The organism is Rhodobacter sp. CZR27, assembly GCF_002407205.1.
Lineage (GTDB): Bacteria > Pseudomonadota > Alphaproteobacteria > Rhodobacterales > Rhodobacteraceae > Cereibacter_A.
Genome location: NZ_CP023551.1, coordinates 1 through 48,382 on the forward strand (window position 1 = coordinate 1; position 48,382 = coordinate 48,382).

A 48,382-nucleotide genomic window follows, 5' to 3' on the forward strand; every position below is an offset into this window, starting at 1 on the left:
AGGGGAACCCTCTGGGGATGCTGTGACCGGGCGAGCCTCGCGCCCCTTCGCAGCTGGAACAATCGAAGGACGGTCAGGTTGCCTCGGCGTTCGCTGTGGAGGAAGAGCCATGGACATCGGAAGGCCGCGCCGAGCCGGGTTCCGGATGGTGGTGGCGCTTGCCGTCGTCATACTGCTGTTCGGAGTTGCGATCGCCGCCGGCGGAGCCTGGCTCGTGGCCCTGGGAGGGTCATGGTATTACCTCGTGGCCGGGCTGGGCCTGCTTCTGACGGGCGGTCTCCTGCTGCGAACGTCCATTGCGGCGGTGTGGGTCTATCTCGTCGTCCATGCCGGAACCGTGGCATGGGCGTTCTGGGAAGCGGGCTGGAACCTCTGGGCGCAGGTGCCGAGGCTTGTGGCGCCAACGCTCGTCCTGATCCTTGTCCTGCTGGCGGTTCCGGTTCTGAGGCGCGCGGGACAGCGGCTGCGCACGGCCCCGACCGTGGCGGCGACACTGGCGATCCTGGGTGCAGGCCTGCTTCTGAACGCAGCGAACGGCAACGCGCATGACGCCGTCCCGACCGATCAGCCGGACGCGCCCGCGGCCCGCGCCGAGACGCCGCCGGTCGGTGACGAAGGTGGCACCCCGGCGCCGGATCGGGCGCCTGCGCAGGCGCCCGGCGGGGCCGGCACCGGCGAAGAGCTGCCCGCGGCCCCGGCTGCCCGCGAGGCGCGCGCGCCCGCCCCCGTGCTGCAGACCGGTGCCGACTGGCCAGCCTACGGCGGCACGACGGAGGCCCGGCGCTACTCTCCCCTCGACCAGATCGACCGCTCGAACGTGGGCGATCTGGAGCGGGTCTGGACCTTCAACACCGGGGATCTTCCCTCGGAGGCCGCCGAGGGGCGCTATTCGCCCGAAAACACTCTGCTCAAGGTGGGCGACGATCTCTACATCTGCACGCCGATGGGCAGGATCATCGCGGTCGACGCCGCGACGGGGCTGGAGGAATGGCGCTTCGACCCCGGCGTGTCGGACGACGCCATCCCCTATGGTGCGACCTGCCGCGGCGTGGCCTATTACGAGGTCCCCGATGCCGCGCCCGACGAGGCCTGCGCCCGCGCCGCGGCGACGGACAATCTGCTGAGCGCCGTCGACCTTCAGACCGGCAAGACGCTCTGGCAGGATGTGCTGCCCGGAGGCGGACAGACGACGCCGATCACCTACGAGGTCGGCGGGCGGCAGTTTGTCGTGATATACTCCGGTGGACACCACTTCATGGAAACGCCGATCAGTGACGAGGTGGTGGCCTACGCCCTTCCCGAGGGCGGGCCGTGACATCCGTCGCCCGCGCCGAGGCCGGTCTGCGTGGAGGTAGCAGCGTGACGGAAAGGCCGCGACCATGCTCGAAGCGTTGAGCGGCATCTACTGCGGTCCGCCGCCGGAACCAGCGGATGTCTGGGGCCGCTGGAACCTGGATCCGCTGTTGCTGGCGGGGATGGCGGGCCTGACCCTGGCCGTCGGGCGGTCGCGCGCCGGACTTGCCGCGGTAGCGGTGCTGGCGGTTGTCTTCGTCAGCCCCCTCTGCGCCTTGTCGTCGGCCTTCTTCGCGGCCCGCTCCGTCCACCATATCCTTCTTGTTGCGGTCGCGGCACCCTTGCTGGCCGCTGCGATCCCGGCCCGCGGGATGGGGGCGGCTGCGCCGTGGCTTGCGATCTCGACTGCCGTGCTCTGGTTCTGGCACCTGCCGCCGGCCTACGACGCAGCCTTGTCGAACATGGCGGGCTACTGGGGAATGCAGGCCACGCTGATCCTGTCCGCCTGTCTCTTCTGGCGCGCGGTCCTGTCGGGCAGGATGCAACTGGTGGGTCGCTTCCTGATGGTGACGGCCGCATACCTTCAGATGGCGCTCCTTGGTGCGGTGCTGACCTTCGTTCCCCTGCCGCTTTACGAGATCCATCAGGCAGCGCCGCCCGGATGGGCACTGCAACCACTGGCCGACCAGCAGCTGGGCGGGCTGATCATGTGGGTCCCCGGCGCGTTGCCCTATGCCCTGGCCGCGGCCTTCATCGCCCGACAGGCATGGCCAGTGGCACGGGGAACGCGCGCGTGACGCTGGCCGATCTTGTCCCCTATCTCAAGGCGGTTCACATCACGGGACTGGCGGTCTGGTGCGCAGGGCTGTTCGCGTTGCCCGCAATGCTCGCGTGGCACGACCCGGCGATCGGTCAGGCGGACTACCGGCGCATTCGGCGCGCCACGCACTACACCTATACTCTGGCGGTCACGCCGGCAGCGGTGGCGGCCGTGATCTCGGGCACCTGGCTGGTCCTGATCCGCGAGGTCTATGACCCGTGGCTCATCCTGAAGCTGGTGTTCGTGTCGTTGCTGGTCGCGTTCCACGGCTGGGTCGGCCATACGATCACCGTGGTCGCCGAGACACCGGCCTTGCACCGCCCGCCGTCGCCGGCGGTCCCGAACGCGATCCTGACGACGCTGATGCTTGCGATCCTGACACTGGTTCTTGCCAAGCCCGAGTTCGACACCCTGAGTGGCCCCGCATGGCTGATGGCACCGCTGGAGCGTCAGCTGCCTTTCGCCGTCCCCAACCGGTAGTCAAAGACGAGTTTGCCGCCATGCCATCCCGTTGCCGCGACAACCACCGTGCACAAAGCCGACAGCAGCAGGCCGTAGGGCAGCACCGCCTGCTCGGGATCATCCATGCGCTGGCCCCAGTTCGCGCCGAGCAGCGACAGGAGCGTGACGGCGATGATGAAATGCGTCCACGCCGGCGCGCGCGCGCGTATGCCCGGCACGAGCAGCAGTTCCGCCGTGCCCGAGAGGCCGGCCACCATTCCGAAGAAGAAGCCGGTCCCGGTGGCCCACAGGGCGGCCCGGGCCCAGAAGGCGTCGCCCGTCCACCAGTAGAAGACGTCTGCCCCCAGCGCGCAGAAGGTCAGCGCGACCGGAAAGGCCACGGACATCGCATGGATCGGGTGACCGAGGAAGGCGATCCGCGACTCCGTCTGGTCGTAGCCGGGAAGGCTGGCAATCGGATCGATCAGGTCCGGCGTGCCTTCGGTATCCTTCTTCTCCATTCAGTCCTCCGATCGCGGCGGTGTATCCTCACCACAACTCCCCTCGTGCTCGCCGGTTGCGAGGAAAAGCTTTCCACCCTGCATCCCGCCGGGCCCGCGGCGGCAGCGGTGGCCGAGTTGTGGTGGGTGATGCTTGCGGGCGGCACCCTGATCTTCCTGTTCGTCATGGCGCTCCTCGCCCTGGCATTCCGCAGGAATGGCGGCGGGGGCGTGTCGGACCGAACGTGGATCGTCGGCCTTGGCCTGATCTTTCCCGTCACGGTGCTGGCCGCACTTCTGTTCTGGGGACTGGCGCTTGGCGAGCGCCATCTGGTGGCCGGCCAGGGCCCCGCGACCCTGGTGCAGGCCGAGGCGCGACAATGGGCCTGGACCTTCCGCTACCCAAGCCTTGGCCTTCCGCCGGCCGAGGACGTCCTGACGATCCCGGCGGGCGAACCGGTTGATGTGGAGATCACCTCGACCGATGTGATCCACAGCTTCTGGGTCCCCCGGCTGGCCGGCAAGCTGGATGCGATCCCGGGACATGTGAACGTGCTGCGTCTTCAGGCCGATGCGCCCGGCGAATACCATGGGCTCGGGGCCGAGTTCAGCGGCAAGGGCTACCTGCACAGCCGCTTCACGGTGCGGGCGCTGGCGCCTGCCGACTGGGATGCCTTCCTGACCGGAGCACCACCTTGACCGCGCTGCGACGCCACCGCGAACTGACCCGCATCTGGGCCTCTGATCCCGGCTGGCGGCGCCCGTTCACGACGGTCAACCATACCGACCTTGGCCGGATGTTCCTGCTGGCGGCGATCGTGTTCTTCGCCATCGGCGGCGTGCTGGCCATGCTGATCCGTGCGCAACTGGCGACGCCGCGCTCGGCCTTCATGGAGGCCGAGGTCTACAATCAGGTCTTCACGATGCACGGCACCGTGATGATGTTCCTGTTCGCCATCCCGCTGTTCGAGGGTCTGGCGATCTACCTGCTGCCCAAGATGCTGGGGACGCGCGATCTGGCCTTCCCGCGGCTGACGGCTTACGGTTTCTGGTGTTATGCCTTTGGCGGAAGCATGCTGATCCTGTCGCTTCTCGCGGGGGTCGCGCCCGACAGCGGCTGGTTCATGTATCCGCCCCTGTCCTCGGTGCTGGGCTCGCCCGGCATCAACCCGGACTTCTGGCTGATCGGGATCACCTTCGTCGAGATCTCCGCCATCGGCGCGGCCGTCGAGATCACCGTCAGCATCCTGAAGGTCCGCGCCCCGGGGATGAGCCTCGCGCGGATGCCGATCTTTGCCTGGTATGCGCTGGTCACCGCGCTGATGATCCTGACGGGCTTTCCGCCGCTGATCCTCGGCTCGATCCTGCTGGAGCTGGAGCGCGCCTTCGGCCTGCCCTTCTTCCAGCCCGAACTGGGCGGCGACAGTCTTCTCTGGCAGCACCTGTTCTGGCTGTTCGGTCACCCCGAGGTCTACATCATCTTCCTGCCCGCAGCGGGGGCGATCTCGACGATCCTGCCGGTGATGGCACGCACCACCATTCTGGGCTACGGCTGGGTCGTGGCGGCGGCGGTGGCGCTGGGATTCCTGAGCTTCGGTCTCTGGGTCCACCACATGTTCACCACCGGCATTCCGCACATGGGCCTTGCGTTCTTCTCGGCCGCCTCGACGCTGGTCGCGGTCCCGACGGCCGTGCAGGTGTTCGCCTGGATCGGAACATTGTGGAAGGGCCGGCCCGGAATGCACCTCCCCATGCTCTGGATCATGGGGTTCTTCGCGACTTTCGTGATCGGCGGGCTGACCGGCGTGATGGTCGCGATCGTGCCGTTCGACTGGCAGGCGCATGACACCACCTTCATCGTCGCGCACCTGCATTACGTGCTGGTGGGAGGCTTCGTCTTTCCGATGCTGGCCGCGCTCTACTACTGGCTGCCGCACCTGAGCGGGCGCAAGCGGTTCTTCAAGCTGGGCGAAACCGCGTTCTGGCTGATCTTCACCGGGTTTCACGGCACGTTCCTTCTGCTGCACTGGTCGGGGCTGCTGGGCCAGCGGCGGCGCATCCCCACCTATGACGCGGGCAGCGGGTGGGAGGTGATCAACCTGATTTCCTCGATCGGGTCCTTCGTGATGACAGTCGGCTTCGCGCTCGTGGTGGTGGACGTCGTGGCGAACATGCGGCTGGCGGTTCGCGGGCAGCGCAACCCCTGGGGGGCCGGAACGCTTGAATGGGCGATGCCGACGCCGCCGCCCGCCTACAATTTCGCGAGCCTTCCGGCCGTGGCCGGCCGCGATCCGCTGGTCGACGATCCGCATCTCGCCGTCCGGATCGCACGGGGCGAAGGGTTCCTTGGCGCTCCGCGCGACGGACGGCGGGAGGTGCTGGTGGTGGACACGGCGGACGCAACGCCGGAGGCCCTGCTTGTCCTTCCCGGCAACACTGCCCTTCCCATCCTCATGTCCGCGGCTACGGGGCTGTTCTTCCTGTCGTTCCTGGCGAAGATCTACTGGCTCGCGCCCGTCGCGGTGGGACTTGTCGCCGCTCTGGCCCTTCGGTGGGCCTGGAGCCTAGGGAACCGCAGCGACCAGGGCCTGCAGGACGTGGGCCGCGGCCAGCGCCTGCCACTGGCGGGTGAAACCCAGGGCCCGCCGGCCTGGTGGGGATCGGTGTTCCTGCTGGTCGCGGATGCGACGTTCTTCGGCTCGCTCCTGTTCGGCTATGCCTTCCTGTGGACGGTCGCGCCCGGCTGGCCGCCGCCGCGCTACATCGACTGGACGTGGACGGTTCCGGTGCTGGCACTGGGCGGAGCGGTCGTGGCTTCGGGCGCCATCCGGCTTGCCGAAAGATGGCCCGGTCCGCGCGGCACAGGTTTCGCGCTTTCGGCTACCGCGCTGGGGCAGGTCTCGGTCATCGCTGCCATGGTGCTTCTTCTGACGATGGTGCCTGCGCCCGCCGGCCATGCCTTCGGCGCAACCGCCGCGGTGCTTGCGGGATACGCCCTTCTTCACGGCGCGCTGGCGCTTCTGTTCACGCTCTACGGGCTGGCCAGGCTCAGGTCGGGCTACCTGTCGGCGCGGCGCCTGACCGAGGTGCGCATCGCCCGTCTCTGGGTGGATTACGGCGGACTGGTCGCCGTTGCCGTCGCTGCGGCAACCCTCGCGCCCGGAACGGTGCAATGAGCGATATCGCCCGCATCTTCGCGCCGCTTCTGGTGTGGCTCGCGTTGTTCAGCGCGATCTATGGCTTGCACGGCCTTGGTTGCGGCCTCGACTGGCCTGCGATCGACGTGGGAGGCTGGTCGCTCCAACGGATCGTGCTTGTCTCCGGCTGGGCGTCGGCGATGGTGCTTCAGGCGCTGGTTCTTGGCGCGCTGGTCAGGGCGCCGCGCAGCCTTTCTCCGCTGGTTCGGCAGGTGAGCCTTGTTCTTGGCGCCACGGGGATGGCCGCGGTGATCTGGACCCTCTTTCCGGTCGCCGTCGCGTCCACCTGTTCCTGAGGCAGGGCGCTCGCGGAGCCCGGTCTTCAAGGCGTGGGAGTTGATGTGCCGGCCGCCCTATCGGCGGATGCAGGACGGCACGCGCGCGCGACCTGCCCTACTCCCTGAATTCGACGGTCAGGAGGCTGCAGGTCTCGTTGGAAAATGCCCCGAGGGCAGACCCCACGACCATCTCGCCGCTGCGGCGGTCCCGCATCCGGAAGGCCATCCCCACGATGTTCCTGCCCGCCTCGTCCAGGTCGATCACGCGCGTCTCGAGGTGCTGGAAGGCGTCCGGGTCGCGCAGCCGCGCCTTGACCGCGCGGATGAACTCCAGGTGCGATCCATCCGAAGGGTTCAGGCAGTGGACGCCATTTCGGCGATCCTCGGCTTCCTTCGCTTGCTGCGCCCTCAGCGCCTCCTCGGCCTTCTTCCGGTCCGCCTCCGCGGCGGCGGCCTGCTCACGCTCTGCCGCAAGCCGTTCCGCGGCCTCGGCCGCAGCGGCCGCCTCGATCTCGAGGCGCTTCGCCTTCCACTCCCGGGGGTCGGTGATGCCGGCAGCCGTGGCGGCCTGCTGGTCAGACAAGCTCTCGAAACCGGCCCTCTGCGCAACGCGATCGGCCCCAGGGAAATCGGTCGCGATGAGTGCCGCGAGGAAGACCCCGACACTGCCGAGGGCAAGGATGCCGCCGCGCCTGCGCCGGCCCTTCGACAGGATGAGCATGAGGACGCCGGCGAGAAAGGTGACAACGCATGCGACCATCAACCCGGCAACCGGCACCATCATCACCTCCACGCGCGAACACTCGTGGGTTGTATCATGCCTGTGGTTCCCGGCGTTGTGTCGAGGCGTCGCGCCTTGCCAACGTCGATCCGGAGAGGTTTTCCCGCGTTCAGAAGGGTGAGGCGCGCGAACCGGGAGGCGAGACGGGCAGGGTCGCATCCTCCGGCATTCGCGTCGTCCATCCAGGCTTGCGCCTTCGCCGCATAGGCGCCGCCCCATCCTGCCCGGGTGGATCCTGAGCAGCTGTCCAGCCGCCCCGTGATCCGATGGCCGCATCCTTCCCCGTTCGCCCATTGCGAGGGTCAAGAGCCAGTCCTGACGGCGGAATGGCGCCGTGCGCTTTCGCTCAGGATGACAAATAGCCTCCGCTCCGGGCCGCCTGCCACGGGAAAGACCCGGCTTCGACACGAACCCGCCCGGATGCGGCGACAGTTGTCGCAATGATCATGCCGAGGTGAGCGGCCGGAGCCTCTGCGCGGCGGATCGCCGCCCGGGCGCCCTGGTCGGCCGCGCCTGAGCGGCCGCGGAGCTGGAGCGCCGGAAGCAGGGCGTCCGATCCGGTAGCCCTGAACATGATCGCATCCGTTCTGGACCGGTCTGCCCAGTTCGTCCTTCCGCTCGGCGCCTGCTGCGACCACCGCAAGGCGCCCTCCTGGCACCATCCGCGGGGCTGCCGACTGCCGGCCAGGCGCCGAAGCGGCCCTCTGCGGAAGGCCGCTTCGGAGATCGTGGAAACGCCTTCGCGAACATGGGGACAGGGGGCAGTTCCGAATGTCGGAAGGGGGCAGTTCCCGGTATCGTTGACAGGAGAGGTTGGCTGACACTCTCGATCCGGCTGCGGGGCGCGCGGGCGTCAGCTGTCGTGCTGGCTCGGGTCGAAGGGGCGGCATGCCCAGCGTCGAAGCGTCCATCGCGGGTTCCGGCCGCTCCAGACGGCCAGTTCCGCCTGGGCCCGCAGCGCGCACAGCTGGGGAGGCGTTTCGGCGAAGAGCATGCTCCTCTCCTCGCAGGCGGGTGTGGTCAGGCCGAGGCAGACCACGAAGATCAGTTCGGTCATGCGGGTTTCCTCCGGGACAGCGACTCGGCAAGGGATGCCGTGCCGTGCTCCATCCTCGGCAGGGAGAGGTCACGGCAGCGTCACCGCAGGCGTCACGCGGGCCGTCACCGAACATGCCGGCCGCTCGGGGTGCATTTTTCCGACGCGAAGGCCGGTTGGCGTGGTAGCCTTTCCCGGGGAAATTCGGAGGAGTGGCCATGTCACGTCTGCGAATGCGATTGCTGGGTGTTCCCGCCGTGGACCTGGACGGTCAAGCACTCGTCGATCTCGGGCCGAAGTCCGTCGCGCTGCTCGCCTGCCTGGCGATGCGGGCGGACGGCCGGGCCAGCCGCGCCGAGCTTGCCGGATTGCTTTGGGATGACGCGCCTTCCGCCTCCGCGGCCCGGCATGCGCTGCGCCAGTGCCTGCTGCGGTTGCGCCGCTCCCTGGGGGATGCCGGACCAGCCGTGGCCGCCGATGACCTAGCCATCTGGCTGGATCCGGACGCTGTCGATCTCGACGTTCGGCAGGTCGATGCGGCGCTGGCCTCGGGGTCCGAGGACGCGGCCATTGCGGCAGCCGCGCTGTGCCGGGGCTCGTTCTGCCAATCGCTCGATCTGGACGGCCTGGGTTTCGAGAGCTGGCTCCGACAGACCCGGACGGAGGTCGATGCGCGTGCCGCGACCCTCGCGCGACGTGCGGCGGCGGCGCTGGAGGCCCGGGGCCGGCTGGCCGAGGCGAGCCGGATGGCAGCCCGCTGCGTGGACCTGGAGCCCTATGACGAGGCGGCCCACACCCTCCACATCCGTCTTCTGATGCGTGGGGGCCGGCGACAGGACGCGCGGGCCGCGCATCTGGCCTGTCGGAAGATGTTCCGGGACGAGCTGGGGATCGATCCGGGGCCGGACGTGGATGCCGAGCTGGCCTGCTGCGCGGCCCCTGCGCGGTGCATCCCGACGACGGTCGGGCCGACCTTCGTCCGCTGGCGGGCCGGAATGGACCGCGTCGCAGGACTTGGTCTGCTGGCCGGCCTGGCCATGCTGCTGGTCGCGATCCGTCCCCTGCCGCCCGACCGCGTGCCTCCGGTGACACTGTCCGCACGGGTCTGGGTTCCGGCAGAGGCGGCGACCGGCGGCGCCGGCCGCGTCGGCGGCATCGGTTGGAGGCCCGAGGAAGGAGTAAGGCACGATGGCGCGATCCCGAGCACGTTCATGCCTGCGCCGCAGGGCGGCGGAGGCCTGGCGCGGACGTATCCGATCGGCTGCTGAGGCCGCATCATGGCGGCTGGCGGCCATCGCCCTTCCTGCCATTGCGGCCGCATGCCCCGCGGCGGCGCAGTCGATCTACGGCGACGGGCCCTTTGCCGCCAACTTCGTCGGCTATGCCGAGACCGGGGAAGCGCCGCTGGAGATCGGGCCGGGCCAGCTCATGGGGCATACCGACTCGACGCTCACCGCGATGGATGCGGAAGGGGCGGCCTTCCTGCACAACAAGACCGGCCGGTGTCTCGGCACCTGGCGGATCGACGAGGCCCCCGCGACCTTCGAGCAGCATGTCCGCTGCACCTATACCGACGCGGATGGCGACCGGATCTTCGAGCAGGCGGATTTCGAGAAACAGCCGCTGGCCGGTCCCACCGTCGGCGTCGGGCGCTGGATCGGCGGCACCGGGAAATACACCGGGATCAGCGGCACGTTCGAGATCCGGGTGCGCGATCTCCGCCCTGCGCGTGAGGGCCTCGTGCAATATGTCGGCTCGAAGCAGGGGCACTACAAGCTGGTCAGGCCCGACCGGGGGCCGTGAACGCCCGGCCACGGTTCACATGACGGCCCCGATCTGCCACGGGACGAATTCGTTGTCGCCCAGTCCGAGGTCTTCGGATCTGGTCGTCCGGCCAGAGGCTGTGGCCCGGATCAGATCGAAGATCGCCAACCCCTTGTCCGGGATCGAGACCCCCGCCGACACGATGTCGCCGGTGTTGAGGTCCATGTCGTCGGGCATCTGCCGAAAGAGCTGGTCGGAAGTCGCGAGCTTGATCGTGGGAGCGGGCTTGGATCCGAAGGCCGAGCCGCGCCCGGTGGTGAACACCACGATCTGCGCCCCGCCGGCGATCTGGCCGGTGGCCGACACGGGGTCATAGCCGGGCGTGTCCATGAACACGAGACCAGGGGCCGTGACCTGTTCCGCATAGTCATAGACCGCCCTCAGCGGCGTCGATCCGCCCTTGGCCGCCGCCCCCAGCGATTTCTCGAGGATGGTGGTGATCCCGCCCTGCTTGTTGCCGGGGCTGGGATTGTTGTCCATCGTCCCGCCGTTCTGCGCCGCATAGGCCTCCCACCACCTGATCTGGCCGATCAGCTTCTGCGCCACATCGTCGGAGGCGGCGCGGCGCAGCAGCAGCTGTTCGGCACCGTAGATTTCCGGCGTCTCGGACAGGATCGCAGTCCCGCCCTGCGCGACGATCAGGTCACTTGCGGCGCCAAGGGCGGGGTTCGCGGTGATCGACGAGAAGCCGTCCGAGCCGCCGCATTGCAGCGCCACCCGCAAGGCCGACATCGGCTGGGCCGTGCGCCTTGCGCGGTTCACCTGCGGCAGGATCTCTGCCACGTGGCGCTTGATCGCCTCGATGGTGGCGCGCGTTCCTCCCGTCTCCTGAATGGTCAGGGCGTGGAACCTGTCGGTGCCTTCCGCGCCGAAATGCGATTGCATCCGGGCGATCTGCATCACTTCGCAGCCAAGGCCCACGAAGACCGTCGCGCCGACGTTCGGATGGGTCGCATGGCCCCAGAGCACCCGGTCCAGTATGTCGAAGCCCCGCCCCTTCGACGCCATGCCGCAGCCGGTGCCATGCGCCAGCGCGACGATGCCGTCGACATTGGCGTAGGCATCGAGCAGCCCGCTGGCCTCGATCTCGGCCGCGGCCCGGCGGATGACGGTGGCCGAGCAGTTCACCGTGGCTACCAGTGCCACGTAGTTGCGCGTGCCGACCCGCCCGTCGGCGCGAAGATAGCCGTCGAAGGTCAGCGGTGCCATCTTCGGCACGGCAGCCTCGGCCAGCCGCAGGTCGGCGCCGATGGCGTAATCCTGATCGGGATTGGCGAAGGCGCAGTTGTGGGTGTGGACGTGGTCTCCTGCCGCGATATGGGTGGAGGCGGCGCCGATGAACTGGCCGAACTTCAGCACCGGCGCGCCCGCGGGAATGGCCACGCGCGCGATCTTGTGCCCGGCGGCGACCGGCCCGGCCAGCGGAGTCCCCAGCCCCAGCGGGTCGTCTCCCGCCGCCGCGCGGCTGGTGAGCACGGCCACGGTGTCGCCGGGGTGGAGCACCAGTGGCCTAGCCATGCGAGAGCCCCCGGATCACGCCGCGCAGCTCGGCCAGCCCGCGCAGGCGCCCGATCAGCGGATAGCCGGGCACGAGCTTGCGATCCAGATCCGACAGCATGTGATGCCCGTGGTCCGGCCGGAACGGGATGGCGTGATCGGCGCGGCCCGCGCCGCGGCGGCGTGTCTCTTCGTCCAGCAGCACGCGGATCAGGGCGACCATGTCGGTGTCGCCGTCCAGATGCGCGGCCTCCTCGAACGAGCCGTCCGGCTCCTTGCGGACATTGCGCAGATGGGCGAAGTGGATGCGATCCGCGACGCGGGCGGCGATGGCGGGAACGTCATTGGCGGGGTTGGCCCCCAGTGATCCGGCACAGAGCGTGATGCCGTTCGCCGGGCTGTCATGGGCGGCCAGCACCCAGTCCAGATCCTCCGCGTCCGACACGATGCGGGGCAGGCCCAGGATGTCGCGCGGCGGGTCATCGGGATGGACGCAGAACCTCATGCCCAGCTCTTCCGCCGTCGGGATGACCTCGTCGAGGAACCGCCTGTAGTTGGCCCGCAGGCTGTCGCGGTCGATCCCGGCATAGGCCGAAAGGGCGGTGCGCAGACCGGACACGTCGTAGCGGTCGAAGGCCCCCGGCAGGCCCGCCATGATCGAGGACAGCAACTGGCTGCGATCCGCCTCGGTCGCCTTCTGGAACCAGACCGCCGCCCGGGCGCGAACGGCCTCGGGATAGTCGGCCTCCGCCTCGGCCCGGCCCAGCATGTGCAGCTCGAAGGCGGCCATGCGCGGGGCGTCGAAGCGCAGGCAGGTGGCCCCGCCCGCGACCGGCGCAGCCAGGTCGGTGCGGGTCCAGTCCAGCAGCGGCATGAAGTTGTAGCAGATCGTGGTGATGCCCTGGCTGGCAAGATTGGCCATGGACTGCCGGTAGTTCGCGAAAAGCGCGGAGAGGTCGCCCTCGGCCTTCTTGATCCGCTCGTGGATCGGCAGGCTTTCCACCACCACCCAGTCGAAGCCCGCGGCCTCGATCCGGGCCTTGTGGGCGGCGATCGCCTCCACGGGCCAGACCTCGCCATAGGGGATCTCGTGCAGCGCGCTCACGATGCCGCGCGCCCCGGTCTGCGCGACCTCGGCCAGCGAGATCGGGTCATAGTCGCCATACCAGCGCCAGCTTTCGATCATGCGGAAACCTCCTTTGCGGCAGCCTGCGCGCCCACCGCCCAGAGCCGTTCGGCGGCGGCGGTCAGCGGGGCCTTCAGTTGTGCGGCCAGATCCTCGGCGAAGACCTCGCGCACCGACAGCAGCGCGGCGACGGTCTCTGCAGGCGTCTTCGCGCCGGAAGACAGATCTTTCAGCCGTGCCGCGAGGGGGTCGCGCACGTCGATCGGCCGTCCCGCCTCGTCGGTGCCGCCGACATACCGCATCCAGGCGGCCACGGCGAGGCAGAGGCCCGGCGAGGTGCGCCTGGCCTCCAGGTTCTCGCGCAGGGTGCCGAGGATGCGCTGCGGCAGCTTCTGGCTGCCGTCCATCGCGATCTGCCATGTCCGGTGCCGGATCGACGGGTTGGCATAGCGGTCGAACAGTGCTTCCGCATAGGCCGACAGGCTGACCCCGGGAGGCGCGGTCACCGCGGGCATGATCTCGGCCCAGAGGGCGCGGACATAGGCGGCGAAGACCGGGTCGGCCACCGTGTCGGAGATCGTCTCGTATCCCGCCAGATAACCGGTATAGGCCAGCGCGGAATGGGTGCCGTTCAGCATCCGCAGCTTCATGTGCTCATGCGCGGTGACGTTGGCGACAAGCTCGACCCCGGCCGCAGCCAGATCGGGGCGGGCGTTGTCAACGAAATCATCCTCGACCGCCCATTGCGCGAAGGGCTCGTGCATCACCGGGGCGGCGTCGCGCTGGCCGGTCAGCTCGGCGACGCGGGCGATGTCGGCCTCGGTGGTGGCCGGGGTGATCCGGTCGACCATCGTGCAGGGGAAACGCCCCTCTGCCGCGATCCAGTCGGCCAGCGAAGGATCGATCCGGCGGGCAAGGTCGAGCACCACGCCGCGCACCACGCGCCCGTTCTCCGGCAGGTTGTCGCAGGTCAGGACCGTGAAGGGCCGCAGGCCCGCCGCGCGCCGCGTCTGCAGCGCGCGCACCAGGTAGCCCGGCGCCGAAACCGGCAGGTCATGGGTCAGGTCGTGCCGGATGTCGGGATGATCGGCGTTCAGCGCGCCGGTCGCGGGATTGTGGCAATAGCCTTTCTCGGTGACCGTGAGGGTGACGATGCGCACCGCAGGGTCGGCGATCGCGGCCAGCACGGCAGAGGGGTCCTCGGGCGCGACCAGCACGTCGTTCAGGACGGTGATCCTCCGGGTCTGCGGCTTGTCCGCGCCCAGCGACACCGAGGTATAGGCCCAGCCCTGCCCCCGCAGCGCGTCGCGGGTGTCGGGGCTGCGCAGCGACACGCCGACGATGCCCCAGTCGCCGCCCGAGGCCTGCATCGCATCGGCGATATAGACGCAGCCGAAGGCGCGAAAGAACGCGCCCAGTCCCAGATGCACGATGCCGGTGGCCGGGCGGCCGGATATGTCCTGGTCAGCGGGCAAGCCAGCCTCCATCCACGTTCAGGATCGCGCCATGCACGTAGCGCGCGGCGGGGGTGCAGAGATAAACCGCCGCCCCCGCGATGTCCGAGGGCTCGCCCCAGCGCCCCGCCGGGATCCGGTCAAGGATCGACCTGTTGCGATCGGGGTCGTCGCGCAGGGCTTCGGTGTTGCTGGTCTCGATATAGCCCGGAGCGACCGCGTTCACGTTGATCCCCTTCGCGGCCCATTCGTTCGCCAGAAGCCGGGTCAGCCCGGCCACGCCATGTTTCGACGCGGTGTAGGACGGCACGCGGATGCCGCCCTGGAACGACAGCAGCGACGCGATGTTGACCACGGCCCCCTGAGCGCCCCGCGCCAGAAGCGCCCGGGCGAAGGCCTGCGTCGTGAAGAACAGCGCCTTGAGGTTCACATCCATCACCGCGTCCCAGTCGGCCTCGGTGAAGTCCACCGCATCCGCCCGCCGGATGATGCCGGCGTTGTTGATCAGGATGTCGATGTCCTGCCCGTCGAACAGATCCCGCCCCGCCATCGGATCGGCGAAGTCGACCAGCACCGACCGGGCCGTGCCGCCACTGGCCGTGATCGCCGCGACGGTCTCGTCACAGGCGCGGCGCCCGGCGCAGATCACCTCGGCGCCGGCTTCGGCCAGACCGACCGCGATGGCCTGCCCGATGCCGGTATTGGCCCCGGTCACCAGCGCCCGGCGACCGTCGAGCGAGAACGATCCGCTCATCGAAGCGCCTCGGCCGGCAGCATGTCCATGTCGGTGTAGTCGACGTTGTCGCCGGCCATCGCCCAGATGAAGGTATAGGCGCCGATCCCCGCCCCGGCATGAACCGACCACGGCGGCGAGATCGCGACTTCCTCGTTGGCGATGAACAGGTGGCGGGTTTCCTGCGGCTCGCCCATCAGGTGAAGCACGCGGGCCTCGGGGGCCATGCCGAAATACAGGTAGGCCTCCATCCGCCGGTCATGGACATGGGCAGGCATGGTGTTCCAGACCGAGCCTTCCAGCAGCGAGGTGTAGCCCAGAACCAGCTGGCAGCTTTCCATCACCAGCGGATGGATGAACTGCCGGATGATGCGCTTGTTCGAGGTCTCGGTCGCGCCCAGGTTGACCTCCTTGGCGTCGGCCACCGTGATCAGCCGGGTCGGGCAGGTGCGGTGCGCCGGTGCCGAGGTGATGTAGAACCGCCCCGCGCCGGAGAACGTCACCGGCCCCGACCCCATGCCGAGATAGAGCACGTCGCCGAAGCTCATCCTGTGGGTCTGCCCGCCCGCCTCGACCGTGCCGGTCTCGCCGATGTTGACGATCCCCATCTCGCGGCGGTCGAGAAAGCCGGGCGTGCGGGTCTCGGCGACATGGTCGAGGGTCAGGCTGCCGGTTCCGGGCACCGCACCGCCGACGACGAAACGGTCATAGTGGGTATAGACCAGCCGGATCTCGCCGGTCGCGAACAGTCCCTGCGCAAGGAAATGCCGCCGCAGGGCGTCGGTATCCATGCCCTTGGCATGGTCCTGATGAACGGCGTGGCGGGTTTCGACAGTCAGCATGGACTGGTCCTTTCAAAGAAAATCGTCTCGACGAGGCGCAAAGGTGTCGATGAGGGTTCCGGCCTCGTGGCAGATGCAGCCGTGGGTCAGCCCGGAGGGGATGACGAGGCTGTCGCCGGGGCCGATCTCGATGTCGCGACCGTCGAGATGGAAGGTGAAGCGGCCCGTCTCGACATAGGTCGATTGCACATGGGGATGGCTGTGAAGGGCGCCCTCCGCTCCGGCTTCGAAGCGGAAGGCCACGACCATCATGTCGGGGTGCTCGGCCAGGACCTGACGGGTGGCCCCCGGTCCGGTGGAGACGATGGGAAAGCTCATGTCGGCTCCTAGTGGAACATCGACGGCAGCCAGAGCGACAGCGCCGGGATGTAGGTGACGAGCATCAGCGTGGCGAAGGCCGCGCCGTAGAACGGCCAGATCGTGCGCATCGCCTGCCATATGGTGATCCTGCCCACCGCGCAGCCGATGAACAGCACCGCCCCCACCGGCGGCGTGCACAGGCCGATGCCGAGGTTCAGGATCAGGATGACGCCGAAATGCACCGGATCGACGCCGAAGGCGGTGGCGACCGGCAGGAAGATCGGCGTGGTGATGACGATCAGCGGCGACATGTCCATGAAGGTGCCAAGGACCAGCAGCGCCAGGTTGATCATCAGGAGGATCAGGATCGGATTGTCCGACACCGTCTGCATGTAGGCCACGATGGCGGTCGGCACCTTCAGATAGGCAAGCAGCCAGCCGAAGGCCGCAGCACAGCCGATGACCAGCAGCACCATCGCCGTGGTGCGCACCGCGCCGATCGTGGCATGAACGAACTCGGACCAGCTGAGCGTGCGATAGATCAGGATGGTGACCAGCAGCGCATAGACCACGGCAATGTTGGCGCTTTCGGAAGCGGTGAACACGCCCGAACGCACACCGCCGAAGATTAGCAGCACCAGCAGAAGACCCGGCATCGCCGAGACGAAGATCGCGCCCAGCATGCGCAGGCCCGGAAAGGGCTCTGTCGGGTAGCCGCGCTTGCGGGCGACGGCATAGGCGGCAACCATCAGCGACAGCGCCAGCAGCAGGCCGGGAATGACGCCGGCCGTGAACAGGTCGGCGATCGAGATCCGCCCGCCTGCCGCGATCGAATAGATGATCATGTTGTGCGAGGGCGGGATCATCAGCGCGATGATCGAGCCGACGACCGTCAGGTTCACCGCATAGTCGACGTCGTATCCGCGCGCCTTCATCTGCGGCACCATCAGGCCGCCGACCGCCGAGGCGTCGGCCGCGGCCGAGCCGGACACGCCGCCGAACATCACCGAGGCCACCACGTTCACCTGCCCCAGCCCGCCCTTGAGATGGCCGACCATGGCACCCGCCAGCGCCACGAGGCGGCGGGCGATGTCGCCGCGCACCATCAGGTCGCCCGCATAGATGAAGAACGGGATCGCCATCAGCGCATAGACGGAAACCCCAGAGTTCAGACGCTGGAACACCACCACGGGCGGCAGGCCCATGTAGAGCACGGTCGCAAAGCTCGAGACGCCAAGGCAGAAGGCGACGGGCGTGCCGATCATCAGCAGGAAGACGAAGCTTCCGAAAAGGATGTAAAGCTCCACGTTCAGCCCCCGGTCGCAATGGTATCGAGTGGATCTTCGGCTGGCGCCTCCTCACCGAAGCGGGCGGTATGCAGGCCGGCGGCGCGGCGCAGGATGCGCTCGATCGAGAAGATCACGAGCAATACGCCGCCGATGATCAGTGGCAGGAAGTCGAAGATCCGCGAAATGCCGAGACCCGGCATGAGACTGTTCGAAGCCTTGGATGCGAGGTCGTATCCGAACCACAGCATCCCGAAGCCGAAGGCCGCCACCACGATGTCCGAGACGGTGTGCAGGATCTTCACCACGCGATCGGGCAGCACGTAAAGCAGCACGTCGAAAGAAAGATGATAGCCCTCGCGCACGCCGACGGCGGCACCCAGGAAGATGAACCAGGCCATGATCATCACGGATGCGGGCTCGGCCCAGTGAATGCTGCTGTTCATGACGTAGCGGACGAAAACCTGGGCGAAGACGAAGACCGTCATCAGCACCAGTCCGGACCCCGCCACCCATAGCGCCACACGCGCAAGCCAGCCGGCATAGACCGCCAGCACAAGCATGTTTTTCCGCACGTTGAACCTCATGTGAGAAAAGGCCCGCGGCGTTCATGCGCCGCGGGCCGACTGGACGGAAAAGTCTATTGGGGCGTTTCCTGGGTGTCCTGGATCCGCTTCACCAGATCCTTGAACTCGTCGTTGGTGACGTATTTCTCGTAAACCGGCACCATGGCCTCGATGAACGGGGTCTTGTCGATGTCGCGGACCACTTCGGCACCGGCCGCGATGACCTTCTCTTCCGAAGCCTTCTCCTGATCGGCCCAGAGCTTGCGCTGCACCGGCTCGGACGCTTCGGCGGCGGCCCGCAGGATCTCCTGATCCTCCGGCGACAGCGCGTCCCACTTGGTCTTCGACACGGCCACCAGTTCCGGCACCATCAGGTGCTGGTCGAGCGTGTAATACTTGGCGACCTCGTAGTGACCCGAGCTGTCGTAGGACGGCCAGTTGTTCTCGGCGCCGTCGATGACGCCGGTCTGGATCGAGGAATAGACCTCTCCATACGGCATCGGGGTGGCGTTGGCCCCCAGCGCCGACATCATGTCGACGAAGACATCCGACTGCATGACGCGGAACTTCATGCCGGCCAGATCCTCGACCGACGTGATCGGCTTGCGGTTGTTGTAGAAGCTGCGCGAGCCGCCGTCGTAATAGGCCAGCGCGATCAGGTCATGCTCGGCGAAGGCTTCGGCCAGCTCGTCGCCGATCGGGCCATCCATGACGGCATGAAGGTGGGCTTCCGAGCGGAACAGGTAGGGCAGCGACAGCAGCTGCGCTTCCGGGACGATGTCGTTGAACGAGCCGAACGAGGCGCGCACCATGTCGATGACGCCGAACTGGGTCTGCTCGATCGTGTCCTTTTCCTCGCCCAGCTGCGACGAGGGGAAGACCTCGATGCAGATGCGGCCGCCGCTGTTGGCCTTGGCCTGTTCAGCCATGAATTTCACGCCCTCGACGGTCGGATACCCGTCGGGATGGGTGTCGGACGACCGCAGGGTGACCTCGCATTCCGCAAGGGCCGGGGCAGCGAAGGCGACGCTGACAAGCAGCGCGGCCGTCAGGGACTTGGCGTGGGTCATGTGGTTTCTCCTCCCAGATGATGATTTGGCCCTTCAGAGCCGGTAGGCCTGCCTGGCAAGCCGATAGGCGAGGTCGTGGGCGACCTCGAAGGCTTCGTCCTCGTCCAGCCTCCCGGTGCAGACGAGGGTGGACAGGTAGGCGCAATCCACGCGCCGGGCCACGTCGTGCCGGGCGGGGATCGAGCAGAAGGCCCGGGTGTCGTCGTTGAAACCGACGGTGTTGTAGAAGCCCGCCGTCTCGGTCGTGGTCTCGCGGAAGCGGCGCATCCCCTCGGGGCTGTCGAAGAACCACCAGGCCGGGCCGAGCTTCAGCGCCGGATAGACGCCGGCCAGCGGGGCCAGTTCGCGGGCATAGCTGGTTTCGTCCAGCGTGAAGACGATGACCGTCAGCCGCGGATCGGCCCCGACCGCGTTCAGCAGCGGCCGCAGGGCGCGGACGTAATCGGTCCGCGTCGGGATGTCATAGCCCTTGTCGCGGCCGAACTTCTCCAGCACGGGCTGCGAGTGGTTGCGATGGCTGCCGGGGTGGATCTGCAGCACCAGCCCGTCATCAAGGCTCATCCGCGCCATCTCGGTCAGCATCTGGCCGCGGAAGGCATCGGCCTCCTCGGCGGTGCAGCGGCCCGTCAGCGCCCTGGCGAACAGCGCCGCGGCCTCGGCCTGCGGCAGATCCTCGGTGCGGGCGGTGGCATGGCCGTGATCGGTGGAGGTCGCGCCGAACTCCTTGAAGAAGGCGCGGCGGCTGCGGTGGGCGGCAAGGTAGCCCTGCCATGTCGTGGCATCCTCGCCGGTCAGATCGCCCAGGGCGGCGACGTTTTCGGCAAAGCCCGGAAACTCCGGATCGACCACGGCGTCGGGGCGATAGGCGGTGACGACGCGACCCGACCAGCCGGAGTCCCGGATCATCCGGTGCCAGCGAAGATCGTCGAGCGCGCTTTCGGTGGTGGCGATGACCTCGATGTTGAAGCGCTCGAACAGCGCGCGGGGGCGGAACTCGGGCCGGGCCAGGCAATCGGCGATCCGGTCATAGGCCGCATCCGCCGTCTGCGCCGACAGCCGTTCGGTCAGGCCGAACACCTCGGAGAACGCATGATCCAGCCACATGCGCGAGGGGGTTCCGCGCAGCAGGTGGAAGTTCTCGGCAAACAGCCGCCAGATCTTGCGCGGGTCGTCCTCGGTCCAGCCGCCATCGACGCGCGGAACCCCCAGGGCTTCCAGCGGGATGCCCTGTGAATGCAGCATGCGGAAGACGTAGTGGTCCGGTGTGACGAACAACCGGGCCGGATCGGAAAAGGCCTCGTTCTCGGCAAACCAGCGCGGGTCGGTGTGACCATGCGGGCTGACGATGGGCAAGGTCCTTACGGTTTCATAAAGCGCGCGGGCCAGGCCGCGCCCCGTGGGATCGACCGGAAAAAGCCGATCATCGTCTAGCACTGCATGATCCCCCCTTGATGTCGGCACCGGCAGCCTGTCCGCCGCCTGAATACTGGTATGCTAGTTGAACAGATTGTATCATGTCAACTAATAACCTAGTTGCGCATGGGACCCGCATCTGTAGAATGCGTGGGGAAACGGGCCAGCATCATGAGGCAAACCACCGATGGGCGACGCAGGACGTTTTCCGGCGGACGATCTGCCGATTTCTCCGATCCGCAAGGTCAGCCTGCCGTCCTTGGCCGACCAGGTCTTCGACGCGCTGCGCGACCGCATCCTGACCCTTGAACTGCCGCCGGGCACCCGGCTGTCCGAGGCGGGCGTGGCAAGCCGCATGGGCGTCTCGCGGCAACCCGTGCGCGAGGCCTTCGGCCGCCTCGCCAAGCTTGGGTTCCTGCAGATCCGGCCGCAAAGCGGCACGACGGTCAGCCTGATTTCGCAGAGCGCGGTCCTGCAGGCGCGGTTCATCCGGGCCGCCCTCGAGGTCCAGACCTGTCGAACCGCCTGCGAGGCGATCGACCAGACCGGCATCAGGGATCTGCGACTGCTGCTGGACCAGCAGAAGGCTGCCGTCGAAGCGAACGACAGGAAGGCGTTCCATGCCCTGGACGACCAGTTCCACCGGGACATCTGCATCCGCTCCGGAGTGGGGTATGTGTGGGACCTCATCCATGACAACAAGGCTCACATGGATCGGGTTCGCATGCTGTCGCTGAATTCGCCGACACAGCGTCAGGCCCTGAACGAACATACGGTCCTGCTGGACGCCATCGAAGCGCGCGACCCCGAGGCCGCGACGGCCGCGATCACCACCCACCTCTCGCGCATCCTGGTCCAGATCGAGCGGCTGAAAGCCGAACAGCACGACTGGTTCACGGACACCGCCGGATGACCCGCTTCGTCGCCATTGGCGAATGCATGGTGGAGATGTCGCCAACCGACCAGCCGGGGCACTTCCGGATGGGCTTTGCCGGCGACACCATGAACACGGCATGGTATCTGCGCAGACTGCTGCCCGAGACCGACAGCGTGGACTACATGTCGGCCGTGGGGACCGATGCCATCTCGGCCAGCATGACGGATTTTCTGGCGGATGCCGGGATCGGCACGTCCTGCATCGCCCGCCGGACGGACCGGACCGTCGGCCTCTACATGATCCAGCTTCAGGATGGCGAGCGCAGCTTCAGCTACTGGCGCGGCCAGAGCGCGGCGCGGACGCTCGCGCAGGATGCCGAGGCGCTGCAACAGGCCCTGTCGGCCGCCGATGTCGCCTATTTCTCGGGGATCACCATGGCGATCCTGCCCCCGGAAGATCGCTCGCGCCTGCTGGCGGCGCTGAGCGCCTTCCGGACCGCCGGGGGCGAGGTCGTGTTCGACCCCAACCTTCGACCCCGCCTGTGGGGCAGCCCCGACGAGATGATCGCGGCCATCTCCCGCGCGGCGGCGGTCAGCGACACGGTCCTGCCCTCGTGGGAGGACGAGGCTGCGTGGTTCGGCGATGCAGATCCCCTGACGACGGCCCGCCGCTACGCGGACAGCGGGGTGCGGACGGTCGTCGTCAAGAACGGTCCCGCCCCGATGCTGCTGTGGGACAAGGGCGAGACGAGCCACCATCTGCCCGCCGCCGTGACGGCCGTCGTGGACACGACAGCCGCGGGCGATTCCTTCAACGCGGGGTTTCTTGCGGGCCGCGCGAAAGGCGCGACGCTTGCACAGGCGATCCGGGCGGGGGCCGAGCTTGCCGCGAAGGTCATCCAGTCCCGCGGGGCGCTCGTCCGGACCTGAGCGGCGGGCCGACGGCCCCGCGCAAATGCCGAGCCCGCGGCACGGGCGCATCCTCGACATCACTTGCCGGGACCGATCCGCCGAAACCCCCTGCCCCGGGATGGCCTGCCGCATCGGCAACGGACGTGGGCTTCGGCCCGCGCCGAGGCTTGCCTGCCGCGGGCCGCCCTCAGCCGCCGAAGCTGCGGCCCGTCGCGCTTCCGCCGAAGCCGCCCCTCGACGTGACGGTCGTCTTGCTCATCGGCGGCTTGCCGACGGTGGTGGGCGGCCGCTCGAACTGGCTCGCGCCGACCTGGGTCCGGCCCGAATTGCCGGAATAGCTGGTGGCGCCGGTCGCATTGGTGAACCGCCCGTCCGAGGAACGATACAGCGGCTGCGCCATCGGCATGCCGCGGCCCAGCATGTTGCCGATCAGGTAGCCGGCCAGAAGCGGCATGAAGATGCTGCCGGTGCCGCCGCCGGTCACCTGCTGCTCGCTGCCGCAGGCACCCTCCCCGTGCTCGGCCTCGCAGACCTCCAGCGCGTCGTAGCGCGGCGCGGATTCGACGTGGATCTGCTGCGCCTCGGCGAAGGCCGTGTCACAGTCCGCCTCGGAAAACGCGCTGCTCCCCACCCGCGCCGCCGCCTGGCAGCTGGCGAGATCGGGAAAGGCCTGCGCGTCCACCTCCTCTTCGCGGCAGCCCGCAAGCGAGAAGGCAGCGGCGCCGACGATGCAGAGGGCGACCCGGTGCGAGCGTTTGCGCATGGCTTTCTTCCTTCCTCAGTCGCGGATGTAGTGCGGCTTGAAGCGGGACAGATCCTGCGTGATGCGCCCCCGGTCCTCGCGGATGCCGACGCCGCAGCAGGCAGTCCCGACCATCCACGCCCCGATCACGGGCCGGAACCCGTCGAAGACCGGAAGCGGCTGGTAGGCCTGCACGATCTTCGGATGGCCGGCGTAACCCTGATCCGGCGAGGCATCGGTGACCTGTCCGTTCTCCACGATCGAAATGGAGGCCCCCTCGCGCGAGAACAAGGGCTTCACCACATGTTCCCGCGCGAGATGCGGCACGCGGGCGAAGGACGCGGCCACGGCGGGCGCCGGCGAGCCGCCCGAAAGCGCCGCCTCCACATCTGCAAGGAAGAAGGCCGGCAGCAGGTTGGGATGGCCCTCGAACATCTGCCAGAGCACCGGCAGCAGCCCCTTGTTCGAGACGACCGCCTTCCAGGCCGGCTCCAGCAACAGGCAGCCCGCGCCCGCCAGATGCGCCGCGAACGGGTCGCGCAGCAGGTCCTCCCAGGGATAGAGCTTGAAGAGGGTGCCGATCACCCGGTCCTCGGCATCGGCGAACTGGCCGTCCTCGGACAGGCCGATCTTCTCGAGGTCGGTATAATGCGCGCCCAGTCCCGCCTCGCGGGCGGCCCAGCCCATCGCCTCGACCGTGGCATAATCCTCGGGATTGCCCGCCATGGCCGCGAAGTGCAGGTCGGTCCCCGGCGCGAAAAGCGTGCGGAACCGATCCACCAGCGCCTCATGGATGCTGTTGAACTGGTCGTCCGTCGGCCGCAGCACGCCAAGCGCGATCTGCTCCTCCAGCCAGCCCCACTGGAACGAGGCGCTCTCGTAAAGCGAGGTCGGCGTGTCGGCGTTGTATTCGAGAAGCTTCGCGGGCCCCGTTCCGTCATAGGCGAGGTCGAAGCGGCCATAGATCTCGGGTGCGTTCCGGTGCCAGCTCTCCGCCACGAGATCCCAGTGCGGCTCGGGGATGGCGAGGCGCGTCATCAGCTCCTCGCTGGCGACGATCGCCGCCACGGCTTCGCGGCAGAGGCCGTGCAACTCGGCCGCGGGGTCCTCGATGTCGTCCTCGATCTCGCGCAGCGTGAACTCGTAGGCCGAGCTTTCGTCCCAGTAGGGCTCGCCGTGCATGTCGGCGAAGGTGAAGCCAAGCTCCGCGGCGGCTTCCCGCCAGCCCGGCCGTTCCGGCATGTCGACCTTGCGCATCCTGACCTCTCCCCGCTGACAGGCACGTAGCGCACCTGAAGCGGCACATCCACCCGACAGACCGGACAGGGGAGAATGTCGCACCGACCATGCGGGCCGGAAGCGGTGGAAGCGAGACTGCATGAGCGGCGGCGCAGCCCCTGATCCTGCCGCGCAGGCCCCTGCGCCCCATCTGCCCCTTCCGACGTCAGAAGGGATGTCCGGCAGTCCCAAGGCCCGCGCGGCTCAGCCCTTCGATGTAGAGATCCACGAAGGCGGCGTCGGAAAAATGGCTCAGATCGTTCCTCGCATCGGAAAGGCTGAAGGCCGGACGACGCGACAGAAGCTCGCGGAGGGCATCCTGGGCCTGCTCGCGTCTGTTCGCTGCGCCCAGCACCGCCGCCAGCGTGACCCAGGGCCAATGGGTCGCATTCGGGGCGCGGGCCGCGGCCCGTGCATCCCGTTCGGCCGCGGCAAGGCTGCCTAGCGCGAAATGGGCTTCGGACCGGTCGTGCAGGAACGCCCAGAGATGCGGGTCGTAAGGGTTCAACTCGACCGCAGCGTCAAGGCTGCGAACCGCGTCCACCGTCCGGCCCGCGTAGCAGCAAGCCTGGCCAAGCGCGAAGCGCGCCTGTGCCGAGCTCGGATCAAGCCGGATCGCCGCCTCAAGCTCGGGGATCGCGTCATCGAACCTCTGGCGCAGCGCCCATGCCCGGCCAAGCGCGAGGTGGCCGAGCGCGTCCTTCTGATCGAGCGCCACGGCCTGACGGGCGCCGCTCATCGCCTGCCGCAGCGCCGCCTCGCGCGTCAGGGCCGATCCATACCAGTAGAACTGGATCTGCACATAGGCGAGGCGGGCATGCGCCGTCGCCGAAGCCGGGTTCAGATGTATCGCCCGCTCGAAATGGGCCTGCGCGTTGACCAGACCCTCAAGCGTGAAGCGAAACATCTCGCGGGAGCCGCGGAAATAGGCCGCCCGGAAATCGAGGCCCTCGCCCGCCGCAGCCTCGGCCCTCCTGGCCTCGGTGGCCTCGATCTCGCTTCGGATCACGGCCGCGAGCTTGCTGGCGAAGGCGTCGTCAAGCGTCAGGGCGCAGTGGACGGGCTGCACGCTGCGTTCCGCCCAGACGTGCCGCGCATCCACGCCATCGACGAGCCGCACCATGATCGTCACCGCATCCCCGACGCGGCGAACGCTGCCCTCCACCAGATACTGGGCCGGATACGGGGCGCCGATCCGGCGGGCCACGTCCGGCATGTCGGCGGCACTCTCGTCAGGATGGGCAATCACGGCAAGGCTGCGATCGCGCGACAGGCAGGCCGCCAGATCCCCGGTGATGGCGCAGGCCACCTCGGCGGAGACGGGATCGCCGCCTGCCGGCCGCAGCGGCAGGACGACGACGGAGGGCCAGACCCGCCCGTGGTGAAGCGCCGGCGCCGCCAGACAGGCCGCGCCGCGGGCGCCGGCGCCATGGCCGTCCTGCTGCCGCACCGCATCGTCGCCATCCGCCCCGGTTCCGACTTCCACGAGCGGCCCGACAAAGCGGAACCCGCGCCCGTGGATGGTCTTCAGATACCGCTGTTCGCGGCCGTCGTCCCCAAGCGCCCGCCGCGCCGCGCTGATCGCGCTCGATATGGCGGCGTCCGAGATGAACCGGCCCTGCCAGATCGTCGCGACCAGTTCGGCCTTCGACACCATCCGGTCGCGCCGCTCGATCAGCAGAAGGATGAGATCCAGCACCTTCGGCTCGATCGGCACGGGCGCGCCGGCCGCGCGCAGTTCCCGCGCAGCAGGGTCGATGACGAAGGAGTCGAATACATACCTCACGCCGCAATATTATCAGAATGATCGCGCCTGTCCTACGGGTTTGCCGATGCCCTTCCGGGTCGGCCAGGCCTTCCCCAGACATTCCCCATGAATTCCCAACACGTTCCGCAGGATGCCGGAAAGCCTGCGCGGCGATCGTCGGCTATCCCTGATCGCACGGATCGGACGATCCCGCCGGCACGCTGCCGCAAACGATCAGGAGTGAGAAAATGAACATCCAGAACCAGATGACGACCGCCCGGAACGGCGTCAACGTCGAGGCCCTGCGCGAGATCAGGACGGCGCTGACGGACATGCCCCCCGCCGCCCAGTTCACCTTCCGCGCAAACTGCGAATGGCTCGGCGGCGTGCACAGCAGGTCCACCGTCGAGACGTTCTTCGGCGCCTGCGCCGAGCAGACCCACAGGATGCCCTACAGCGTCGAGGCGGACCACCCGCTCGTCTTCGCCGCGCCCGACAACGCGGCCACCCCGGTCGAGATCGTGCTGTCCGCGCTGGCAAGCTGCCTTACCGGCGGCATCGCCGCCATCGCGCAGCACCGCGGCATCCAGCTTCACTCGGTCCGGTCGACCGTCGAGGGCGACATGAACCTGCACGGCATCCTCGGCATCGACCCGGACGTCCGCAACGGCTTCAGCGCGATCCGCGTGACCTTCGAGATCGAGGCCGACGCCAGCCGGGACGAGATCGCCGCCGTGGTCGCACAGTCCCAGAAGCGCTCGGCCGTCTTCGACATCATCACCAATCCCGGCAACGTGAAGGTGATGGTCAGGTGACGGCCGTCCACCGCCACGCAAGAGGGCAGCCCCTGCATCCCGATGCGCCCCTCCGGGCGCATCGGCTCGTCACCCGCATCGGTTCCATCCTCGCGGCGATCCGCGCGTTGCACAAGTCAAGGCGGGACGAGGCGCACCTGTCCCGGATGTCCGACCGGATGCTCGGCGACATCGGACTGAGCCGCGACGACGCCCGCGCCTTCCGGCGACCCCCGCCCTGCTAGCGCTGGCCGGTCAGGCAGCACGGGTTCGCCCGCGCCGCCTGACCCTTCCCGAACCGCTTCCACCCGAACCGCGACGCCACCCGGCGCGCGAAAGGACCTGCCCATGCAACGGACGGATACTGTCATCATCGGCGCGGGCCAGTGCGGCCTTGCCATGAGCCACGAACTCAGCCGGCGCTCGATCGATCACGTCGTGATCGAGAGGGGAAGGATCGGCAACAGCTGGCTGACCGGTCGCTGGGACAGCCTGCGGCTGCTCACCCCGAACTGGCTGAACGGCCTGTTCGGCCCGGTGCCCGGCGACCCCGACGGCTACATGTCGGCCGCGGACTTCGCCAGCACCCTCGCCGGCGCCGCGGCCGAGATCTCCGCCCCCGTGATGGAGACGACGCGCGTCACCTCCGTCCGGCACGGCGGCGATGGGTATGTCGTCCGGACCGAGCAGGGCACCCTGAGCTGCGCCAGCCTGGTGCTTGCCACCGGCGCCTGCGCGCTTCCGCGTGTCCCTGCCTTCGCCTCCGGCCTGCCGAAGTCGGTCACGCAGCTTACCGCCCTGTCCTACAGAAACCCCGCACAGCTTCCGGACGGCTCGGCGGTCCTTGTCGTCGGCGCCTCGGCGTCGGGGCTCCAGATCGCGCGCGAGCTGGCCCTCTCCGGTCATCGGGTCACGCTCGCCGTCGGACAGCACACGCGGCTGCCCCGCGTCCATCGCGGCGCCGACATCCTGACCTGGATGCATCTGGTGGGCGTGCTCGACACTCCCTTCACCCGGCTCGACGATCTCGAGCGGATGCGCCGCCAGCCGTCGCTGGCGCTTCTCGGCGATCCGGACCGGGTCGATCTCGACCTGAACACGCTTCAGGCGCTTGGGGTCGAGATCGCGGGACGTCTCGTGGCGGTCACCGAAGGACGGGCCTGGTTCTCCGGAAGCCTGGCGAACCTCTGCGCCTCCTCCGACCTGAAGATGAGGCGGCTGCTCGACCGGATCGACGCATGGATCGGGGCGAGGGGCCTGCAGGCGCTGGTCGATCCGCCCGAAGACATCGCCCCGACGCGGATCCCCGACGATCCGATCCTGTCGCTCGACCTGCGCGCGCGGGGCATCGCCGCGGTGATCTGGGCAACCGGCTACACCCCGGACCACAGCTTCGTCGACCTGCCGGTGTTCGACCGGAAGGGGCGCATCCGCCACCACGGCGGACGCGTCGGAAACGGCCTTTACGTCATGGGGTTGCCCTATCTGCGCACCGCGCGCTCGTCCCACGTCTCGGGCGCCCGGCGCGACGCGCGTGCGATCGCGCGCGACCTGATCGCAAGACCCGGATGGCGGGCGGCGGCCTGAACGAAGGAAGCGCGAAATGGCACGGAAAACCTATGACGCAATCATCGTCGGGGCCCGCGTCGCCGGAGCGGCGACCGCGCTGCTGCTGGCAAGGGCAGGGGCAAGGGTATTGATCGTCGACCGCGATCCCGCGATCGGCGACACGCTCTCGACCCACGCCCTGATGCGCCCGGCCGTCGGGTTGCTGGAACGCTGGGGGCTTCTCGATGGTCTCGTGGCGGCCGGAACGCCCTGGGTCCGGCAGGCCCATTTCCACTACGGCTCCGATCGGATCACCGTCCCCGTCAAGCGCATCGACCGCGCCGAGGGCCTGCTTGCGCCGCGCCGCCGGCTGCTCGACCCGACAATCCTCGCCGCCGCCGTCGCGGCCGGGGCGGAGCTTGCCCTTGGAACCACCGTCGAGGGCTGCCTGCGGGCCGGCAACCGCATCGTGGGCGCCGTCCTGCGCAGACCGGACGGCGAGCGATGCACCCTGCAGGCCGATCTCGTCGTGGGAGCGGACGGCCGCATGTCGAGGATCGCGGAGATGGTCGGCGCGCGGCCGCTGATCCTGTCGACGGAGCGGACGGCGACCCTCTACGGCTATGTCCCGAACATCCCGAACGAGGGTTATCGCTGGTTCTTCGGCCAAGAGGCATCGGCCGGCGTCATCCCGACGAACGATGGCCTGCATTGCGTCTTTGCGGCGTGCCGGCCCGCCGACTACAGCGCACATTTCGCCGATGCGCGAAACGGCATGGCCGCCATCCTTCGCGGGTTCGATCCCGCCCTTGCGCAGCGCGTCCTGCAGGCACCTTCGGGGCACCTGCGCCGCTTCCTCGGCGCGCCGGGCCACATGCGAAAGCGCGCGGGCGAGGGCTGGGCGCTTGTCGGCGATGCGGCCTGCTTCAAGGACCCGGCGACGGCCCATGGCATCACCGACGCCCTCCTCGACGCTGACGCGCTGTCGCGGTCCCTCCTCCGCGACGGAACGCCGGACCGCTATGGCTGCGAGCGACACGAGCAGTCGCGCCCCCTGTTCGAGGTCACGCAGAAGATTGCCAGCTTCGACTGGGACTTCGATGCCCTCCGGACGCTGCACGACAGGCTGAACGCCTGCATGAAGTCCGAGCAGCGCGCGCTCCTCGACCCGGACCCGGCTTTGCGACTTCGCCGGGACGCGGGCGCCGGTCCACCGCGGCTTTCGCCGGCTCCACATGCTGCCAGCCCGCATCCGGCCGGGATGGCGGCGACTCCCGCCTCCCACCCCCCCGGACACGCGCTCCCGGAGGCCCCGAGACCCCTCTGACACCCGGGCGCTGCGGGCTGATCGTCCTCCCCGGCCGCGCCGTCGGGCTTCGCCCGGCCCGATGCACAACCCGGAGAGCCTCTCCGCGCAGGCACGTCCCCAAGGTCGCATGGCGGCCGAGGAGTGCTGACTGCCGGTCTTCGATCTGGGCATCCTGCTCGCCGCCCGCCCGGACCGACAGCGGCCCGCGCCTCATGGTGTGGGTCCTGCGGCAGGGCCGGGACGGCTGGCACTCGTTGGTCCTGCGGGTCGGGCGGACCGACGGGCTCGTCCGGCGAGAGGACGCACCGCGCTCCGGACCCGGCGCGGATCCCTGAAGGGCGGAGGCCCCGCCGGTCCCACAAGCGTCCGGCATGGCGACGAGGTTCCGCTTCTCGACCTCGACTGGCTGCTCGACAGTCCGCGGCTGGCGTCGCTTGCCGTTCCCGGGCGGTTGCCCCTGACGCGACGCCGGTCCCCGGAGCACGAGGCGGAGGCCAGGTCAGCGGTCTTACCCGGAGGGCTTTCCTCAGCGCCCCGCGGCTGGCCACATCCGCGCGAAGACCCCGTCGCGCCGCACGAGGGCATGGTGAAGCGCCGCCCCCGCATGCAGCAGCACGAGCGGGATCAGCGCCATGGCCGTCGCCCAGTGCAGGCTGCTGGCCGCCTTGCCCACCGCCTCCATCTTCGGCAGGCGCGGCAGGCCGAGCGCGTCCCAGCCTTCCAGCGGAAAGCCCCCGGCGGTGACCCGCACGAAGCCCGAAACCGCCATCAGGATCAGCAGCGCGTAAAGCAGCCCATGCGTCAGCCGCGCGATCCGCGCCTGCCAGTCGGGAACCGAGGCGGGAAGCGGCGGGGGCGGATGCGCGCCGCGGTAGGCGAGGCGCACGAGCATCAGGAGCCCCACGATCACGCCGGCGTTCTTGTGGAAGATGAAGAGCGTATCCTGCACCGGGCGCGGCAGCCCCTCGGTCGTCATGATCAGTCCTGCCGGGATCATGCAGAGCACGATCGCGGCGACCGTCCAGTGCAGGAAGCGGGCGGTGGGCCGGTAGGTTTCGGTCATCGGTGCCTCTCCCAGTTTCCCGCGAAGTCTGCGCCATCCGGGCCCTTCGCGCCAGCGCGACGGTCGACGGGGCCGGGATGCCGCCCATCGGGTTCCCCTCGCCATCCTGGGGCCCGCGCCGCCTGCCCGCTTGACCGCGCGCCGCCGGCTCCTGCACCACTGAAGATCGGGTTCCCCTCGCCATCCTGCAGCCCGCGCCGCCCGCCCGCTTGACCGCGCGCCGCCGGCCCCTGCATCACTGAAGATCGGGTTCCCCTCGCCATCCTGCGGCCCGCGCCGCCCGCCCGCTTGACCGCGCGCCGCCGGCTCCTACACCGCTGGAGATGGACGCCGCACCCGATCCCGCCCTGCCGCCGCTGCCCCGGGATCACGTGGTCCGGGTGCGCGCGGCCTTTCTGGCGCTGGGGCTTCTGCACCTCGCCCTCGTGGGGCTTCTGGGTCACCGGCTCGGCGGCGGGGCGGTCGCGCTGGCGCTCGCGATCTTCGCGGGCGTGCTGGCCGTGGCAGGAGCCGCCCTCAGGGGCCGCTACCCGCATCCGCGGCTGGGGCTCTGCAACGCCGTGACGCAACTGCGCGCGGCGCTGGTGGCGGTGATCGCGGTGCCGCTGGTCGTGCCGGGGCTGCTGGCGGAACAGGCCGGGCCCGCCTGGGCGGTGGTGGCCCTCGCGACGCTCGCGCTTGCGCTCGACGGGCTGGACGGCTGGCTGGCGCGCCGGGCCGGACTGGTGTCGGACTTCGGCGCGCGCTTCGACGTGGAGGTGGACGCGCTGCTTGCGCTGACGCTGGCGTGCCTTGTCGCGCAGGGCGGCAAGGTCGGCCTCTGGGTGCTGGCGCTGGGGCTCATGCGCTACGCCTTCGTGGCCGCGGCATGGCTCTGGCCCTGGCTATCGGCGCCCCTGCCCGAGAGCCGTGCGCGCAAGCTGGTCTGCGTGATCCAGATCGCGACGCTGATCGCGCTTCTCGCGCCGCCCGTCGGCGCAGGAGCGGCCCCTCTGCTGGCAGGAGGGGCTTTGGCCCTGCTCTCCTGGTCCTTCGGGCGCGACGTGGCATGGCTCGCGCGGCGCTGAGCCTCCTGCTCATCGGCCTCGTGCTGGCGCAGCCGAACCAGCCCGCAGCCGTTCCCCGGTTTCCGCTGGAACTGCCGGTGATCGTGGCGATCCTGATCGCATGGCCGGGCCGGGCGCGGGGGCTGCGGACGCTTACGGTCGCGGCGCTCGTGGCGGGGGTGGTGCTGAAGGGGCTGGACCTCGCCCTGCACCTTGCCTTCGGGCGCCCCTTCGACCCGGTCGCCGACCTGCCGCTCCTCGCCTCGGCGCTGGAGCTGGGCGAAGGGGCGCTGGGGCCGGCACTGACCCTTCTGGCGGCGCTGGCGCTCGGAGCGGGCCTCGCCGCGCTGGCCGCGGCCCTCTGGTGGGCGACGGGCCTCTGGACAAGGCACGATCCCCCCCGGCGCGGATGGGCCTTGGTCGCGGTCGTGCTCGCGGCGGGCCTGGCGGCAGCCGATCTCGCGGCGCCCGAGCGCGTGCCGGGCGCGGCCTTCACCACGGCGCTGAGCGTGGAGCGCGGGAGGGCGGCGCGGCGCGCGCTGGACGATCTCGCGGCCTTCCGGAGGGCCACCGCGGCCGACCCCTGGGCGGGACATCCGGATCCCTTCGCGCGCCTCGGGGAGGCCGAACTCCGCATCATCTTCGTCGAAAGCTACGGCCGCGCCAGCTTCGACAATCCGCTCTACGCCCCCCATGCCGCGCTGATGGCCGAGGCCGAGGCCGGCATCGCCGCCCGAGGCCTCGCGATGCGCTCGGGCTGGCTCGGCTCTCCGGTGGCCGGCGGGCAAAGCTGGCTTGCCCATGCGACGCTTGCCTCGGGGCTCCGGATCGACAGCGCCACCCGCTACAGCGCCCTGCTGGCCAGCCCCCGCAGGACGCTGTTCGAGCTTGCGCGCGCTTCGGGCCACGAGACGCTCGCCGTGATGCCGGGGATCGTGCGCGACTGGCCCGAGGGCCGGAGGCTCGGCTTCTCGCGCATCCTCGCGGCGGCGGATCTGGGCTATCGCGGCCAGCCCTTCAACTGGGTGACGATGCCCGACCAGTTCACCCTCGCAGCCTTCGACCGGCAGGGGCATCAGCCCGCCCGCGTGGCCCAGATCGTGCTGATCTCCAGCCACGCGCCCTGGGTGCCGGAGCCGCGGATGGTGCCGTGGGAGAAGCTGGGCGACGGGCGGATCTTCGACGCGCAGGCCACGGCGGGCGACCCGCCCGAGGTCGTCTGGCGCGATCCCGGCCGGGTCCGTGCGGCCTACCGCTCATCGCTCGGCTATGCGCTGCGCGCGGTCACCGCCCATGCGACCCGCTCGGGGCACGGGGCGCTGACGCTGATCCTCGGCGATCATCCGCCGGCGCCCTTCGTCTCGGGCCTGCCGGGGCGCGACGTGCCCGCCCACCTGATCGGCCCGCCCGAGCTTCTGGCGCCCTTCGACGGCTGGGGCTGGACCGAGGGGCTGATCCCCGCGCCGGACCTGCCCGTCCTGCCGATGGAGGCCTTCCGCGACCGCTTCCTGAGCGCGCTTTCGGGCCGGCCCTGAGCGCCCGGCCGCGCGGGGGCGGCGCCGGCCTGCCGGAAGGCTTGCCGGCGGGGGACGGGCGCCCTAGCCTTGCCATGACAGCGGGGAGAGACGGGCATGGTCGACTTCCGGGTGACGCGACGGGGAATGCTGGGCCTCGGGCTGGCCGGGCTGGGATTGGCCGCCACGCGGGGCCAGGCGCAGACCGCGGTCGCGATGCAGCTCTCCTGGCTCCATTCCGTGCAGTTCGCCGGCAGCTACATCGCCGAAGCCCGCGGCTACTGGCGCGACGAGGGGCTCGCGGTGGCGCTCCACCCCGGCGGACCCAATGCGCCGGTCGAACCCCCGGTGGCCTCGGGGCGGGCGCTGGTGGGGATCTCGGCCGCCGACTACACCGCCGCGGCGGTGGCCGAGGGGGCGCCCTTCCGCATCCTCGCCGTGGCCATGCAGAAGAACCCCTTCGCCATCGCCTCGCTGCCCGCGCGGCCGGTCACCTCCCCGGCCGATCTGCCCGGCCTGCGGATCGGCATGGCGCTGGCCAACATGCCGGTGCTCAAGGCGCTCTGCCTGCTGAACGGGGTGGACATGGACCGGATCGAGGTCGTGCCCACGCAATACGACGCGGCCCCCCTTCTGGCGGGTCAGGTGGATTGCCTGCTTTGCTGGGCGACCGACCTGCCGGTGGCCATGGCGGTGCGCGGCATCGACTGCGTCACCATGCTGATGGCCGATTTCGGCTATGTGCTGCATTCGCAGACCTACATCGCGACCGAAGACAGCATCGCCTCTCGCCGGAGCGAGCTGGTTGCCCTCCTGCGCGGCGAGGTGCGGGGCTGGGAGGACTGCCGCGCCGATCCGGCCGCGGCGGTGCGCCTGACGCTCGATCGTCACCCCGATGCGGGCCTCGATCCGGCGGTGCAGGCGCTTCAGATCGAACGGCAACTGCCGCTGATGTTCCCGGACCTGACCGGGGCCCACGGCTTCGGCTGGTTCACCGAGGAGACGGTGGCGGCCAACATCCGGACGCTCAAGCTTCTGGGGCGCGAGGTCGGGCCGGATCTCTGGGACCGCTCGATCCTCGAGGACCTCCGTGGCTGAGCCCCCGCCGGAGGTGGCCTGCCGGGGCCTCGCCCGCACCTACGGCTCCGGCCCTCGCGCCATCGAGGCCGTGCGGCCCTTCACCCTGACCTTCGAGGCGGGCCGCACCACGGCCCTCGTCGGCCCCTCGGGCTGCGGCAAGTCCACGCTTCTGCGCATGATCGCGGGGCTCGAGACGCCCTCGGCCGGCGCAGTGACCATCGGAGGCGCGGCGCCGATCGAGGTCTGCCGCCGCGGCGGGCTGTCGGTCGCCTTCCAGGAGGCCGCGCTCCTGCCCTGGCGCACGGTCGAGGGCAACGTGAGCCTCGCCCTGCGGCTGGCGCGGCGACGGCCCGACGCGCAAGCGGTGGCGCGGCTCATCCGGCTCGTGGGCCTCGAAGGGTTCGAGAAGCGCCGCCCGGCCGAGCTTTCCGGCGGCATGCGCCAGCGCGCGGCGATCGCCCGCTGCCTCGTGACCGCGCCGGGGCTCTTGCTGCTCGACGAGCCCTTCGGTTCGGTGGACGAGCTGACCCGCCTGCGACTCGACCTCGACCTGCCGCGGCTCTGGCAGGAGCGGGGAACGACCGCGATCCTCGTCACCCATTCCGTGTCCGAGGCGGTGCTGCTCGCGGACCGCGTGGTGGTGCTTTCGCCGCGGCCGGGCGCGGTGGTGGCCGATCTTGCCATCCCCCTGCCCCGTCCCCGCCAGGCGGCAATGGTGCGCGAGACGCGGTTCCTCGACCTCGTGACCGAGATCACCGCGGGCCTTGCCGAGGGAGGGGCAGCCGACTGGCCGCTCGCCGCGCAGTGATCGCCCGCGTGGCGGGATGGCTGCTCGCGCTGCTGCTGTGGGAACTGGCGGCGCGGGCCCTGTCCGCCACGCATCTGCTGGCGGGACCGACAGAGGTCGCGGCCTGGCTTTTCGCCCATGCCGGCCTAGCGGGGCGCGCCCTCGCGGTCACGGCGGGCGAGGCCGCGCTGGGGTTCCTTGCCGGCAACCTCGCCGCGGTGCTGCTGGCCGGGCTCGCCGTCCTGGTGCCGCGGCGGGGGGCGGTGGTCATCTCGCTCCTGATGCTCTTCGGCTTCTGCCTGCCGCTGGTGGCGACGGGGCCGATCCTGCGCGTGCTCTGGGGGCCGGGGATCGGGCCGCAGGTGACGCTCGCGGCCCTTGCGGTCGCCTTCACCACCTACCTGTCGGTGCTGGTCGGCCTGCGCGCCGCGCCGCCCGTCTGGCTGGACATGGTGCGCAGCTACGGCCGCGGGCGGCTGTCGGCACTCCTGCACGTCCGCGCCCGGGGCGCCCTGCCCTACCTCATGGCCGGCTTGCAGATCGCGGCGCCCGCGGCCTTCCTCGGCGCGCTGGTGGGCGAGTTCACGGGGGCCGAGCGCGGCCTCGGCGTGCTGGTCATCCGGGCGCTGCGCGAGATCGACGCGCCGGCGACCTGGGGGCTGGCCACGGTCGCCGCCGCGGTCACGATCACCGCGCACGCGGCCATCGGCGCGCTCGCGCGACGGCTGCATGCGGAACCGCCGCTGATCCTCGCCACCGCGCCCTCCGGCGGGGTCGGCCCGCTGCCCGTGCTCGCCGCGGCGGCAGTGGCGCTCCTGCTCTGGGCCGGGGCGATGGAGGCCGCGGGCCTCAGCCCGTTCTTCGCCAAGCGGCCCTGGGACGTCTGGGCCTTCCTCGCAAGCGATCCCGAGGCCGCCGCGCATCGCACCCTCCTTGCCGCGGCCACCGCCGAGACGCTGCGCATGGCCGTGCCGGGCTATCTGGCCGGGCTGCTGGCGGGGGTCGGGCTGGCCGCGCTCGTCGTCCTCGTGCCACGGGCCGAGGGGATGGTCCTGCCGCTCGCCGTGGCCCTTCGCGCGGTTCCGATCGTGACGACGGCGCCGCTGGTGGTCCTGGCGCTGGGTCGGGGACCGGCGGGGACGGTGACCATCGTGGCGCTCATGATCTTCTTCCCCACCCTGACGGCCTGCCTTCACGGACTGCGGCAGGTGCCCGCCCCGGTGCTCGACCTCTTCGACAGCCATGCCGCGGGGCGCGGGACGCGGCTGGTCCACGCCCAGCTTCCCGCCATGCTGCCCGCCTTCTTCGCCTCGGCGCGGATGGCGGTCCCGGCGGCGATCCTGGCCGCCACCACCGCGGAATGGCTCGCCACCGGAACCGGGCTCGGCGCGCTGATGGCGGTCAGCGCCTCGACCTCGGCCTATGGCATGCTCTGGAGCGCGACCCTGCTGATCGCGCTCTCGGCCTGCCTCGTCTGGGGCGCCGTCGGCCAGCTGGAACGGGCCGTCCTCTCGCGCACCGCGGCCGAGCAGCTGGCATGAGGGCCGTCTTCGCGATCCCCGGCGATCCCACGCGGCGGACGGGCGGCTTCCTCTACGAATGGTCGCTTCTCTCGGCGCTGAACGCCGGCGGGCGCGAGGTCGCGCATCTGCGCCTGCCGGCGGGCTTCCCCGATCCCGACGCGGCCGAGACGGCCGAGGCGGCGCGCCGTCTCGCCGAGGTGCCCGAGGGCGTGCCGGTGATCCTCGACGGCCTGGTGCATGGCGCGATCGAGACCCCGGCGCTCGCGCGGATGCGCGCGCCGCTTGTCGCCATGACCCACCATCCGCTGGCGCTGGAAACGGGCCTCTCCCCAGCCCGCGCGGCCCTTCTGCGCGCGCGGGAGACCGCGAACCTCGCGTTGGCGGCGCATGTGCTGGTGCCCAGCCCGCACACCGCGCGCCTGCTGGTGCAGGAATACGGCGTGCCCGCCGACCGGATCACCGTGGCGCTGCCGGGCTTCCCCCGGCCCGAGACCGGGCGCAGGCCCCTCGATCCGCCGCTGATCCTGTCGGTCGGCATCCTCGTGCCGCGCAAGGGGCATGACGTGCTGCTCTCGGCGCTCGCGCGGATTGCCGATCTCGACTGGCAGGCGAGGATCGTGGGCGCGCCCTATTTCCCCGGCACCGCCGAGGCGCTTCGGGCGCAGCGCGACGCGCTCGGGCTTTCCGATCGCGTGGTCTTCACGGGCGAACTGTCCGAGGCGGAGTTGCAGAGCCACTACCGGCAGGCCACGCTCTTCGCACTTGCCACCCGACACGAGGGTTACGGGATGGTGTTCTCCGAAGCCCTGCTGCACGGCCTGCCCATCGTCGCCTGCGCCACGGGGGCGGTCCCCGACACGGTGCCGGCCCAGGCGGGACTGCTGCTGCCGCCCGACGATGCCGGGGCCTTCGCCGCCGCGCTGCGCGAGCTGCTCGAGGATCCCGGAAAGCGGGCGCGCCTTGCCGAGGCCGCCACCCGCGCCGGCGCGGCGCTGCCGCAATGGGCCGACACGGCCGCCGTCGCGGGCGCCGTGCTCGACCGGCTGGCCCGCTGAAGCCCGGGGCGGCCTGCCCGGACGGCATCTCCCGTTTCCCGGGACCGGTCGCGCCCTTTTCGGCTGCTACGCCAAACGGTTACGACCCCCAAGCGGCCGCCGGCGCGCGCCCGTCAGAGGGCGCAGCGCGCATGCACGCGGGCGATGTCGCGGATGTTCAGACGGGAGATGCCGATGTCGGCCAGCTCGGTATCGGTAAGCCGCTCGAGCTCCTCGTAGGTCTCGCGAAAGATGCGGTTCCGGCGGCGGGTTTCTTCATCAAGCCCGAGCGCGCGCAGCCAGGTGCCGAGAACGGAGACGGACGGGTGGTTCATGCTGTAGGTGGTCATTTCAATTTACCAATCTTCTGGTGTCTGCTAACGACCTAATCCCCGCCACCTCGCGGCGAAAGGGATAAACCGGAAGGCCCGTCATGCCGGGAACGCATGGAACGCAAGGCCGTCCACCCGCAATGCGCCCCCCGCACCGCCGGGCGGGACGCAGGCGCAAGCGCCCCCCGGGTCAGGAGGCCGCCAGCGGCTCCGCCCCGCGCATCGGCCGGTGGCGCAGCAGCACCCGCCCCCGCAGGTCGGCGACCGCAAGGCCGATCCCGATCCCGCCCACGACCGCCAGGGCATCGGTCCAGGCCCCTGCCCCACCAAGGCCGATCGCGGGCAGGATCACCTCGGGCACCAGCCGGTGCAGCAGGTAGATCGGAAAGGCCGCCCGCGCGACCAGCATCACGGCCCGCGCGGCCGGGCGCGGCATGGCGATCCTCGGAACGTAAAGCAGCAGCGGCACGAGCGCGAAGAGGCTCATGTACTTGATCCAGCTGCCATGCCAGTTGCCGCCCAGCCAGGCCGCCATCGGCAGGACGCCCGCCGCAAGCGCAAGGACGCCCGCCTTCCGCCCCCGCCCCTCGGCCGAGGCGATGCACCAGCCAAGCCCCAGCAGGTAGAACACCCACGGCAAGGTGAACTGCGCCCGCCCCCCCATCGGCCAAAGCTCGGGCAGCGTCAGCCGAAGCCCGACCCCGAGCGCGAGCAGCCCCAGCCCCACGCGGAACCGCCCTGCCCGTCGCAGCCAGCCGCGCAGGCCCGGATGCAGGAACGGCAGCGCGATCAGCAGGCTGATCTGCACATAGGCTTCCACGAACCAGTAGAGGTAAGGCAGCATCAGGTGCGTCTCGGGCACCGTCAGCGCAAGGTTGCCCGCAAGCAGCGCCGAGGCCCAGGGCACCTGCCCCCATGCCGCGGCGAACCCCGCCAGCACCAGATAATAGGGCACCAGAACCCCCGCGAGCGGCCGGAAGTAGCTCTTCCAGTCGCCGCCGGTCAGCGCCTCCCAGCGGGAACCCGCGAGGCTCATGCCGAGAAGCAGCACCATCGCGGCCGCCCCGCCATAAACCGGCCAGAGCGTCTGGTGCGCCACCACCACCGCAAGGATCGCAAGCCCGCGCACCGCCAGTTCGCTCTCCACCCCGGAGGGCGCGAGCGGCGCGCGCTCGAGTTCCGCAAGGCTCATCCGCTCCCACCCTTCCGGCAGGCCGCCCAGTTCCGCCTCGAGCGCCAGCGTCAGCTCCACATGGCGCAGAGAGTCGCCGCCGAGGCTCGTGAAGCTGTCCTGCGCCCGGACCGGCTCGGGCGCGAAGACGGCTTCGAACGCCGCGCGCACCCCCGGCGCCGACCGGCGCTCCGCCAGTGACCGCAGGGCCGGATAGTCGATCTTGCCCGAGGGAAGCCGCGGAAACACCTCGCAGGGAACGATCTCGAAATGGCCGGGCCCGATGCCGGCCGCCCGCGCGGCCCGGTCGGCAAGGCCCCTGCCCGGCCCGCGCGCGGCGACGACGATCCGGCGGTCGTCGCCCCAGATGGCGACCTCGACGCCCTCGGCCGCCAGCGCCCGCTCCAGCGCGTCATGGCCGATGCGGATCCCGGCGATCTTCGACATGCGCGAAAGGCGGCCGGTGATGCGGTAGATGCCCTCCGCATCGCGCTGCGCCAGATCGCCGGTGGCGAGAGCCTCGACCTCGGCGCCCCGGCCGAGATCGCGATGATCCTCGGCATAGCCCATCATGACGTTCGGCCCGCGATAGAGAAGCTCGCCCTCCGCCACCGCTGAGGCGATTTCCCTGCCCTGCTCGTCGCGCAGCGCCAGTTCGCCGCCCGGGATGGCGACCCCGATCGCGCCCGCATGATCCCCGACCCGCTCCATCGGCAGCCAGGCGATCCGCGCGACCGCTTCGGTCTGGCCATACATCGCGATGAACCGCCCGCCGCGGCGCGCCATCCGCCCGGCCCAGCGGCGGACCTGCGCCGCCTCCATCGCGCCCCCGGCCACCGTCATCAGCTTCAGCGCGGGCGGCAGCGCCTCGCCAAGCCCCGCGCCCTCCAGCAGGCGGAAATGGTGCGGGACGCCGGCAAGGCTCGTCGCGCCCGAGGCCGCCAGCGCCGCCCCGAAGCCCTCGTCGAGCACCGAGGCGTTGGAGAGCCAGAGGCTCGCCCCCTGCGCCAGATGCGAGTGCAGCACCGACAGGCCATAGGAATAGTGCAGTGGCAGGATCAGCGCCGCCCGGTCCTTCGCCGTGATGCGCAGGAAATCGGCGATCGAGGCCGCATTCGCATGAACCGCAGCAGCCGAAAGCCGCACGCCCTTGCCCTGCCCGGTGCTGCCCGAGGTCGAAAGCAGCAGTGCCAGATCCGGATGCGGCGCGGCGCGGTCTCCCTGATGCTCCTCCATCTGCCAGGTGCCCGCCTTCCTGCGGAAGCTCATGGCCGGCCGGAACCGCGAGACGAGCCGGTCGGCAGTCTCCGGGTCGCCGGCCGGCAGCGGCAGGACCGCATGCCCCGCCGCCATGGCGCCGAGGTAGGCGGCGATGGCCTCGGGCTCTGCCGCGGCCTCGACCGCGATCAACGCCTTGGGCCGAGGAAGCTGCGCCGCGAACCGCTGCATCGCCCCGGCCAGTTCCTCGTAGCTCTGGCATTCGTCCCGCCAGACCAGGCAGGGCTGCGACCCAAGGCTTCGGATCCGCTCGATGTCGTAGAACATGGCTGCCTCTGGCGAAGACAAGTAATTTTGTCGGGTTTAGCCGGCTTCTCGCGGCAAGGCCACTCGAACCTGCCGATGCAAGGCGGATCGGAGAAGAGCCGGACGCAAGGGTTGCGGGCTGAACGTCGGACGGTTGACAGCTGTCAACTTGTCCATCTCCGCCTCCGGACGCGCCTGCGAACCGGAGTTGACAGCTGTCAACCTTGCAGCCGCGTCGCCCGTGACACCGTTGCGGCGCACCACTTCAACCGCACACCGCTGCGACGGACCAAGGGTGAGTTGACAGCTGTCAACTCACGCCGCCCGGCGGCTGTCGTGGGAGAGCAGCGCCATGATCATCGGGCCCGGGCTGAAGGCGCCCTCGCTGGCGCGGCGACTCAGGCTGCGCAGGTAGCCTCCGGGATTGCGGATCGAGGCGAAGCGTTGAAGCATCGCTACCACGGCGATCGCTGCCGTTTCCGCCCCCATCTCGGCCTGCGCCTCCTCCCAGGCGGAGGGCGAGATCCCCATCATCCCCCTGAGCTGCCCGGCAGCCCCGCAGAGATCGCGCCACGAGCGGATGTCGGGCGCGTAAGGCGCGAGGTCCGGACAGGCCTTCAGCACCAGCGCGAGCGGAAGCGCCGGTTCCCCGCCCGTCACGCCGGTGCCCCTTGCCTCGTCTTGGCAAGGTTCAAGATCAGGAGAGTCTGGGTTTGAATTGGTATGGTGCCGCCCATTTTGCACGGCACTGGCGTTCGTTTTCCCCGATGAAGGAAACAGGCGCGCCTGGATATCCCCAAGGATCAGGTCGAGATCGGCCACCAGTTGCGCGATCTGACCCGCATCGAGACGCCGGCGCAGGGCGCGGCGGATGGGGGCCAGCGCGGGCTCGAGGTCGAGCGGATGGCCGGTCTCGACCGCGTAGGCCGCAAGCTTCGTCACGTCGCGCAGCTTCAGCACCAGCCCGGTGCGGGCGCGGTCGAGCGCCTCGGCCTCGGCCGTCACCTCGGCGGCGGCCGCGGCGATCTCTTCGGCACGGACGAGCAGCGGGCGCAGGTCGAAGCCGAAGGCCTGGCTCAGCGCGCCCGAGCGGTCGCGCTGCGCGTAGCGCTTGCCGTTCGCGCTGTCGCGGCGGGCGACGAGGCCGGCGGCAACCAGCGCGGCGAGGTGGCGCCGCAGGGTGCTTTCGGCCATGCCGTGGGCGCGGTCGGAGAGGCTGGCGTTGGAGGGAAACACCACCAGCGGCGCCTCGTCGGAAAGGCTGCGCGCGGGCAGGAAGCTCAGCAGCGCGTAAAGGACGGAGAGGTCGCGGTCGGTCACGCCGAAGCGCGCCCTTGCGGTGCGCAGGTCGTTGAAGAGCGTCCACTTGTCGATCTGGGCCAGCGTCGGGCAGTCCTGCGCGAGGCGCTGGCTTCTGAGGATCCCAGCCGTCACCGGCTGGCGCCCGAAGGGCGTCAGGGAGATGTGATGCATGGCGATGTCACGCGGCAAAAGGAAACCAGCCACCCGAAGGTGTTGACAGCCGTGCAGTCCCAAAGCTATTCTTGAGGTGCTAGATCAAGAACGGGCCTCTCGGGATGTCATGTCCTGGGGGGCTCTTTTCGTTCGGCCGTTCGGTGCCTCCGTGTTGTGGTTACTGCTCTCGTCTCACTTCCCGCCCTGGTCGTCCTGCCAGCGTCGGTGAAGATCGGAAAGGTTCTCGACCAGCCAGTCCTCGAAGCCCCTGGTCCGGCTGCGGCGCAGGCGCAGCACCACCGAGGCAGCGCCGCGGCTGACCTCGCCAAGCGCGCGGCCCTGGGCGTCGTTCAAGGGCTCGGGGCGGGGCAGGGCGCGGGCCCGGCGGCGGGCGCCGGAGAGGTAGGCGAAGAGCGCCTCGAACCGCTGGTCCGAGGTCTGGCCGGCCGCCGTCAGGGCCATGGTGCCGATCAGGGTGTCGGGGTCGTCCTCGGCGCTGGCCATCAGCTCGGCCAGCGCGAGCCAGCGGTCGCGCCCGATGCCGGGGGCGGCGCCGATGGACTCGATGACGGCCAAGGGCACACGCTCGGCCACGGAAAGCATGCGCGAAATCAAGGTCTTGTCGATGGCGAGCGCGTCGCAGATCGCCTTGCGGTCATAGCCCGCATCCACCATCTGCCGGGCAAAGTTCACCTTCTCGATGAAGGAGAGGTCACGGCGGGCGGTGTTCTCCTGACCCTGCGCCAGCACCGCCTCGCGGTCGTCGAGGTCGCGCACCAGCGCCTTGACCGGCTGGCCAAGGTCGCGGAGCGCGAGCACGCGGCGGCGGCCATAGACGATCTGAAAACGATTTTCGTCCGACGGGTGCGGCCGCACGAGAACCGGAACCTGCTGGCCATAGGTGGCGATGGAGCGGGCGAGTTCGGCATCCTCGGTGGCGTCGCTTTCCAGCCGGTCCTGCAGCCCGCCCGCGTCGATCAGGTGGGGGTCGATCTCGATCACCGCGCGGGCCTTGAGATCGGCGATCGAGCGCGAGACGGCGCCGATCGCGCCCTTGGTCGCGCGGGGGCGGTCGGTCTGCGGGGCAGGGGAGGGGGCCCCGCTCATCAACCCCTGAAGGATGTTCTTCCGGCTCATCCGCGCCCCCATGCCGACTGGATCAGGCTTTCGATCTCGCCATTCACGGCGTTCAGGCTCTCGATCGCGCGCTCGTAGGTCGAGCGGGTGAAGTCGCCCTTCTCCACCTCGTAGAGCGTCTGCTTGGTCAGGCCGGCATCGGCGATGGCGGTGGATTTCAGCACCGGATGGTTCAGCACATGGTCGCCGAACAGCGAGCGCATGAAGCTGACCATCTGGTTCTGCGGCCCGTCGCCGGGCTCGTAGCGGGTGACCAGATAGCGCATCCAGTCATAGCTCATGTCGCCCCCCGCATCGGCCACCACGCCGAGCAGGTTCGAGGTCATCAGCAGGAACTGGCACATCGACATGACGTCGAGCATCTGCGGATGGACGGTCACGAGGACCGCGGTGGCGGCGGAGAGCGCGGACATGGTCAGGAACCCGAGTTGGGGCGGGCAGTCGATCACGACGAGGTCATAGCTCGCCTCGATCTCTGCCAAGGCATCCGAGATCCTGGTGAAGAACAGGTTGCCACCGCGGACGGCGAGCGCGCGCGGGGTATCGTGCTCGAACTCCATCAGCTCGAGGTTGCCGGGCACGATGTCGAGGTTGGTGAAGTAGGTCTTGCGGATGACGCTGGAGAGGGGGAGGGGGTCGTCATAGCGGATCGCGTCGTAGAGCGTGCCGCCGTCGAGCAGGTCGAACTCGGGCTGGAAGCCGTGCAGCGCCGACAGCGACGCCTGCGGGTCGAGGTCGATGGCCAGCACGCGGTAGCCGTCGAGCGCGCATTTCTGCGCGAGATGGGCGGCGGTCGTGGTCTTGCCCGAGCCGCCCTTGAAGTTGATGACGGTGATGACCTGAAGGTGGTCGCCCTCGCGCCGGCCGGGCAGGTAGGTTCCGGGCGTTTTCGTGCCCTTTTCCAGCAGCTTGCGCAGTTCGAGGATGTCCTCGGACCGGTAGAGGCGGCGCCCGCCCGGCCCGGTTTCCGGCTGCGGGCCGCGGCCCTCGAGGCTGAGTTTCCGCAGGTAGGCGTCCTTGACGCCGAGCAGGTTCGCCACCTCGCCCGAGGTGAAGCGGCGCAGTTCCTTGCGCGCATCCGGCGGGAAAAGCTGGGCACGATGCGCCATCAGCCGTTCCGACAGACGCGCCGCGTGATCGCCCACAAGGCGGTCGATCCGTTCCTTGACCTGCATCCTGCTCTCCGCCGTTTGTTACGGCATTTTGAGTTATCTTCGCCTCGTAGCGTAATTGAATGCGCGAGAAGCGGGATTCGGGCAAGGGGAATCTTCCGCATCTTGTGGGCGGGGCGCCGTGGCCCGCAATAGGCTGGCACGGGACACTTCGCCGGCGGGTGAGGAGGGGGCGAGGTCACGGTCTTTGCCAAGGGCGCGCCCCTTCGGGCCACTCGCAATGCATCTTGTCTCATGGTAAGGTGTTTTCACGTTTCGCATTGTGGAGGAGCGCATGCCCGAATCGACGATGACCGTGAAGGGACAGACCACGCTGCCGGCGGAAGTGCGGCGGGCGCTCGGCCTCTCGGCGGGGGACCGGCTGCGCTATGTGATCCTTGACGGGGGCGAGGTGCGGCTGGTGAAGACGCGGCCCCTGGCGAGCCTTGCGGGGATGCTGCATCGCGAGGGCCGGGCGGTCGTGAGCCTCGAGGAGATGGAGGCGGCGATCGCGGAGGGCGCCCGCGAGTGATCGGTCTCGACACCAACGTGCTTGTCCGGTTCCTCGTTCAGGACGATCCGGCGCAGGGTGCGGCAGCGGCCCGGCTGCTGGGCGGCCTGACGCGGGACAATCCGGGCTGGATCTGCCGCGAAACGGCCATCGAGCTGGTCTGGGTGCTGGAGCGCGCCTATCGGCTGGGCCGGGCCGAGGTCGCGGCGGCGGTGGAGGGCCTGCTGGAAGCCGAGGAGCTGGTGGTGGAGGCGGCGGACCGGGTCGGTCTGGCCCTCAGCCGCTACCGGCAGGGCGGGCCGGGGTTCTCGGACCAGATGATCCTCATCGCGGCGGGGCAGGCGGGCTGCGAAAGGCTCTACAGCTTCGACCGGAAGCTGACGGCTGCGGGCGCGGAGCCGGTTCCCGCTGCGGGCTGAGGGCGGCTTCCTTCGTCGGTTTCCGCTGCGTCGGTCGCGCCTGGGGCGGCTGCCGTCCCGGCGCGGTCACAGCATTCCCAGCTTCCGGGCCCTGTCGAGCAGCATCCTGACAGAGGACGGCTGCCAGCTTGTCCGCCCGCGGGGGGTGCGCTCGCGCATGGCCTCGAGCCGGTTGCAGATGTCTTGCAGGGTGATGTCGGGGTCGGCGCCCCTGATGGCGGCGACGATGGCGGGCAGGCGGTCGTCGGCCAGCCGCCGCCCGGCGCGGCCCAGCACGGTCGCGGGCAGGAAGCCGTCGCGGACATAGGCGTTGACCGCGCGCAGCAGGCGGGCCTGCGTCCAGCGCCGGTCGCGGGGCAGGGGGGCGTTGACGATGCGCAGCACGTCCTCCCACGCCATGTCGGGGCGCAGGCGGCGGACGTGGGGCACCCAGTCCTGCGCGGTCTCGCCCAGCCGCTCCATGTAGCCATCGGCGCGGGCGAGGCGGACCTTGCGCAACGCCTCGGGGTCCCGCGCGCGCAGGCCCGGGTTGCCGCCGATGCGGCCCCTGGTGCGGGCGCTGGCGAGGCCGGCCCTGGTGCGCTCGCGGATCAGCGCGCGCTCGAACTCGGCGGCGGCGCCCAGGACCTGGAGCGTGAACTTTCCCTGCGGCGAGGCGGTGTCGATCGGGTCCTCGATCGAGCGGAAGAAGGCGCTCTTCGTCTCCAGCCGCTCGATCACCTCCAGAAGGTGCGAGAGCGACCGCGCCAGCCGGTCGATGCGGACGACGACGAGGGTGTCGCCGCGGCCGATCCGCTCCAGCACGCGGGCGAGGACGGGGCGTGCGCGGTTGCCGCCCGAGGCCTGTTCCTCGTGGATCTCGGCGCAGCCCGCCGATCTGAGGGCCTGCGCCTGGGGCAGGGGGGTCTGGTCCTCGGTCGAGACGCGGGCGTAGCCGATCAGGGGCATGGGGCAGGGCCGGTTTGCAGTTTGGCTTGTTGCGAGTAAACGACCGTTTGACCCCGGAGGCAAGGGGGCGCTGCCTGCTTCTGCAGCCTTGGTTTCTTCGCGCTCAGGCGCGACGAGAGCGGGATCCTCCGGGCCTTGGCGCAAGCATCGAAGATCTGTTGCGGCGTCCTTCCGGGAAGTCTTGTGTGGTGCGCATAATCGAATTTTATTGCGCAGCATGAATGTTATTGAACTGTCCGAATTGCAGACTTCATCATGCTCAGCCAGACGCCGTCGGGACGAAGGCGCGGAAGGCTCCTGGCTGCTTGAGGTTCCCGCACGTGAAGCCCAGCATGATCACCGCCATCGCGGCGCCCATGACAAGCGCCATCCACGCTCGGGCCTGGGAGAGGAAGACGTGCTCCCAGCCGCTTCTGGCCCTTTCTCGGCGGTGCGGCGGCCTGTGCGTTCGTCCTCGCCGCGATCCGAGGGGGGTGGTGGCGCTCGCGCTGCTCGTCTGCCTGCAAGATGCGATCACCTGGCTGTCGGTCCGCGTTCCGACGGTTCAGGATCTGGTCAGGAGCGAGCCGACACCGCTGCTGCACGAGGGTCGCCTTCTCGACGGCGCGCTGAAGCGCCAGCGCGTGACGCAGGACGAGGTGCGGGCGGCGCTGCGGCAGGGCGGGCTCGACGATCCCGCCTCGGCGCGCTCGGTCGTTCTGGAAACCGACGGCAGCCTGACCGTCATTCCGCGGTAGCCAGCCGCGCGGCCTCGGCCCTCAGCCGCTCGATATCCTGCGGAAGCTCCATCGCGCGGGCGGCGCGGTCCAGCGCCTCGTGCGACAGTGCGCGGGCCGCCGCCCCGAACAGGCCTGGGTCGTGCGCGGCCAGCGTCGCCAGCCCCTTCTGAAGCCGGATCTGCACTTCCAGCTGGCCCGCCCCGTCGCGCGCGATCCAGCGGAAGGCGTCCTCCATCAGGTCCGTGACCGACAGCGGCGCGACGTGAAGCTGCGGGTGGCGCACCTCCGGCTGTGGCGCCAGATCGTCCGACCAGCGCGCCAGCAGGCCGACCGAGGTGCCGATGACGTCGATGGCCGTGCCGGGGTCGTTGACGCCCGGCGACAGCGCGCGCGAGGCGACCTCGGACAGCACGATCAGGCCGAAGCGCGGGTCGTGGTCGAAGGACCGGTCGGGGCCGATGACGAAGGCCGCGCGTAGCCGCGCCCCGGTCTCTTCGTCGAGGAAGCGCGCCGCGCGCAGCATCGGGCGGGTCGGATCGAGATAGGCGCCCGGCCGGACCAGCAGGCACAGGGGGATGTGCTCGGCGGTGCGCGCGATCTCTGGGATGTTCACGGTCTCCAGATAGCCGAACCGATCCGGGAAGAGGTCGAAGCCGTCCGGCGGCGCCAGTCCCGGCAGTCCGCCCATGAAGGGATCTCGGGCATGGGCCGCGAGCGCCCCGGCGGTCGCCTCCTCCAGTCGGTCGATCACTTCCGACACGTCGCCAAGACTCGACAGCTGGCCGATCCAGCGGATAAGCGACAGGATGACCGCCGCGATGACGACGCAGGAGGCGAAGAACAGGACCACCCGCGAGGCATCGTTGTAATAGCTGGTGGACAGGCCGACGATGCCGACGATCGCGAAGATGAAGCCGCCGATGAAGGTCGAGATCGCGTTCTGGGCCGTGCGGTCCTGCATCAGAAGCGGCCGCGCCCGCGGCGTGGCGGCGCCGGCGGCGACCTGCATCGACGAGGCCATGATCCCGAGCGAGAAGATGGCCACCGCCAGCAGGGAATTCGCCAGTGCGTCGAGCAGGTCGTAGACGCCGTCGAGCCCGATCAGCCGCACCAGCCTGACCGGGATGAAGGGCGCAATCACCGGCGCCAGCAGCAGCGTGGCCACCGCCACCGCGGCATAGAGGGCCGGCCGGAACCAGAGCGAGCTGCGGGTTCTGGTCAGGATCCTCTCGACGTGGACGGAAATCATCACCCTCTCCCCGGCTGCAATCCAACGGAGACGGTCAAGTCCGGTTCCTGTCCGCA

At 69.8% G+C, this 48,382-nt stretch carries 47 protein-coding genes; 23 read left to right on the forward strand and 24 right to left on the reverse strand.

Annotated features, from left to right (window positions below):
- The first annotated feature begins 109 nt into the window (after positions 1-109).
- The 3 genes from CK951_RS20650 (at position 110) to CK951_RS20660 (ending at position 2,593) form a co-directional block, all read left to right on the forward strand.
- Positions 110-1,315 (forward strand): PQQ-binding-like beta-propeller repeat protein, encoded by a 1,206-nt coding sequence (locus CK951_RS20650; protein ID WP_096788102.1) that lies wholly within the window; start codon positions 110-112, stop codon positions 1,313-1,315.
- Positions 1,316-1,379: 64 nt separating this feature from the next.
- Complete coding sequence (locus CK951_RS20655) at positions 1,380-2,090, forward strand: cytochrome c oxidase assembly protein (protein ID WP_096788103.1); 711 nt, start codon at positions 1,380-1,382, stop codon at positions 2,088-2,090.
- Positions 2,060-2,593: a CopD family protein gene (locus CK951_RS20660; RefSeq protein WP_096788104.1), complete on the forward strand. Its 534-nt coding sequence runs from the start codon at positions 2,060-2,062 to the stop codon at positions 2,591-2,593. Before CK951_RS20655 ends, CK951_RS20660 begins: the two co-directional genes overlap by 31 nt.
- On the opposite strand, the gene CK951_RS20665 is transcribed toward CK951_RS20660, so the two are convergent.
- The gene (locus CK951_RS20665) at positions 2,563-3,075 is read right to left on the reverse strand and encodes a DUF2231 domain-containing protein (RefSeq protein ID WP_096788144.1); all 513 of its coding nucleotides are present in this window, start codon (positions 3,073-3,075) and stop codon (positions 2,563-2,565) included. The two genes, CK951_RS20660 and CK951_RS20665, sit on opposite strands and share 31 nt — an antisense overlap.
- Positions 3,076-3,120: 45 nt before the next feature.
- Here CK951_RS20665 and CK951_RS20670 point away from each other — a divergent pair, with 45 nt between their 5' ends.
- Genes CK951_RS20670 through CK951_RS20680 form a run of 3 tightly spaced genes read left to right on the forward strand, consistent with a single transcriptional unit; the run spans position 3,121 to position 6,547 of the window.
- Positions 3,121-3,753 (forward strand): cytochrome c oxidase subunit II, encoded by a 633-nt coding sequence (locus CK951_RS20670; RefSeq protein WP_232520821.1) that lies wholly within the window; start codon positions 3,121-3,123, stop codon positions 3,751-3,753.
- Positions 3,750-6,230 carry a cytochrome c oxidase subunit I gene (ctaD, locus tag CK951_RS20675; RefSeq protein ID WP_096788106.1) on the forward strand — a complete coding sequence of 827 codons (2,481 nt, stop codon included), beginning with the start codon at positions 3,750-3,752 and terminating at the stop codon, positions 6,228-6,230. The genes CK951_RS20670 and ctaD overlap by 4 nt, the downstream gene beginning before the upstream one ends.
- The gene (locus tag CK951_RS20680) at positions 6,227-6,547 is read left to right on the forward strand and encodes a hypothetical protein (protein ID WP_096788107.1); all 321 of its coding nucleotides are present in this window, start codon (positions 6,227-6,229) and stop codon (positions 6,545-6,547) included. Before ctaD ends, CK951_RS20680 begins: the two co-directional genes overlap by 4 nt.
- A gap of 97 nt (positions 6,548-6,644) precedes the next feature.
- Here the strand turns inward: CK951_RS20680 and CK951_RS20685 are convergent, their stop codons facing one another.
- Both CK951_RS20685 and CK951_RS20695 read right to left on the reverse strand, forming a co-directional pair.
- Entirely contained in the window at positions 6,645-7,289 is a 645-nt protein-coding gene (locus CK951_RS20685) for a hypothetical protein (RefSeq protein WP_157764707.1), read from the reverse strand.
- 874 nt (positions 7,290-8,163) lie between these two features.
- Positions 8,164-8,367, reverse strand: coding sequence for a hypothetical protein (locus CK951_RS20695; RefSeq protein WP_096788110.1), 204 nt, complete (start codon positions 8,365-8,367; stop codon positions 8,164-8,166).
- A 197-nt stretch (positions 8,368-8,564) separates the two neighbouring features.
- Between CK951_RS20695 and CK951_RS20700 the strand changes: the two genes are divergently transcribed.
- Both CK951_RS20700 and CK951_RS20705 read left to right on the forward strand, forming a co-directional pair.
- Entirely contained in the window at positions 8,565-9,614 is a 1,050-nt protein-coding gene (locus CK951_RS20700; RefSeq protein ID WP_096788111.1) for a BTAD domain-containing putative transcriptional regulator, read from the forward strand.
- The gene (locus CK951_RS20705) at positions 9,535-10,149 is read left to right on the forward strand and encodes a hypothetical protein (protein ID WP_096788112.1); all 615 of its coding nucleotides are present in this window, start codon (positions 9,535-9,537) and stop codon (positions 10,147-10,149) included. Before CK951_RS20700 ends, CK951_RS20705 begins: the two co-directional genes overlap by 80 nt.
- A 15-nt stretch (positions 10,150-10,164) precedes the next feature.
- On the opposite strand, the gene CK951_RS20710 is transcribed toward CK951_RS20705, so the two are convergent.
- From CK951_RS20710 to uxaC, 10 genes are all read right to left on the reverse strand, one after another.
- Complete coding sequence (locus CK951_RS20710; protein ID WP_096788113.1) at positions 10,165-11,688, reverse strand: UxaA family hydrolase; 1,524 nt, start codon at positions 11,686-11,688, stop codon at positions 10,165-10,167.
- Positions 11,681-12,853: a mannonate dehydratase gene (gene uxuA, locus CK951_RS20715; RefSeq protein ID WP_096788114.1), complete on the reverse strand. Its 1,173-nt coding sequence runs from the start codon at positions 12,851-12,853 to the stop codon at positions 11,681-11,683. The genes CK951_RS20710 and uxuA overlap by 8 nt, the downstream gene beginning before the upstream one ends.
- Complete coding sequence (locus tag CK951_RS20720) at positions 12,850-14,268, reverse strand: mannitol dehydrogenase family protein (RefSeq protein ID WP_394341579.1); 1,419 nt, start codon at positions 14,266-14,268, stop codon at positions 12,850-12,852. The genes uxuA and CK951_RS20720 overlap by 4 nt, the downstream gene beginning before the upstream one ends.
- Positions 14,258-15,001, reverse strand: coding sequence for a 2-dehydro-3-deoxy-D-gluconate 5-dehydrogenase KduD (gene kduD, locus CK951_RS20725; protein WP_096788116.1), 744 nt, complete (start codon positions 14,999-15,001; stop codon positions 14,258-14,260). Before kduD ends, CK951_RS20720 begins: the two co-directional genes overlap by 11 nt.
- A complete protein-coding gene (kduI, locus tag CK951_RS20730; RefSeq protein ID WP_096788117.1) occupies positions 14,998-15,822 on the reverse strand; it encodes a 5-dehydro-4-deoxy-D-glucuronate isomerase in 825 nt (274 codons plus the stop codon). Before kduI ends, kduD begins: the two co-directional genes overlap by 4 nt.
- Positions 15,823-15,834: 12 nt before the next feature.
- Positions 15,835-16,140 (reverse strand): cupin domain-containing protein, encoded by a 306-nt coding sequence (locus CK951_RS20735; protein WP_096788118.1) that lies wholly within the window; start codon positions 16,138-16,140, stop codon positions 15,835-15,837.
- An 8-nt stretch (positions 16,141-16,148) separates the two neighbouring features.
- The gene (locus CK951_RS20740; protein ID WP_096788119.1) at positions 16,149-17,429 is read right to left on the reverse strand and encodes a TRAP transporter large permease; all 1,281 of its coding nucleotides are present in this window, start codon (positions 17,427-17,429) and stop codon (positions 16,149-16,151) included.
- Between the two features lie 2 nt (positions 17,430-17,431).
- Positions 17,432-17,983 carry a TRAP transporter small permease gene (locus CK951_RS20745; protein WP_394341580.1) on the reverse strand — a complete coding sequence of 184 codons (552 nt, stop codon included), beginning with the start codon at positions 17,981-17,983 and terminating at the stop codon, positions 17,432-17,434.
- Between the two features lie 65 nt (positions 17,984-18,048).
- Positions 18,049-19,044, reverse strand: coding sequence for a TRAP transporter substrate-binding protein (locus CK951_RS20750; protein ID WP_096788120.1), 996 nt, complete (start codon positions 19,042-19,044; stop codon positions 18,049-18,051).
- 33 nt (positions 19,045-19,077) lie between these two features.
- Positions 19,078-20,478, reverse strand: a complete 1,401-nt coding sequence (gene uxaC, locus CK951_RS20755; RefSeq protein ID WP_096788121.1) for a glucuronate isomerase — start codon at positions 20,476-20,478, stop codon at positions 19,078-19,080.
- A 166-nt stretch (positions 20,479-20,644) separates the two neighbouring features.
- On the opposite strand from uxaC, the gene CK951_RS20760 reads away from it, so the two are divergent.
- Positions 20,645-21,370: a GntR family transcriptional regulator gene (locus CK951_RS20760; RefSeq protein WP_096788122.1), complete on the forward strand. Its 726-nt coding sequence runs from the start codon at positions 20,645-20,647 to the stop codon at positions 21,368-21,370.
- Positions 21,367-22,263 (forward strand): sugar kinase, encoded by an 897-nt coding sequence (locus CK951_RS20765; protein WP_096788123.1) that lies wholly within the window; start codon positions 21,367-21,369, stop codon positions 22,261-22,263. The genes CK951_RS20760 and CK951_RS20765 overlap by 4 nt, the downstream gene beginning before the upstream one ends.
- Positions 22,264-22,432: 169 nt before the next feature.
- On the opposite strand, the gene CK951_RS20770 is transcribed toward CK951_RS20765, so the two are convergent.
- The 3 genes from CK951_RS20770 to CK951_RS20780 all read right to left on the reverse strand — a co-directional run bounded on the left by CK951_RS20770 (position 22,433) and on the right by CK951_RS20780 (position 26,051).
- Positions 22,433-23,008, reverse strand: a complete 576-nt coding sequence (locus CK951_RS20770) for a DUF1190 domain-containing protein (protein WP_096788124.1) — start codon at positions 23,006-23,008, stop codon at positions 22,433-22,435.
- A gap of 15 nt (positions 23,009-23,023) precedes the next feature.
- Positions 23,024-24,244 (reverse strand): glutathionylspermidine synthase family protein, encoded by a 1,221-nt coding sequence (locus CK951_RS20775; protein ID WP_096788125.1) that lies wholly within the window; start codon positions 24,242-24,244, stop codon positions 23,024-23,026.
- 187 nt (positions 24,245-24,431) lie between these two features.
- Complete coding sequence (locus CK951_RS20780; protein WP_096788126.1) at positions 24,432-26,051, reverse strand: winged helix-turn-helix domain-containing protein; 1,620 nt, start codon at positions 26,049-26,051, stop codon at positions 24,432-24,434.
- A 209-nt stretch (positions 26,052-26,260) separates the two neighbouring features.
- On the opposite strand from CK951_RS20780, the gene CK951_RS20785 reads away from it, so the two are divergent.
- The 4 genes from CK951_RS20785 to CK951_RS20800 all read left to right on the forward strand — a co-directional run bounded on the left by CK951_RS20785 (position 26,261) and on the right by CK951_RS20800 (position 29,681).
- Positions 26,261-26,827, forward strand: a complete 567-nt coding sequence (locus tag CK951_RS20785; RefSeq protein ID WP_232520819.1) for an OsmC family protein — start codon at positions 26,261-26,263, stop codon at positions 26,825-26,827.
- Entirely contained in the window at positions 26,824-27,051 is a 228-nt protein-coding gene (locus CK951_RS22190) for a DUF1127 domain-containing protein (RefSeq protein WP_096788127.1), read from the forward strand. The genes CK951_RS20785 and CK951_RS22190 overlap by 4 nt, the downstream gene beginning before the upstream one ends.
- Positions 27,052-27,154: 103 nt before the next feature.
- Positions 27,155-28,393, forward strand: coding sequence for an NAD(P)-binding domain-containing protein (locus CK951_RS20795; protein ID WP_096788128.1), 1,239 nt, complete (start codon positions 27,155-27,157; stop codon positions 28,391-28,393).
- A 16-nt stretch (positions 28,394-28,409) separates the two neighbouring features.
- Positions 28,410-29,681, forward strand: coding sequence for an NAD(P)/FAD-dependent oxidoreductase (locus CK951_RS20800; protein WP_096788129.1), 1,272 nt, complete (start codon positions 28,410-28,412; stop codon positions 29,679-29,681).
- 508 nt (positions 29,682-30,189) lie between these two features.
- Here CK951_RS20800 and CK951_RS20805 read toward each other — a convergent pair.
- Positions 30,190-30,726, reverse strand: coding sequence for a cytochrome b (locus tag CK951_RS20805; protein ID WP_096788130.1), 537 nt, complete (start codon positions 30,724-30,726; stop codon positions 30,190-30,192).
- A gap of 323 nt (positions 30,727-31,049) precedes the next feature.
- Between CK951_RS20805 and CK951_RS20810 the strand changes: the two genes are divergently transcribed.
- The 6 genes from CK951_RS20810 (at position 31,050) to CK951_RS20835 (ending at position 37,731) form a co-directional block, all read left to right on the forward strand.
- On the forward strand, positions 31,050-31,793 hold the full coding sequence (locus CK951_RS20810; protein ID WP_096788131.1) for a CDP-alcohol phosphatidyltransferase family protein: 744 nt from the start codon (positions 31,050-31,052) through the stop codon (positions 31,791-31,793).
- Positions 31,775-33,307 (forward strand): sulfatase, encoded by a 1,533-nt coding sequence (locus tag CK951_RS20815; RefSeq protein WP_096788132.1) that lies wholly within the window; start codon positions 31,775-31,777, stop codon positions 33,305-33,307. The genes CK951_RS20810 and CK951_RS20815 overlap by 19 nt, the downstream gene beginning before the upstream one ends.
- A gap of 96 nt (positions 33,308-33,403) precedes the next feature.
- A complete protein-coding gene (locus CK951_RS20820) occupies positions 33,404-34,384 on the forward strand; it encodes an ABC transporter substrate-binding protein (protein ID WP_198402527.1) in 981 nt (326 codons plus the stop codon).
- The gene (locus CK951_RS20825) at positions 34,377-35,174 is read left to right on the forward strand and encodes an ABC transporter ATP-binding protein (RefSeq protein ID WP_096788133.1); all 798 of its coding nucleotides are present in this window, start codon (positions 34,377-34,379) and stop codon (positions 35,172-35,174) included. Before CK951_RS20820 ends, CK951_RS20825 begins: the two co-directional genes overlap by 8 nt.
- Positions 35,174-36,694: an ABC transporter permease gene (locus CK951_RS20830; RefSeq protein WP_096788148.1), complete on the forward strand. Its 1,521-nt coding sequence runs from the start codon at positions 35,174-35,176 to the stop codon at positions 36,692-36,694. The genes CK951_RS20825 and CK951_RS20830 overlap by 1 nt, the downstream gene beginning before the upstream one ends.
- Entirely contained in the window at positions 36,691-37,731 is a 1,041-nt protein-coding gene (locus CK951_RS20835) for a glycosyltransferase family 4 protein (protein ID WP_096788134.1), read from the forward strand. Before CK951_RS20830 ends, CK951_RS20835 begins: the two co-directional genes overlap by 4 nt.
- 113 nt (positions 37,732-37,844) lie before the next feature.
- Here the strand turns inward: CK951_RS20835 and CK951_RS20840 are convergent, their stop codons facing one another.
- The 5 genes from CK951_RS20840 to repA form a co-directional block, all read right to left on the reverse strand.
- Positions 37,845-38,060 carry a DUF1127 domain-containing protein gene (locus CK951_RS20840; protein WP_096788135.1) on the reverse strand — a complete coding sequence of 72 codons (216 nt, stop codon included), beginning with the start codon at positions 38,058-38,060 and terminating at the stop codon, positions 37,845-37,847.
- A gap of 172 nt (positions 38,061-38,232) precedes the next feature.
- Positions 38,233-40,758, reverse strand: a complete 2,526-nt coding sequence (locus tag CK951_RS20845; RefSeq protein WP_096788136.1) for an AMP-binding protein — start codon at positions 40,756-40,758, stop codon at positions 38,233-38,235.
- A gap of 294 nt (positions 40,759-41,052) precedes the next feature.
- Entirely contained in the window at positions 41,053-42,210 is a 1,158-nt protein-coding gene (repC, locus tag CK951_RS20850; RefSeq protein WP_232520820.1) for a plasmid replication protein RepC, read from the reverse strand.
- Between the two features lie 174 nt (positions 42,211-42,384).
- Positions 42,385-43,329 (reverse strand): plasmid partitioning protein RepB, encoded by a 945-nt coding sequence (gene repB / locus CK951_RS20855; protein ID WP_096788149.1) that lies wholly within the window; start codon positions 43,327-43,329, stop codon positions 42,385-42,387.
- Positions 43,326-44,504, reverse strand: a complete 1,179-nt coding sequence (repA, locus tag CK951_RS20860) for a plasmid partitioning protein RepA (protein ID WP_096788138.1) — start codon at positions 44,502-44,504, stop codon at positions 43,326-43,328. The genes repB and repA overlap by 4 nt, the downstream gene beginning before the upstream one ends.
- A 271-nt stretch (positions 44,505-44,775) precedes the next feature.
- Here repA and CK951_RS20865 point away from each other — a divergent pair, with 271 nt between their 5' ends.
- Both CK951_RS20865 and CK951_RS20870 read left to right on the forward strand, forming a co-directional pair.
- The gene (locus CK951_RS20865; protein WP_096788139.1) at positions 44,776-45,012 is read left to right on the forward strand and encodes a type II toxin-antitoxin system PrlF family antitoxin; all 237 of its coding nucleotides are present in this window, start codon (positions 44,776-44,778) and stop codon (positions 45,010-45,012) included.
- Positions 45,009-45,410 carry a PIN domain-containing protein gene (locus CK951_RS20870; RefSeq protein WP_096788140.1) on the forward strand — a complete coding sequence of 134 codons (402 nt, stop codon included), beginning with the start codon at positions 45,009-45,011 and terminating at the stop codon, positions 45,408-45,410. Before CK951_RS20865 ends, CK951_RS20870 begins: the two co-directional genes overlap by 4 nt.
- A 66-nt stretch (positions 45,411-45,476) precedes the next feature.
- On the opposite strand, the gene CK951_RS20875 is transcribed toward CK951_RS20870, so the two are convergent.
- On the reverse strand, positions 45,477-46,358 hold the full coding sequence (locus CK951_RS20875; RefSeq protein WP_096788141.1) for a recombinase family protein: 882 nt from the start codon (positions 46,356-46,358) through the stop codon (positions 45,477-45,479).
- A gap of 476 nt (positions 46,359-46,834) precedes the next feature.
- On the opposite strand from CK951_RS20875, the gene CK951_RS20880 reads away from it, so the two are divergent.
- Positions 46,835-47,095, forward strand: a complete 261-nt coding sequence (locus CK951_RS20880; RefSeq protein ID WP_394341578.1) for a DUF421 domain-containing protein — start codon at positions 46,835-46,837, stop codon at positions 47,093-47,095.
- On the opposite strand, the gene CK951_RS20885 is transcribed toward CK951_RS20880, so the two are convergent.
- A complete protein-coding gene (locus tag CK951_RS20885) occupies positions 47,082-48,326 on the reverse strand; it encodes a DUF2254 domain-containing protein (protein WP_096788143.1) in 1,245 nt (414 codons plus the stop codon). The genes CK951_RS20880 and CK951_RS20885 overlap by 14 nt on opposite strands.
- Positions 48,327-48,382: the final 56 nt, after the last annotated feature.

Coding starts and splice junctions, on each gene's coding strand:
- CK951_RS20650 (WP_096788102.1), top strand. CDS start 110: ATGGACATCGGAAGGCCGCGCCGAGCCGGGTTCCGGATGGTGGTGGCG.
- CK951_RS20655 (WP_096788103.1), top strand. CDS start 1,380: ATGCTCGAAGCGTTGAGCGGCATCTACTGCGGTCCGCCGCCGGAACCA.
- CK951_RS20660 (WP_096788104.1), top strand. CDS start 2,060: ATGGCCAGTGGCACGGGGAACGCGCGCGTGACGCTGGCCGATCTTGTC.
- CK951_RS20665 (WP_096788144.1), bottom strand. CDS start 3,075: ATGGAGAAGAAGGATACCGAAGGCACGCCGGACCTGATCGATCCGATT.
- CK951_RS20680 (WP_096788107.1), top strand. CDS start 6,227: ATGAGCGATATCGCCCGCATCTTCGCGCCGCTTCTGGTGTGGCTCGCG.
- CK951_RS20685 (WP_157764707.1), bottom strand. CDS start 7,289: ATGGTCGCATGCGTTGTCACCTTTCTCGCCGGCGTCCTCATGCTCATC.
- CK951_RS20695 (WP_096788110.1), bottom strand. CDS start 8,367: ATGACCGAACTGATCTTCGTGGTCTGCCTCGGCCTGACCACACCCGCC.
- CK951_RS20700 (WP_096788111.1), top strand. CDS start 8,565: ATGTCACGTCTGCGAATGCGATTGCTGGGTGTTCCCGCCGTGGACCTG.
- CK951_RS20705 (WP_096788112.1), top strand. CDS start 9,535: ATGGCGCGATCCCGAGCACGTTCATGCCTGCGCCGCAGGGCGGCGGAG.
- CK951_RS20710 (WP_096788113.1), bottom strand. CDS start 11,688: ATGGCTAGGCCACTGGTGCTCCACCCCGGCGACACCGTGGCCGTGCTC.
- uxuA (WP_096788114.1), bottom strand. CDS start 12,853: ATGATCGAAAGCTGGCGCTGGTATGGCGACTATGACCCGATCTCGCTG.
- kduD (WP_096788116.1), bottom strand. CDS start 15,001: ATGAGCGGATCGTTCTCGCTCGACGGTCGCCGGGCGCTGGTGACCGGG.
- kduI (WP_096788117.1), bottom strand. CDS start 15,822: ATGCTGACTGTCGAAACCCGCCACGCCGTTCATCAGGACCATGCCAAG.
- CK951_RS20735 (WP_096788118.1), bottom strand. CDS start 16,140: ATGAGCTTTCCCATCGTCTCCACCGGACCGGGGGCCACCCGTCAGGTC.
- CK951_RS20750 (WP_096788120.1), bottom strand. CDS start 19,044: ATGACCCACGCCAAGTCCCTGACGGCCGCGCTGCTTGTCAGCGTCGCC.
- CK951_RS20760 (WP_096788122.1), top strand. CDS start 20,645: ATGGGCGACGCAGGACGTTTTCCGGCGGACGATCTGCCGATTTCTCCG.
- CK951_RS20765 (WP_096788123.1), top strand. CDS start 21,367: ATGACCCGCTTCGTCGCCATTGGCGAATGCATGGTGGAGATGTCGCCA.
- CK951_RS20770 (WP_096788124.1), bottom strand. CDS start 23,008: ATGCGCAAACGCTCGCACCGGGTCGCCCTCTGCATCGTCGGCGCCGCT.
- CK951_RS20775 (WP_096788125.1), bottom strand. CDS start 24,244: ATGCGCAAGGTCGACATGCCGGAACGGCCGGGCTGGCGGGAAGCCGCC.
- CK951_RS20785 (WP_232520819.1), top strand. CDS start 26,261: ATGAACATCCAGAACCAGATGACGACCGCCCGGAACGGCGTCAACGTC.
- CK951_RS20795 (WP_096788128.1), top strand. CDS start 27,155: ATGCAACGGACGGATACTGTCATCATCGGCGCGGGCCAGTGCGGCCTT.
- CK951_RS20800 (WP_096788129.1), top strand. CDS start 28,410: ATGGCACGGAAAACCTATGACGCAATCATCGTCGGGGCCCGCGTCGCC.
- CK951_RS20805 (WP_096788130.1), bottom strand. CDS start 30,726: ATGACCGAAACCTACCGGCCCACCGCCCGCTTCCTGCACTGGACGGTC.
- CK951_RS20810 (WP_096788131.1), top strand. CDS start 31,050: ATGGACGCCGCACCCGATCCCGCCCTGCCGCCGCTGCCCCGGGATCAC.
- CK951_RS20815 (WP_096788132.1), top strand. CDS start 31,775: ATGGCTCGCGCGGCGCTGAGCCTCCTGCTCATCGGCCTCGTGCTGGCG.
- CK951_RS20820 (WP_198402527.1), top strand. CDS start 33,404: ATGGTCGACTTCCGGGTGACGCGACGGGGAATGCTGGGCCTCGGGCTG.
- CK951_RS20835 (WP_096788134.1), top strand. CDS start 36,691: ATGAGGGCCGTCTTCGCGATCCCCGGCGATCCCACGCGGCGGACGGGC.
- CK951_RS20840 (WP_096788135.1), bottom strand. CDS start 38,060: ATGACCACCTACAGCATGAACCACCCGTCCGTCTCCGTTCTCGGCACC.
- CK951_RS20845 (WP_096788136.1), bottom strand. CDS start 40,758: ATGTTCTACGACATCGAGCGGATCCGAAGCCTTGGGTCGCAGCCCTGC.
- repC (WP_232520820.1), bottom strand. CDS start 42,210: ATGCATCACATCTCCCTGACGCCCTTCGGGCGCCAGCCGGTGACGGCT.
- repB (WP_096788149.1), bottom strand. CDS start 43,329: ATGAGCCGGAAGAACATCCTTCAGGGGTTGATGAGCGGGGCCCCCTCC.
- repA (WP_096788138.1), bottom strand. CDS start 44,504: ATGCAGGTCAAGGAACGGATCGACCGCCTTGTGGGCGATCACGCGGCG.
- CK951_RS20865 (WP_096788139.1), top strand. CDS start 44,776: ATGCCCGAATCGACGATGACCGTGAAGGGACAGACCACGCTGCCGGCG.
- CK951_RS20875 (WP_096788141.1), bottom strand. CDS start 46,358: ATGCCCCTGATCGGCTACGCCCGCGTCTCGACCGAGGACCAGACCCCC.
- CK951_RS20885 (WP_096788143.1), bottom strand. CDS start 48,326: ATGATTTCCGTCCACGTCGAGAGGATCCTGACCAGAACCCGCAGCTCG.